This is a genomic window from Streptomyces sp. NPDC059828 (assembly GCF_042731955.1).
GTDB lineage: Bacteria > Actinomycetota > Actinomycetes > Streptomycetales > Streptomycetaceae > Streptomyces.
This window is the reverse complement of the sequence record NZ_JBHWIW010000036.1, coordinates 1-54,723: the sequence shown is the minus strand read 5'-3', so window position 1 is coordinate 54,723 and position 54,723 is coordinate 1. Positions and strand designations below refer to the sequence as shown.

The following is a 54,723-nucleotide window of genomic DNA, read 5'->3' as shown; positions in this document are numbered from 1 at the left end:
CGAGACCGTCGTCCGCTCCCTGCTGAGGGCGCAGCGCCCGGAGTGGGCGGAGCTCTCGCTGTCACCCGCGGGTGCGGGCACGGACAACACCATGTACCGGCTGGGCGATGAGCTGCTCGTGCGGCTGCCGCGGACCGCCGGCAACGGGGAGGCCGTACGCAAGGAACAGGAGTGGCTTCCGCGTCTGGCGCCGCACCTCGCCTGCCGGATTCCCGAACCCGTGCACGCCGGGGCATCCGAGGACGTGTTCCCTCTCCCCTGGTCCGTCTACCGCTGGATCGACGGTGCCGAACCGGGCCCGGGCACCGTACGGGACTGGGCGGCCTTCGGTGCGGACCTGGCGGCGGTCGTGCGGGAACTGCACGGAGTCGGCCTCATGGGGGCGACTCGCGCGGACGACGGGCTCGGTTGGTACCGCGGGGGCAGCCTGGGGCCGTGCGACCAGTGGGTCGGTGAATGCTTCGACGACTGCCGCAGCCTTGTGGGTGCCGACATCGACGTGGACGCTCTGGAAGGGCTGTGGCGAGGTGCGCTCTCGCTGCCCGAGCCCGCCGACCGGGAGGTGTGGCTGCACGGCGACCTGAAGCCGAGCAATCTCCTGGTCAGAGACGGCAGGCTGCACGCGGTGATCGACTTCGGCGGACTCTCGGTCGGTTTCCCCGACGCCGAGCACGCCACGGTCTGGGATCTTCCGCCCCGGGCGCGACAGGCCTACTGGGACGCTCTGGGCCTTGGCGATGCGACGTGGGCCCGCGCCCGCGCCTGGGCGATCGCGGTGGGCGTCAGCGGGGTGTCGTACTACTGGGGCACCTTCCCCGCCTTCGTGGCCGAATGCCGGGCACGGCTTCAGGCGATCCTCACGGACGCCGCCGTGCGTGAGGGTTGAGCACGGCCTCGCGATCCGACCTGGTGGGCAACCCGCACTTGATCGGCCTGAGACGGTGAACCCCAGCCGATCCGGGGGGCTTTGCTCCAGGCCCAAGCGCTAACTTGGATTTCATGACTCTGGACGACCTCCGCGTCTTCGTGGCCGTGTGCAGGGCCGGAAGCCTCAGCGCGGTGGCACGCGAGCTCGACTGCACACAGTCAGCGGTGAGCCAGCGTGTGAAACGGCTGGAGCGGGAGGCCGGTATGAGCCTCCTGGAGCGCCAGCCGCGAGGGGTCGTCCCCACGCACGCGGGACGTGTCCTGCTGGATGCCGCGTCGATCAGCATCGACGGGCTTGATCAGGCCCTGCGCCGCCTCGGGGACCTGGTCAGCGGCGACAGCGGCTCCGTACGCGTCACCACGGGCGGGACGACGGTGCGGCACTTCATGTCCGAGGCCATAGTCACCTTCCGGCGGCGCTACCCGAAGGTCAGCCTGGAGTTCCAGACGGAGACCTCGAGCCGCAACTGCTTCGACGCTCTCACCTCCGGCAACCTCGACCTGGCCTGGGTCACCATCGGGGGACCGGTGCGCGGTATCGAGCAACGGCCGGTCGTGTTCCTGCCCTGGGTGCTGGCCGTCAGCCACGACGATCCCCTCGCGGCCCGAGCCGAGGTCAGCACGGCGGACCTCACCGACATCAGTCTCATCCGGCCGCCCCAGAACTCCACCTCGGGCGCCCGCCTCGACGCCGCCTTCGCCGAGCTCGGTGTGCGGAGCAGCCCCGACACCAGCGTCGCCGACTGGGACACCGCACTCCTGCTGGCGGAGCTCGGCCTCGGCCACGCGGTGGTGCCGCTGATGCCCGGCTGGCGGGTGTCCGGTGACGGTCCCGGTCCCGGTGGGGGCCCTCTGCGCCTCGTCCCCATTCCCGACCTGCCCCCGCTGCCGGTCGGCTGGGCGGTACGCCGCTGGGATGCGCTCAGTCCGCTCGCCCGGGTCTTCGCCGGCGTTGTCGCCCGCAGTTGCGGAGGGCAGGACTGGGCGCCGTGACCGGAGCGGGCCCTCTCCACGCAGGCCCCGGAACCGGCACGCCGGGCAGGGGCCGGTGCTCCGATGAGCCGACCGCGGATCCGTCGGCTGCATGAGGCCGCCCACGGCATTGTCAGTGGCCGCTTCTACGATCCACTCATGAGCATGATCGGTGAGTACGCACGGGTCAGCCCGGCCGAGCTGGCGCGGGTCATCCGCGATCCGGAGTGGGCGCTGGGCTTCGTCGACGAGTTGGTGGAAGCAGAGCTCGACGGGGGCGACCGCGGCAGTGGGAGCGACGGGGGCGGCAACCGCTGCCTCGACACCGACAAGGCGTGGGACGCGCTTGGCTTCCTGCTGCACCGGGTGGGCTTCCCCGTCGACGTCGTCCACGGCGAGGAGGAGATACCCGGCGCCGACGACTGGGGGTACGGTCCGCCCCGCTATCTCACGCCCGAACGGGTCAAGGTGGCCGCCGAAGGGCTCATACGGATCAGCGGGGACGATCTCGTCACCGGCGTCGGCCCCGATGAGCTGGCGGCGGCGGACATCTACCCGGTCATCGTCTGGGAGCGGGGGGAGTCGCTGGACTGGGTGCGCGAGCACTACGAAGCCCTGGTGCCGTTCTTCGACGCGGCGGCACGGGGCGGTGACGGCATGCTCATCTGGCTGGACTAGCCGCCCCTGTCACGGCAGCGCCGGCGGTCACGGAACCGCCTGGCACACCGACGCGTCCCTCCCGGCATGTCATCGGCACGATCATGAACGTCGTCAGGAGGCCCACGTGACCACCACAGCCGCCCGGTATCTCTACCTGGCCCGGCACGGTGAGGCGACAGCGGACGAGAGTGCACTGACGGCGAACGGCAGGCGCCAGGCCGGACTGCTCGGTGAGCGGCTGCGGAGCAGCCCGCTCTCGGCGATCCACCACGGGCCACTGCCGAGGGCCACGCAGACGGCCCGGCTCATCGGCGACCGGCTCCCGGGTGTCCCCCTGCACGCGTGCGAACCAGCCGGGGACTACATCCCGTACGTCCCCGGGCGCGATGAGCTCCCCGACGAACCCTCGGCCGCGTACGCCGACGGCATGATCGAGTTCATCGCCCGCTTCCCGGCCCGGGAGCGGGAGCAGGGCCCCGCACTGGCGCAGGCCGCGCTCGACAGGTTCACCGGGCCCGTCGAAGGCGATGAGCCGCGCCATGAGCTGGTGGTCACCCACAACTTCCTGATCGGCTGGCTCGTCAGGGCCGCCGTCGACGCCCCCCGCTGGCGCTGGCTGGGCCTCAACTTCGGCAATGCCGCCCTGACGGTGATCCGGTACGCACCCGACCGGCCCGCGTCCGTGGTGTTCTCCAACGACATGGGGCACCTTCCGGCTGAGCTCCGCTGGACCGGATTCCCGGCCGGGCTCCGCATGTGAGAGCCGGAGGCCCGCTGCGGGAGGCGTTCCTTCGCGACAGGGGCCCGTCCGGAAGGAACGCCTCAGTGCGGCGCCCTCAGACGAGCAGGTCGTCCACCTGCGCTTCTCCCTCGCGGTATCTGCGGGTGATCTCGGCGCTGCACTCGTCCACCGTCCGCTGGAGCTCGACCCGCTGCCGAGACACCTGCTGCTCGTACCGCGCCAGGCGGCCCATGGCGGAGTGCAGTTCCTCGTCCGTGCGGGCATCGAGGTCGGACAGCTCCACCTCGGCCAGCATCGCCGCGGCGAACTGCCCGTACGCCTCGCCGCGCGGAGCGGACATCGTCACATGGCGGGCCGAATTGCCCCGCCGCGACGGCGGGTCGGCAAGGATCGCCGAGAGCCGGTCCACGACGGCGGCGTCCGGACCCGCATGGCCCGCATGCGAAGACGCCTGGGGGTTCGGACCGCCTTCCGCCGGCGCGGCCGGGTCCTCCGGGGCGGCGACCGGCGACTCGCTGCGCCGGGACAGCTCGGCTCGGAGGATGTCGATGCGGCCGTGCAGCAGACGCCGGACGTAACTCAGATCCGCCTCGTCACGCTGCGAGTCGCGGCGCAACGCCCGCAGCTCCGGCAGCCCGAGCGCGCCGAGGTCGGGTTCCTTCAGCTCGTGAAGCGTGTCGGCGGTGCGCTGCACGGGCGGACGTACCGCGCTCGCACCACTACGGATGGTCGTCGGAACGGGGCCGGACGACTGCCCGGCGCCTGATGTGCTCATTGCCTGATCCCCTCGGCCGGTGCATGGGGTCTCCCCCAGCCCGGAGGGCAGTAGGGAAGCACCGACTCCGTGCATGGTGCCACTACGGGCGGTTCGTACGCAGGTGCTCTGCACCCGTTCAGCCCCGGATACACATGGATACGCCCGGACAGAGGCCCGCCAGTAGATTGGTCCTCATGCGAGCGGTGGTACAGCGGGTCGACGGCGCGAGCGTCGTGGTGGCCGGCGAGACAGTGGGCGAGATCGTCGGCGAGGGGCTGTGTGTGCTGGTGGGGGTCACCCACGAGGACACCCCGGAGAAGGCGGCGCAGCTGGCCCGGAAGCTGTGGTCGGTGCGGATCCTGGAGGGCGAGAAGTCCTGCTCGGACATCGACGCACCGCTGCTGGTGATCTCGCAGTTCACCCTCTACGGCGATGCCCGCAAGGGCCGCCGCCCCACCTGGAACGCCGCCGCGCCCGGCGAGGTCGCCGAGCCGCTGGTGGACGAGGTGGTGGCGCAGCTGCGGGCCCTCGGGGCACGGGTGGAGACGGGCAGGTTCGGAGCGAGCATGCGGGTCTCGCTCACGAACCAGGGCCCGTTCACGGTTCTAGTCGAGGTCTGATCGCGCTTTGATCGGGATCTGATCGAGTCCCGTTCGGGGTCCGATCGAGGTCGGCCTCGGTCGAACAGAGCGATCTACGGCTCGACGACGGTCTCCTGCGCCGCCGCCGTGTTCCCTGCCAGCAGCTCGGCGTCCACGGGTACGTTCCGCTTCACCAGCGCCAGCGCGATCGGGCCCAGCTCATGGTGGCGGGCCGATGTCGTGACGAAGCCCAGCTGACGGCCCTCGTCCCCGTCCGCGGCCAGCCGCACCGGCGCGCCGTGCCCCGGCAGGTGCACCTCGCTGCCGTCCAGGTGCAGAAACACCAGCCGCCGCGGCGGCTTCCCCAGGTTGTGGACGCGTGCCACGGTCTCCTGACCCCGGTAGCAGCCCTTCTGAAGGTGGACGGCGCTGCCGATCAACCCGATCTCGTGCGGGATCGTCCGGTGGTCCGTCTCGAAGCCGAGCCGCGGGCGGTGCGCCTCCACGCGCAGCGCCTCGTACGCCAGCACCCCGGCCGCCGGCCCGTTGGCCGCCGCGTACGCCTCCAGGTCCCGCCTCGGCAGGAACACGTCACGGCCCTGCGGGGTCTCGCGTACGACGGCCCCCTCGGGGGCCTCGGCGATCGAACCGGCCGGCAGATGGACGACGGCGAACTCCTCCGTACGGTCGGCCACCTCCACCCGGTAGAAGAACTTCATCGACTCCAGGTACGCGATGAGGGCGTCCTGCGTGCCCGGCTCCACGTGCGCCCACACCGTCTCGCCGTCGTCCACGAGATAGAGCGCGTGCTCGATGTGACCGTGGGCGGAAAGGATCAGCGCCTCGGTCGCCCGGCCCACCGGGAGCTCGGTCATGTGCTGGGTGAGCAGCAGATGCAGCCAGCTGAGCCGGTCGCCGCCGGACACGGTCACGACACCGCGGTGCGAGAGGTCGACGAAACCTCTGCCGTCCGCGAGTGCGCGCTGCTCGCGGAACAGATCGCCGTAGTGTGCGGCGACGCCTTCGTCGCGCCCCTCGGCGGGAACGGCGCCGGGCAGGGACAGCAGAGGGCTGGTCGTTGATGGTCGCTGCATGGGCCCAAGCCTACGGCCGCACGAATCCGAACCTACGACTGGCCGGTGGCCGCCTTCGCGGCGCAGTCACGGCACCGCCCGAAGATCGCGAAGTGCTTCATGTCGGTGTCGAAACCGAAGGTCTCCAGAAGCTTCGCGGTGAAGTCGGCGGCGACCTCGACATCCGCCTCGATGACGTTGGTGCAGTCCCGGCAGACGAGGTGCAGATGGTGATGCCGGTCGGCCAGGTGGTAGGTCGGCGCGCCGTGGCCCAGATGGGCGTGCGAGACCAGGCCCAGCTCCTCGAGGAGCTCGAGCGTCCGGTAGACCGTGGAGATGTTGATCCCGGACGCCGTCTTGCGCACCTCGACGAGGATGTCGTCGGGTGTCGCGTGCTCCAGAGTGTCGACGGCTTCGAGTACGAGCTGGCGCTGTGGGGTCAGCCGGTAGCCACGCTCCCGCAGATCGCTCTTCCAGTCGGTGCTCACCACGCGACCAGTGTAGGCGCGAGGCCCCGCGTGCCTACTTGAAGAAGGCGATCCCGTCGTCCGGGAGGTCCCCGAGGTCCTTCGCCCACTGCTCGACCTGCTCGGGCGTGACGACCTTCTTGAGGTGCGCGGACATGTACGGCCGCAGCGGCACCTCCGGGGTGGCCTTCTCGCCGACCCACATCAGGTCGCCCTTGACGTATCCGTACAGGCGCTTGCCACCGGTGTAGGGGCCGGAGGCGGCGGTCCGCGCCACCGCGTCCGTGGCCAGGTCGATCTGCGGCTTCTGGTCGGCGAGCTCGCCGTACCAGATCTCCACGATGCCCTGGTCGCGGACCATGACGACCTCGACCTTGCGATCCTTGTCGATCCGCCAGTATCCCGACTCGGACTCCAGCGGCTTGACCTTCCTGCCCTCGGAGTCGAGCACCCAGGAGTGCGAGACGTACTCGACGAAATCCCGGCCGTCATGGCTGAACGTCACGGACTGGCCGAAGTTGCACTTCTCGGCGCCCGGGAAGTCGGAGACGCCCGCGCCCTCCCACGTACCGAGCAGGAACGCGAGGGGGACGAGGTCGGGATTGAGGTCGGACGGGATCTCGATCATGAGTGTCTCTGGCGTTCTCTGCGAGGTGGGTGATGCGGGTGATACGTCAGGTGGCGCGGGTTACGCGGACTGGTTCAGCGCTGGCCCTGGTACAGCTTCTTCACGGCCAGTCCGGCGAAGGCGAGCACGCCGACACAGACCAGGACCAGCAGGGTCTCGAAGAAAAAGATCACGGGGTGCTCCTCGGATGAGCAGTGCGAGCAGTACGGGCCGGGCTCCAGCTTAGTGGGCGGGAGTCCGGCCCTCACTGCGAGGTCCGCCGTGCGTCCGTGGTGCGTCGGTCAGCCGAGCAGCTGGCTCTGGAGCACCACGGTCTGGTGGAACGGCACCGCGTGCGCCTTGCCCTTCCGCTCCTGGATGATCAGCGCGACCGTGTCGCCCGCCGCGATGTACGCGTGCCGGACGTGCACGGGGCCGCGTGGGGCCGCCTCGTCGTACACGTAGCAGTCGGTGTCGGGTGCCTCCGCCGTCGGCGGGTAGTCGGCATCGGCCGGGGCGCTCGCCTCCACACCGTTCAGCGGCAGCTGCGCTTCCGAGTACCCGCCCACGTGGTCCGCGGTGAACTGCTCGGCGTACGCGATCGAGTGGAAGCGCAGCAGGTAGACGCGGGTGCGGGTGGAGTCGGGCATGGTCCAGCCCCGCGCCACGACATGGCGCAGACCACCTTCGGCGAGATCCTGCTCCAAGTCGGCCCGCTCCTCCTCGGGGTACTCCCCGAGGAACCGGCCGACCGGTACCCGCTGTCCGCTGCCCCTGAGCGACGTCTCGAGCCGGGCACCCGCGGGCGCCGGGAGCAGCAGCGCGGCCAGGTCCGCGTAATGGACACGCCCGGGGTTCTGCTTGTCGAAAGGCTGCACGGCGCCGGGCGGCAGCACCGGTTTCACCAGCTTCGGATACGCCCAGCGGCCGTCGCTCAAGGTGGAAAGACCGGGAACGTCGGTGCGTTCCTGCCGGATGATTCCGTAGGCCACGGCGATACCCACCGAGGCGAAGGCGACGACGGCCGCCGTCCAGCGCAGCGCCGCCCTCAGTCTGCCCCGCCCTGCCCGGGGGCCGGACGAGGGGGCGACGACCGGCTCGGGACCGTCGAACGGGCCGGGTGGGGGCGTCGGTGCCGCCTCAAGGACTGCCCCGGAGGACGTCGGGGGCGTTTCCGGTGCGAGAGCGGCCTCAGGCGCTTCGGACGCGGGTGGCGCAGCCGGTGTCTCGGGTGCCGAAAGCGCTTCGGGTTCCGAGGGCACCTCGGGCACCGCGCGGGTCTCGTCGCTCACACGTACTCCCCGGGAGATTTCAGATGGTCCAGCTGCTCCTTGAGAAGCTCGGCAGCCGCCCCGGTGTCCAGGGGCTTGGCGCCATACGCGGTAGCGCTCACGAGGACATCGCCCTCGTACGCGCTACAGAACATCGACTCGAGCTTCGCCTCGGAGTCCTTGGGCGGAAGGAAGCACTTGGCCTGCTTGAAGCCCGGTATCGCGGGGCCCTTGCGGAAGATGCCGAGAGCGTCGGCGAACTCTGACTGGAATGCGGCCAGCGCTCGCCCGTCCTTGCCGTTCTCGATCTGCGCGAGCCGCATCTCGACGACCATCCCGTGGTACTGGGACACGTAGCTGCGCAGGGCGAGCCCCTGGAGGCGCAGCTTGTCGATGGCCTTGTGATGCGCCTTGCGCTGCGCCGACGGCAGTCCGCGCGACGCCTCCTTGAAGTGGGCGATCGCCTGCCGCTCGCCCAGCACGACGTCGTTCCCGAGACCGTCGATGTCCGGTCCCAGGCTGTAGGTGTGCGGCACCGGCGGCAGCTTCGCGGCAAGCCCGCGCGGCGCGGGCGCGGTGACAGCCCCTTGAGACGGCTGGGCCCAGACGACAGTGGGCGCGGTGCGGTCGGCGTCATCAAGCTTGTCCAGCGCCAGCACGGTGCCGCCCGCGACGACCGCGAGCGCGAGCACCACGACGGCGCCTGCGACCGGTACGCGCCTGCCGCGCTGCTTCCCCGGGGTGCCGGGCTGCTGCCGGGATGTCTCGGTCCCCTGAGGCCCCTGAGGCCCCGGGGTGGCCTGCTGCTCGGTCACAGACGCTCCAACTGCTTCTTGATCAGGGCCATCAGGGACTTCGACGAGACCGGCCGGGTGTTGTTCATGTACCGGATCTCCACGGCCACATCGCCTCGGTGCGCGACGGCGCGGGCCCGGTACACCGGCTCGTAGCCGGCCTTGCGGAGCGGCTCGTCGAACACGTAGACGCGCCCGTTGTCACTGCCGGGCACCGGTACTCCGTCATTGCCGGCTTCCCTGGGCATATAGCCCTGCTGGTCCTCGGTCCACTGGGCGGCGAACGTAGAGGTCTTGTCATGGAACTGGATCAGATTGACCGTCACGAAGACCTCGCCGTCCTCCTCCCATCCCGCCGTCGCAATGCGGCGGATCTCACCGGCCGCGTAGACGAACATCCGGTCGGGGCGTTTGTACTCGGTCGCGAAGTCGGGGAGTTCCCGCCAGCCCTGCTGCACCCGCTCGTTGTCCCGGGCGCCCTTGGGCTTCTTCAGCAGCAGCTTGCGCAGATCTCCGTCCGTGGGCACCCGGCGATGGACGTTGACCGCCTGCGGGTCCGCGCCGGGCCCGGCCGCGACGTCCTTCGGTGTGCGCAGCTCCGGTTGGGACAGCGGAGGCAGCGGCGTCGGTGCGCGGTCGTACTGGACGGCGTAGCCAGTGACGGTGCCGGCGAGGAGGCCGAGCACCACCGCCCCGCCGATGATCAGCGCCGTCCTGCCACGAGGGCGTGCCGTACGCGCCGTGCCGTCCGTAGCCCCCACGCCGTCCGTGAGTTCCGGCATGGGTGCCGGTGGCGGTGGCTCCGGCCGCGCGGCCTCGGGCGGCGCTTCGGGCACGGCCTGCGGCGGCGTGCCCGGTCTGTCGGTGTCCTGCGTGTCCAAAAGGAGTTCCCCCACGGTCATGGCTCTGCGCACGGAATCTCTTGTCCGCGCCCACACAAACGACCTGTCCCCCTCGGCCGGGGTTGTGTCGGCGCGCATTACAGTTCGGCATATGGCGAAGAAGCTCGTGATCAAGGTGACCGCAGGCGCCGACTCCCCCGAGCGCTGCTCACAGGCCTTCACGGTCGCGGCCGTAGCCGTGGCCAGCGGGGTGGAGGTCTCGCTCTGGCTCACCGGCGAGTCCTCGTGGTTCGCCCTGCCGGGCCGGGCAGCCGAGTTCGAGCTGCCGCATGCGGCGCCACTGCCGGATCTGATCGAGTCGATCCTGGCGGCAGGAAAGATCACGTTGTGCACCCAGTGCGCGGCCAGGCGGGAGATCACCGAGAAGGACGTGATCGAGGGCGTACGGATCGCCGGTGCACAGGTCTTCGTCAGCGAGGCGATGGGCGACGGCGTCCAGGCACTCGTCTACTAGCCCGTCCGCGAGTGGCTCGTCCCAGACCGTCGGCCGGGCGATGGACGAGCCTCCGGCGTGGGCCGGGGGTCGGCTTCGTGCTGGACCCGGCGGCAGGCTTTGCCAAACGGTCGACCACTTGTTTTTCCTGGTCAAGTAGCTTTCAGGGCATCCATTGATCTTTGTGTGCGGGCGCGTTCGGCATGACCGACCGGGTCCGTGAGGAGGGGTGTGCCATGAATGCGGTCGACCTTGCGGAGACGGCTGCCGGTCTGCCGGAGGCGTGGAGTTCCCGCAGGCTGGGCATGGTGGGGGCGGCCTGCGTGAAGGTACTGCGCATGGACGAGCTGCCGGTCGAGGAGGAGAGCCATCGGACCGCCGAGGCTCTGCTGGTCCTCGATGGCCGGCTGGAGCTGGAGGTGGACGGGATGCCGGTGTCGGTGCGGGCGGGCGAGTTGTTCATGGTGTCGGCGGAAACGGCACACGCGGTCCGTCCCGGGAGCCGGGGCACGTTGGTGATCGTGGAACTGCCGGAGGAGTGACGGCTCTTCAGGCTGCGTTGGCCGGGTACTCACTGCTGACGGGGGCCCGAACCGGGCTTGCGCTTGCCGTCCAGCTCGTCCCACCACTCGTCGGACTGCCGGTCGCCCGAAGGGTCGTCCCACCAGCGGTCATCGGGGCCGCGCCGGTTGGCCACCACCGCAGCGATCGGCGGGATCACCATGGCCACCGCGCACATGGCGACAGCGGCCGGAATCGACCAGAGCCGCACGAAGGCCCAGGCGGACACGAACAGGACGAGGCATCCGCCCATCATCAGGAAGTAGGCGTGACGGCGCCGCGCGTACATGACTCCAGCGTACGTCCGCGACGACGCCCGGGCAGGAGCACGAGAACGGAGCCGGACACGACCGGAGGGCCGCACCCCGTCCAGCGGCGTCCAACCCCTGGGGTGCGGCCCTCCGGCCCGTTCCATGCCCTGCCGTCAGACGGCGATGGCCACCTCGGCGAGGCCACCGGTCTGCGCGACGACCGTACGGTCCGCCGTGGCGCCCGGGACGAGGGCCCGGAGGGTCCAGGTGCCCTCGGCCGCGTAGAAGCGGAACTGTCCGGTCGCCGAGGTCGGGACCTCGGCGGTGAACTCGCCGGTCGAGTCCAGCAGCCGCACATAACCGGTGACGGGCTCGCCGTCGCGGGTCACCTGGCCCTGGATGGTGGTCTCACCGGGCTTGATCGTCGAGGCGTCGGGGCCGCCTGCCTGCGCTCCGCACATGCTGTTCTGTCCTTACGTCGGGGGTAAGTCGGGGGTCGAGGAGAGGCCCTGGCGGGCTTACTTGTTCGCGCCGAGCTCGATCGGCACGCCGACGAGGGAGCCGTACTCGGTCCACGAGCCGTCGTAGTTCTTGACGTTCTCGACGCCGAGCAGCTCGTGCAGGACGAACCAGGTCAGCGCGGAACGCTCACCGATGCGGCAGTAGGCGATGGTGTCGGTGGCCAGGTCGACCTGCTCCTCGGCGTAGAGCGCCTTGAGCGCGTCGTCCGACTTGAAGGTGCCGTCGTCGTTGGCGTTCTTGGACCACGGGATGTTGCGGGCGCTCGGCACATGGCCGGGACGCTGCGACTGCTCCTGCGGAAGGTGCGCCGGGGCGAGCAGCTTGCCGCTGAACTCGTCGGGCGAACGCACGTCGACCAGGTTCTGGCTGCCGATGGCGGCCACGACGTCGTCGCGGAAGGCACGGATGGAGGTGTCCTGGGCCTGGGCCTTGTACGCGGTGGCGGCCCGCTCCGGGACCTCGGCGCCGTCCACCAGGTCGCGGGAGTCGAGCTCCCACTTCTTGCGGCCGCCGTCGAGGAGCCGGACGTCCTGGTGACCGTAGAGCTTGAAGTACCAGTAGGCGTAGGAAGCGAACCAGTTGTTGTTGCCGCCGTAGAGGACGACGGTGTCGTCGTTCGAGATGCCCTTCTTCGACAGCAGCTCCTCGAAGCCCGCCTGGTCGACGAAGTCACGGCGGACCGGGTCCTGGAGGTCCTGCTTCCAGTCGATCCGTACGGCGTTCTTGATGTGGTTCTTGTCGTACGCCGAGGTGTCCTCGTCGACCTCGACGAGGACGACCTTCGGGTCGTCCAGGCGTGCCTCGACCCAGTCGGCGTCTACCAGGACGTCGCTGCGGCTCATGCTGTTCTCCTCCGGGGCAGTGTGCGGCGGGTGGTGCGCGGGCGATGCGCGGGTGTGTGCGGGTACGCGGAAGAGGCGTGGAGCACACGGCTGGCCCTGGGCGGAAGGGGCGTCACAGGGCCCGGGATGCGGAAGTGGAACTTCCGCTCAGAAAGAGCGACAGAGCATGGCGGCGACGCGGCACAGGTCTACTGCCCGCCGCTTCGTGAGATCCGCCTGTCCCCGGGACTGGAGACCGCTCGAAATTCGCTGCATGGTGTCGATCGTAGGGACGAGAAGGCGGGGATGTCACCGGCGTGTCATATGTCGAGACACGATCGTCCGCATGGCGGAACGATCGGGGGTCGCCGCGCATCCCGGCAGGGCCTTCGGGGGGCTGAGCCACAATCGGCATCTACGGATCGGACGGCATCGTCTCACGATCCGATCATCGGCGGTCGCGGCGACGTCGAGCGGCTCAGCCCGCCAGCCGCACGTCCGTGCCCACACCCGAGAACCGCAGCCCGTTCTCGTCGGCCACGGCCTTGTCCAGCGTGACCGTCTTCGGGAGCCCGTCGATCTTCAGGTCATAGTCGACGGCGTCGCGCAGCGTGCCGTCCAGGCCGGGCACCGGCAGCCGCGGCAGATCGGCGGCGCGGACCCGGACCGTGTCGCCACCGGCGATCGACACGGTGCTGTACGTCGTGATCGAGCGGCCCTTCAACAGACCCTCGGCGAGATCGGGGAGGTCGAAACCGGCACCTTCCACCAGCTGGACGGCCGGGCCGGTCACCTTGACCTGCCCCTTGGCTGCCCGCTCGGCGCCCGCGTAGGAGACGCTCGCGCCCCCGGGCGCCGACTTGGCGAGGTCGGCGTAGGAGATACGGGCCGAACCCGTGGCGCGGTCCGCGACGGCGGAGCTCAGCCCATTGAGGCGGACGCCGCTCAGCTCGGCCGAGACCTCGGTCACCTCGATGCTGTGGCCACCGGCGCTGGCCTTCACCCCGCCCATGCTCACGGAGACGTCGTCGAGCTCGGAACTCACGACCTGGGTCAGGAAGGGGAAGCCGTTGATCGACACCTCGGGGTCCGCGCTCAGGCCCTGGCTACTTCTGATCTTGGCGGCGACCTCGCCCTCCGCGTAGCCGACCGCGAGCCGGTCGGCGATGGCGAAGAGCCCGCCGAGGATCACCGCGGTGATCAGAAGTATTCGCAGTGCGCGCATGTCGTGTCGTTCCCCCGCCTGTGTCTGGCCGGTCCGGGGTCGGACAGGCCCGAATGATCGACGTACGGGCGCAGGGGAATGGTTCCCCGGTGATCTCTAGACCAACGCACGCCCCAGCAGATACACGATCGGCGCCGCGGCCGTGAGCGGCAGCGCGACTCCCGCCGTCATGTGGACGAAGCGGGAGGGGTAGTCGTAGCTCGCCACCCGAAGGCCCACGAGGGCGCACAGACCGGCCCCGGTACCGAGCAGCGCCGCGGACAGCACGTCGAGTCCGGCGAGCGCACCCCCCACCGCGCCGGCACCGGCGGCGGTGAGCACCGCCGCGGCGAGCGAGACGGCCCCGGTACCCGCACCGTCCGCGGCGGTGCCGGGCAGGCGCAGCGCACGGCACACGGTCGCGGCGGCGACCGCGAGACCGCCGACGATCACCGCATCGGTGTCGGCGGCCAGGAACCCGGCCGCCAGGATCGTCAGCGCGGACGATGCCGTGGTGGCCATCAGCCCGTACATCCGCTCGTCGGGGTCGGCGTGGCTGCGCAGCTGGAGTATCAAGGTGAGCAGCACCCAGACGCCGAGGGTGCCCAGGATCGCGGCGGGCGCGTTCCCCCGGCCCGCCACGAGCAGGGCCACGTCCGCGACCAGGCCGCCCGCGAAGGCGAGCGCGATGCCCTGGCGTGCGGGCCACATGCCGTTCAGCCGGAACCAGCCGGCGGCGGTGGCGCCCTGCAGCAGGACCAGCGGGACGAGCAGGGCGTACGACGACGCGGCGGCGCCAGCCGCGAACAGCAGACCGGCCGCGGCGGTCAGACCCGCGGGCCGGATGCCCGGCGGAATGATCGGTGAACGCCCCTCGGCCCGGGCGCGCTGGGCGTCGGTGATCCTGGCGGTGCCCAGGGTGGTGGGCTCGCTGTAGCCCGCGCCGCCGCCGGTGCCGTTGCCGCTGCGCGCGGACACCCCGGAAGCGGACACCCCGGAAGGTGGCGCCACGGGAACCGGCGACTCGGGCGGCAGCGGGTGCGCCGCCTGGGCCACCTGGTGCTCGTGCTGCGGCTGCTGCGGGAGCGGCGCCGATGCCCCGGGCGTCCCGAGCGTCGGCTGGTACCGGGTGTCCCAGGTCTCGCCCTGCCACGTCTGGGTGGCCTGGGGGTCGTGCGGGCCGTGCGGCTCGAACGGAAGCTGCTGATCGCTGCTCATGCTGTGCGGTTCATCCTCCTGCGAACGGCGGGAGCACCTCGACCGTGCCGCCCTCGGCAAGCCGTACCGTCTCATGTCCACGCGTCCCGACGGGATCGCCGTCGACGAGGAACGAGCAGCGCCGCAGTACGCGGACGAGCTCGCCCGGGTGCCTCTCGCGCACGGCGCCCAGCGCCTCGGCGAGGGTCTCCGCGGCGTAGGGCTCCTCGGCCACACCGGCCGCGGCCTTGGCCGCTGCCCAGTAGCGGATGGTCCCCGCTGCCATGAGCCACTCCCCTCACTCTCGTCGGTTACCCATCATGGGCTATTCCCGGACCAGCCAGTTCCCGAGGCGCCCCAGCAGCTCTTCGCCCGCCGCGTTCTCGGCGTGTCCCATGCCCGGCTCCATCCACAGCTCGCAGGGACCCGCCGCGGCCAGCATGCGCGGATGGTCCAGCGGGAAGTACGGGTCGCGGTCGCCGTGCACCACCAGCAGCGGGGTCGGCGCGATCAGCGGGACGGCCTCGACCGGGGAGAGCGGCACGGGATTCCAGTCCTCGTGGTGGATACGGGTCCCGAAGCCGTAGCGGCCGACAAGCCGTCCGACGGGCCGGGTGACCACCCAGTGAAGCCGTCGCATCGGGGCCGTACCCCGGTAGTACCAGCGGGCCGGGGCGCTGATGGCCGCGACCGCGTCCGTGTGCGACTCGTGGTCCCCGCCGAACAGCGCCGCGTGCCGCAGCACCACGGAACCGCCCATCGAGAACCCCGCCGTCACCACCCGTTGGTGCCCCAGGGACCGTGCCCAGGCCACCGCCGCCGCCAGATCCAGCACCTCGCGGTCGCCCACCGTGGAGCGCCCGCCGGAGCGTCCATGGCCGCGGAAGGAGAAGGTGACCACCGCCGCGTGCCGGGCGAAGACGGCGGCGGCCCGGCGTACCGCGGGACGGTCCACCGAGCCGGTGAAGCCGTGGGCGAGGACAATCGCCGTATCGGTCGCTCCAGCAGCCGGCGCAGCCGTGCACGGTTCGTACCGAGCCTCGATACGCACATCGTCGGAGGTCCGCAAAATCGCGGTCAAGGTTGTCCCCGAAGTGGCGTGCCGGAGGCCGTCCGTGACCGAGGAAACATCCACATAGTGAAATCGAGCCTCTGACGCAGAACCCATGTGGGCTATTCTGCTGGGCAGAGGATCCGGGCAACGCAGCCCCCGGGTCCTTTTGTGTTTCCAGTCCGTTGTTACAGACAGGTGAACGAAAAGATCGCGGACCCCTCAGGACGCGGGGACGAGGAGAAACCGACGTGATGGGCGAGCCAACCGCGCACAACGACCGCCGCAGGACGAACCACCATCCGGACCGGGCAGGTGGGGCACGATGAGCTCACTCCTGCTCCTCACCAACGCACTCCAGCCGTCGACCGAGGTGCTCCCGGCCCTCGGCCTGCTGCTCCACAACGTACGGGTCGCCCCCGCCGAGGGTCCGGCCCTGGTCGACACGCCCGGCGCCGACGTGATCCTTGTCGACGGCCGCCGCGACCTCCCGCAGGTACGCAGCCTCTGCCAGCTGCTGCGCTCCACCGGGCCCGGCTGTCCGCTGCTCCTGGTCGTCACCGAGGGCGGCCTCGCGGCCGTCACCGCGGACTGGGGCATCGACGACGTGCTGCTGGACACCGCGGGCCCCGCGGAGGTGGAGGCCCGGCTCCGGCTGGCGATGGGCCGCCAGCAGATCACCGCGGACGACTCCCCCATGGAGATCCGCAACGGCGATCTGTCCGTGGACGAGGCCACGTACAGCGCCAAGCTGAAGGGCCGGGTCCTGGACCTGACCTTCAAGGAGTTCGAGCTGCTGAAGTACCTGGCACAGCACCCCGGCCGGGTCTTCACCCGGGCCCAGCTCCTTCAGGAAGTGTGGGGGTACGACTACTTCGGCGGTACGCGCACGGTCGACGTCCATGTGCGGCGGCTGCGCGCCAAGCTCGGCCCCGAGCACGAGTCGCTGATCGGCACCGTACGCAATGTGGGCTACCGCTTCGTGGCCCCGGAGAAGGTCGAACGCGCGGCCGAAGAGGCCAAGGCGAAGGCGGCTGCTTCGACCACACGTACGGAGGAGCGCACCGAAGAACAGGAAGCCTCCGTAAGCCCTGCCCAGAGGTGAGTCACCACGCGTAGACTTCGCGCGTGGCCAAGGTGACGAGGGATGACGTCGCACGACTGGCGGGCACTTCGACCGCTGTCGTCAGCTATGTCATCAACAACGGACCCCGGCCGGTCGCCCCGGCCACGCGCGAGCGGGTACTCGCCGCGATCAAGGAGCTGGGCTACCGGCCCGACCGGGTTGCCCAGGCCATGGCCTCGCGGCGCACCGACCTCATAGGCATGATCGTCCCCGACGCACGCCAGCCCTTCTTCGCGGAGATGGCACACGCGGTGGAACGAGCCGCGGCCGACCGCGGGAAGATGGTCCTCGTCGGCAACTCCGATTACCGCGACGAGCGCGAGGTCCACTATCTGCGGGCCTTCCTCGGCATGCGGGTGGCCGGGCTGATCCTGGTCAGCCAGGGCATGAGCGAGCGGGCCGCGGCGGAGATCGAGGCATGGGACGCACGCGTCGTGCTGCTCCACGAGCGCCCCGAGGCGATCGACGACGTCGCGGTGGTGACCGACGACATCGGCGGCGCCCAGCTCGCGACCCGGCATCTGCTGGAGCACGGCCATGAGTACGTCGCCTGTCTGGGCGGCATCGAGAACACCCCTGCGGTGGGCGACCCGGTGGCCGACCACGTCGAGGGCTGGCGGCGAGCCATGCTGGAGTCCGGGCGGTCCACGGAAGGGCGCCTGTTCCAGGCTCCCTACAACCGCTATGACGCCTACCTCGTGGCCCTCAAGCTGCTGTCCGGTCCCGACCGGCCTCCCGCGATCTTCTGCGCCACCGACGACCAGGCGATCGGCCTCCTGCGCGCGGCGCGCGAGCTGCGCATCGACGTGCCGGGCGAGCTGGCGGTCGCGGGCTTCGACGACGTGAAGGAAGCGGCGCTGACCGATCCTCCGCTGACCACGATCGCCTCGGACCGGCCCGCGATGGCGCGGGCAGCGGTGGATCTCGTGCTGGACGACGGGCTGAGGGTGCTGGGGTCGCGGCGGGAGCGGGTGAAGCAGTTCCCGTCGGCGCTGATAGTCCGCCGTTCCTGCGGTTGCGCGTGAGGCTGCGCGGGCGGTGCGCGGGCTCTTGGGCCCAAGGGGCTTGCCCGGGCCTGTGAGGGCAGGAGGCTTGCCCGGGGCCTGTGAGGGCAGGGCGGGTGGACACCCTTATTCCGGGCATACGCGGTTCTATCGGGGTTCTCAGCCCGGTCTCAGGGAGCTCTCATCTCGCGGGCCGAGACTCGCAACATGACGGACTACCACCGCAGCAGCGAGAGCGGCACGGACCACTACCCCTACGCGGGCTTCGGGGACGCGGGTTACCCCGCTCCGCCGGCGTACGCCCCCGAGCAGCCGCAGCAGCACCCCCAGCACCGGGCGCGGGCCAAGCGGCCCGTCGCGCTGATTGCCGCCGTGGCGATCATCGCCGCGGCGGTCGGCGGCGGGGCGGCCACGCTCGTGGACCGGTACGCCGGGCACGGCACCGCCCAGTCCGCGCAGAGCGCGGTCAACGGGACCACGGTCTCCCAGAGCAGCAAGGGCACCGTCGCCGGGGTCGCCGCAGCGGTGTCACCCAGCATCGTGGAGATCGGGGCGTCCACCTCCGCCGGCCAGTCCACCGGTTCCGGTGTGATCATCACCAAGGATGGCGAGATCATCACCAACAACCACGTCGTCTCCGGAGCCGACGCCGTCAAGGTCACCCTCAGCGACGGCAGCACCGGCACCGCCGATGTCGTCGGGACCGACCCGGACAAGGACCTCGCCCTGATCAAGCTCCGGGACGCCGGGGGAGGGCTCACGCCCGCGGCTCTCGGCGACTCGGGCAGCCTCAAGGTGGGCGACGAAGTGGTGGCGATCGGCTCGCCAGAGGGTCTCACCGGCACCGTGACCAGCGGTATCGTCTCGGCGCTCGACCGCGATGTCACCGTCGCCAAGGACGACGGCCAGGACCGCGGTCAGCAGCAGGATCCCCGCCAAGGCTGGCCCTTCGAGTTCGGCGGTCAGCAGTTCAACGGGAACACCGGTGACTCCAAGACCACGTACAAGGCGATCCAGACCGACGCGTCGCTCAACCCCGGCAACTCCGGTGGCGCACTGATCAACATGAACGGCGAGATCATCGGCATCAACTCGGCCATGTACTCACCCGCTTCATCCGGCGGCTCCGGTGCGGGCAGCGTCGGCCTCGGGTTCGCCATCCCGTCCGACACCGTCAAGGCGGACCTGGAGAAGCTGCGGGCCGGGTCGTCCGGGTCGTCAACCGGTTCCTCCTTCTGAGGTCGTGCGACGCTGACAGCATGACGACAGCACCGGGCCCGGACGAACGTGGCGACCGTGACGACCGCATTCTCATCGTCGACGACGAACCCGCCGTACGCGAGGCGCTCCAGCGCAGCCTCGCGTTCGAGGGCTACGACACCGAGGTCGCCGTGGACGGTGTGGACGCCCTCGCAAGGCTGGAGTCGTACCCGCCCGACCTGATCGTGCTCGACGTCCAGATGCCGCGCATGGACGGCCTTACGGCCGCCCGCCGCATCCGGGCGTCGGGATCCACCCTGCCGATCCTGATGCTCACGGCCCGGGACACGGTCGGCGACCGGGTCACCGGTCTCGACGCCGGGGCGGACGACTATCTGGTGAAGCCCTTCGAGCTGGACGAGCTGCTCGCCCGGATCAGGGCGCTGCTGCGTCGCAGCGCGTACGCCGTGGCTGCGGACAGCGCACCGGACAGGAACGGCGACGTGCTGTGCTTCGCCGATCTGCGGATGGACCCGGCGACCCGCGAGGTCACCCGGGGTGCGCGCCGGGTCGAGCTGACCCGTACCGAGTTCACCCTGCTGGAGCTGTTCCTCACACACCCGCGGCAGGTGCTCACCCGGGAGCAGATCCTCAAGTCCGTGTGGGGCTTCGACTTCGAGCCGAGCTCCAACTCTCTGGATGTGTATGTGATGTATCTGCGCCGCAAGACCGAGGCGGTCGGCGAGCCGCGGCTGGTCCAGACCGTACGCGGGGTCGGTTACACCCTGAGGGAAGGATCGACGGAGTGATCCGCTGGTTCCAGACGCTGCCCCTGCGGTCGCGACTGGCCCTGCTGACGGCGACCGCGGTCGCCATGGCGGTCGCTGCGGTCGCCGTGACCTGCTGGCTGCTCACCCGCGCGCAACTGCGCCAGGAGCTGGACACCTCGCTGCGTAACACCAGCGCGCCGCTCAGCACGGTGGACCAGACGCTCGCGGCGTGCCGCGCCGGGCGGGACTCGACCGGGGGCACGGCCAGGGCCTTCGCGTATGTACAGATCATCGACGCCGAGGGCACTCGCTGTGTCTCCGCCGACTCCCAGCCGGTGAAGGTGCGGCCCGAGGACCTCGATGTCGCCCGGGGCAACACCTTGGATGCCCTGCACGCCAGCACCACCGACAGCGGTGCCGATGTGCGGGTGCACACCACGCGGATACTCCTGCCGGGGCCGGGCAAGCAGGCCGTCACGGTCTCCGTGGCCCGCCCCCTCGACGAGGTCGACGCCTCCCTCGACCGCCTGGCCCTGGTGCTGGCCGCGCTCGCGGGCGTCGGGGTGCTCGCCGCGGGTGCCGCCGGGCTCTGGGTCGCCCGGACCGGGCTCAAGCCCGTGGACCGGCTGACCGGTGCCGTGGAGCATGTGGCCCGCACCGAGGATCTGACCGTGCGGATCCCCGTCGAGGGCGAGGACGAGATCGCCCGGCTTTCACGCTCCTTCAACCAGATGACCGCCGCGCTGGCCTCCTCGCGCGACCGCCAGGCGCAGCTGATCGCCGACGCGGGGCACGAGCTGCGCACCCCGCTCACCTCGCTGCGTACGAACATCGAGCTGCTGGCGCGCAGCGAGCAGACCGGCCGCGCGCTGCCGCCCGGTGACCGGGCGGCGCTGCTGGCCTCCGTGAAGGCGCAGATGAGCGAGCTCGCGGCGCTGATCGGGGATCTCCAGGAGCTGTCCAGGCCGGACAGTGCGGCGCCGGGCGCGGTCCGGGTGGTGGGACTGCACGAGTCCGCGCGGACGGCCCTGGAGCGGGCCAGGCTGCGCGGCCCCGAGCTGACCATCGACGCCGAGCTGCGCCCCTGGTACGTACGGGCCGAGCCCGCCGCGCTGGAGCGCGCGCTGGTGAACGTGCTGGACAACGCGGTGAAGTTCTCCCCGCCGAGCGGGCGGATCGAGGTGCTGCTCGACCGGGGTGTGCTGACCGTACGCGACCACGGTCCCGGTGTGCCGCCCGAGGAACTGCCGCATGTCTTCGAGCGGTTCTGGCGCTCCCCGTCCGCCCGCGCACTGCCCGGCTCCGGTCTCGGTCTGTCGATCGTGGCCCGTACGGTGCAGCAGGCGGGCGGCGAGGTGACGCTGCGCCCCGCGGAGGGCGGCGGGACGGTCGCCGAGATCCGGCTGCCCGGTGCCCCGACTCCGCCGCCCGTCTCACTGCCTACCTAGGTCCTGCCCGGGCGGACGGGACCCAGGCTCCGACAGACCTGGGTACCCGGCCCGTCAGTTGTGGCGGATGAGCGATTCGACAAGTCCTGAGCGGGTGTTCGGGAAGTCCATCGGCACGATCCCGAGGCCCTTCCAGCCGCTCGCCGTGCCGTCCAGGAAGCGGTGGACCCGGGGGTTGAGGTCGTCGGAGTTCCAGCGCGGCGGCAGATAGGCCGATGTGCTGACGAAGTTGATGTACAGCTTGCCCGGCTGCTGGACTGCCTTGCGCAGATGGGCCTCGACCTTGGGGTACTTGTCCCAGGGCAGGTCGTTGTAGGCGTCCTGGATGTCGAAGGCGTTCCCGTCCCACCACTTGAGTCCGGGCAGCCCGCCGTTGTCGGCGATGAGGACCACCTTGCCGCGTGCCTCGCCGAGGGTGGGGAGGGTGTCGCCGATGCGGAAGAGGGAACGCCAGCCCCGTACGTCCAGGTAGTTGTCGAAGATGGCGCGGAACGCGGTGTCGCTCTCGCCCGAATACTCCTGCTTCACCCGCATGAGCACGGTCTCGCCGGGGTGGGCGGCCAGGAAGGCCCGGCAGGCGATGAGGACATCGCCGAACATCATGTTCTGGAAGAAGGAGCCGTGGTGGATGGCGAAGGAGCCGTCGATGGCCCGGCACCGTACGTCGAGGAACCGGACACCGGATTCGAGCTGCTGGGCGATGGTGGTGTTCTGGCACTCGGGCCACGGCCCGCCGAAGCGGGCGCCCGAGTCGTGCGTACCGGGGATGGTGAGGGTCGACAGCGCCCGGTTGCCGTCGATACCGCTCATCCAGTCCTGGGTGCCGAGTACCCGCTGGGCGGAGCGCCCGGCGGCGGCTGCCGGCGACGCTCCGATAAGTGCGGTGGCGGACGCGACCGCGGCGCCCGCGCCCGCGAGGAAACCACGTCTGGTCAATGACATGTGCCGTCTCCTAATCGACAGTGAGCCGCCGCGATGTGGGGGGCGCGGTCGGCTCACGGGATGATTCCAGACATGCGCATGTCACGAAATGGCCTGGACACGAGTGGGACGGAAACTTCCGGAGCCGGATATTCCGGGAGATGCGAAGCGCGAACGCCAAGGGGCGGCAGACCAACGGCCTGCCGCCCCTTGTGTGATGCGCGGTGTTACTTGATGACGGTGATCCGGTCGGTGGCCGGGGCCGCGATCGGGCCGCTCGCGCTGGAGTGCGCGGCGAAGTAGGCGATGAGGGCGTCCAGGTCGGACCCGCCCACCAGCTTGTTCTTGTGCTCCTTCAGGACGGCGAAGCCATCGCCGCCGCCCGCGAGGAACTCGTTCATCGCCACGCGGTAGGTCTTGGCCGGGTCGATCGCGTCGCCGTTCAGCTTCACCGAGTCCGCCACGATCCGGTCGGCGCCGGTCTTGGTCATGTCCAGGGTGTAGGTGAGGCCCTTGGAGACCTGGAGGATCTTCGGAGCGGCCTGGTTGGCACCGCTGACCTGCTGCTGGAGCGCGGTGATCAGCTGGGCGCCGGTCAGGTCCACGGCGGTCATCATGTTCGTGAACGGCTGCACGGTGAACGCCTCGCCGTACGTCACGACACCGTCGCCCTCACTGCCGCTCGCCTTGTGGACGAAAGGCGCGCGGATACCGCCCGGGTTCATCAGCGCGATCTGGGCGCCGCCCTTGTCGGCCGGGGCCATGCTCTCGAGCTGGGCGTCCGTGATCAGGTTGCCGAGCGGCTTCTCGAGGCCGTCGGCGGGGTTGTCGATGTCGCCGGAGATGTAGCCGACGGGACGGTTCGCGATCGGTGCGGCCAGCGTGTTCCAGCGGTCGATCAGCTGCGTCATGTCCTCGGCCTTCGCCACGTCACGGGTGACGACGTGGTTGGCGGAGGCGACGGACGTGCGCACGATGTCGCGGGTGCGGCGGTCGTACGTCAGCGTGGTGTCCGTGTACAGCCGGCCGAAGGAGGCGGCCGAGGTGACCATGCGCGGGTTACCGGCCGGGTCCGGGACGGTGCACGCGTACGCCTGGTGGGTGTGGCCCGTGATCAGGGCGTCGACCTGCGGGCTGACGTTCTTGGCGATGTCCACGATCGGACCGGAGATGCCGTTGCCCGGGCCCGGGCTGTCGCAGTTGTAGTTGTACGAGGAGGAGGCCGGCAGCCCGCCCTCGTGCAGCAGCGCGACGATCGACTTGACGCCCTGGCGCTCCAGGATGCGGCTGTACTTGTTGATCGTCTCGACCTCGTCGGAGAACTTCAGGCCCTTGATGCCCTCGGCGGAGACGATGTTGGGAGTGCCCTCCAGGGTGACGCCGATGAAACCGATCTTCACCCCGTTCTTCTCCCAGACGAAGTACGGGTCCAGGATCGGACGGCCCGACTTCTCCTTGGTCACGTTGGCGGCGAGGTACGGGAAGTCGGCGCCCCAGAAGTACTTCGGCTTGCCCTTGGCGTTCTTCTCGTAGCAGCCGTCGGTGGCGTGGCAGCCGCCGTACTGGAGCCGCTTCAGCTCCTTGTAGCCCTCGTCGAACTCGTGGTTGCCCACCGAGGTGACGTCGAGGTCCAGCTTGTTGAGCGCCTCGACGGTGGGCTCGTCGTGGAACAGACCGGACAGCAGCGGCGAAGCACCGACCATGTCGCCCGCGGCGGCGGTGATCGAGTATTTGTGGTTCTTGCGGGCCTCGCGCAGGTGCGTCGCGAGGTACTCGACACCACCGGCGTCGATGGTCTTGGTGGTGCCGTCCTCATTGGTGTGCGTGACACGCCCGGAGGAGCCGGCCGGCGGCTGGAGGTTGCCGTGCAGGTCATTGAAGGACAGCAGCTGGACGTCCACGGTGCGGTCGTAGCCGTAGCCGTATCCTCCGTGGCCGTGTCCGTGGCCGCGGTCCTCGGCGGCACCCGCGGGCATGGCGGCGACCAGAGCGCCGACGGTGGTCAGTCCGGCGACGGCGGCGAGCATGCGGCCGCGCTTCCGGTTAGGTGTCGCTGACATCTGTCCCCTTGTCAGTTCAGCGTGGTTCAACGGGACGACAGCCGTCCTCAGCCGCGCAGCCTATTGTCAACGCGCGTAGCGCAACAGGGGTAAAGGGTTACGACCTGGTTTCCGATCGGCTGCGGTCCGGCGCCGTACCCTCGACGTATGACAGACGCAGCCCCCGCCCTCGAGCCCGGCAGGCAGATCCAGTCACTCGACGAACTCTCCCCCGAGCAGGCCGATGACGTCCTCACACTGCTCTCCGTCGCCGCCCGCACCGACGGAATGCAGGCCGTCTCCGAGCAGGGGCGGCTCCAGCTGCGCCACGGGCGGCGCGAAGGCGTGCGGCACTTCCTGCTCACCGTGGCCGGTGACCTGCGCGGCTACGCCCAGCTCGAGGACACCGACCCGGTGGAGGCCCCGGCGGCCGAGCTGGTCGTCCATCCGAACCACCGCGGCAGGGGCCACGGGCGCGCCCTCGGCAACGCACTGCTGGCGGCATCGGGCAAGCGGCTGCGGGTCTGGGCGCACGGCGGCAAGTCCGCGGCCCGGCATCTGGCCCAGGTGCTCGGTCTCACCCTGTTCCGCGAACTGCGCCAGCTGCGCCGACCATTGAGCCCACTGGACATCCCGGAGCCCGATCTGCCGGATGATGTCACCATTCGTACGTTCATTCCGGGCCAGGACGACGCCGCCTGGATCGCGGTCAACGCGGCAGCCTTCGCCCACCACCCCGAGCAGGGCTCGCTGACCCAGCGCGACCTGGACGACCGCAAACAGGAGCCCTGGTTCGACCCCAAGGGATTCTTCCTCGCCGAGCGCGGCGGCGAGATCCTCGGCTTCCACTGGACCAAGGTGCACGCCGAGGAGCAGCTCGGCGAGGTGTACGTGGTCGGGCTGCGCCCCGACGCACAGGGCTCCGGTCTCGGCAAGGCGCTCACCGCCATCGGGCTGCGCCATCTCGCGGCCGAGGGGCTGCCGACGGCGATGCTCTATGTCGACGCGGACAACACGGCGGCGCTGCGGCTGTACGAGCGGCTCGGTTTCGCCACGCACGAGGTGGATCTGATGTACCGCTCGGAGACCTGAGCCCCGCACGGCATCGCGCGGAAGGGGGCGGTTGACACCGCCCCCTTCTTTGCACCACCCTTTCACTACTTGATTAGTGAAAGGGTGGTGTTGTTGATCGAGTACCGGATCGACCGGCGCAGTGGCATCGCCACCTATGTGCAGATCGTCCAGCAGACGAAGCAGGCCCTGCGCCTTGGCCTGCTGGAGCCCGGTGACCGGCTGCCCACCGCCCGCGAGGTGGTGGAAGCGACGGCGATCAACCCGAACACGGTGCTCAAGGCGTACCGCGAGCTGGAGCGCGAAGGACTGGTCGAGGCCCGGCGCGGCCTCGGCACCTTCGTACGCAGGACCCTCGGCACCATGGACCGCCCGGTCGGCGAATCCCCGCTCCGCGGCGAACTCGCCGACTGGGCCGCGCGCGCCCGCACCGCGGGACTGGGCCGGGAGGACGTGGCCGCGCTCTTCACCGCCGTACTGGACGAGCACTTCGACGAACGCACCACCGCACACGACCAGGGGGACGACGCATGACCGACCAATCCGCCATCCGGGCGACCGGCCTCGGCAGGAGGTTCCGGCGCGCCTGGGCCCTGCGGGACTGCTCCTTCACCCTGCCCGCCGGCCGGGTCTGCGCCCTCGTCGGGCCCAACGGAGCGGGCAAGTCCAGCCTGCTGGCGACCGCGGCCGGACTGCTGCGGCCCACCGAGGGCTCCCTGCGGGTGCTCGGCGACCACCCTGCCGCGGCCCGTGAGCGGATCGCCTACGTCAGCCAGGACAAGCCGCTCTTCCCCCAGCTCACGGTGGCCGAGACACTGTGGATGGGCCGCGAGCTCAACCCCGGCCGCTGGGACGACGAGTCCGCTCGGCGCATCGTCGACGGCGGGGAACTCGACCCGGACGCCCGCGTACGCAGCCTCTCCGGCGGTCAGCGCACCCGCGTCGCGCTCGCCCTCGCACTCGGCAAGCGGGCGGAGCTACTGCTCCTCGACGAGCCGATGGCCGACCTCGACCCGCTCGCCCGCCACCAGCTGATGGGTGCGCTGCTCGCCGAAGCGGCCGAACGCGGCACGACCGTGGTGATGTCCTCGCACATCGTGAGCGAACTGGAAGGCGCCTGCGACTACCTGCTGCTCGTCGCGGGCGGCCGGATCCGGCTGGGCGGCGGCATCGACGACCTGATGTCCGCCCACCGCCTGGTGACCGGATCCGCCGACACCGCACTCGCCCCGCACACCGTCGTGGAGTCCCGCACGACCGGGCGTCAGCTGACCGCGCTGATACGCAGCGAAGGGCCGCTCCCCGAAGGCGTGGTGGTCTCGGAACCCTCCCTGGAGGAGCTGGTACTGGCCCATCTGCGCGCCCCTGAGGCACCCGTACTGCTCACGCCGTCCGCCGAAGGGCTCACGGCATGAGCGCCCTTCCGCTGAGCGGCGTGCGCTCGGTCGTCGTACGCCAGCACCGCCGCACGCTGTGGACGGTGCTGGCCCTGGGGGTCGTGAGCACCGGCGGCCTGAGCGCGGCACGGATCATCTACATCGCACAGCCGGACATGGAGACGTACAGCGCGCTGACGTTGGCGGTGGACCAAGCCGGGCTGTGGATCGCGCTGCTGCCGCTGCTCGTCGCGGTGTTCGTCGCCGGTCCGATGGTCGCGCGCGAACTGGAATCCGGCGCACACCGGCTGGCCTGGAGCCAGTCGGTGACACCCGCCCACTGGCTCGCCACAAAGCTGGCGCTCACGGCAGCCGTCGTGGTGCCCGGCACCGCCCTGCTCGTCGGCGCCTACCGCTGGAGCTGGGCGCCGGTACGCCGCATCATGCCGCTGACCATCTGGGACGCACAGCCGTACGCCGCACTCGGCACCACGACGACGGCGTACACCCTGCTGGCGATCGCCATCGGCGCACTGCTCGGCCTGCTGGTCCACCGCACCGTCGTCGCGATGAGCCTCGCCGGACTCGCGACCGGCTCCGTGCTGCTCGCGATCGGTCAACTGCGCCCGCACCTGTGGCCCATGACCACCGGTCGCGTGCCGCGGGTACAGACCCCCGATTGGCTCGGTATGGACGTCTGGGTGCATGAGATGGGAAGACTCACCGCCTCGGGCACGCGGGTGCCCTGGGACGACTGCACCGGCCTGGGCCGGACCGACCAGCAGGCCACGCAGTGCATGGCCGACCGGGGCGCGGTCACGGACTACCTGCTCTACCACCCGCCTTCGCACTTCTGGCCCGTCCAGCTCGTCGAGACCGCCGTCGTGCTGGCGCTCACCGCTGCCGTGGCCTTCGCGGCCTTCCGCGTCCTGCGCCGGCTGCACGCCTGAGCAACCACCGCCCGTACCCGACCGACCATCGAGGCCGCATGAGCACCCACCCGCTGACCGGGCCCGCCCGGCCCCTGTTCCTGCCGCACCGCAGGATCCTGCTGCTCTTCGGGGCGTTCGTCGCCCTGTCCGCAGCCGGGCTGATCGCCCTGCGCGTCATCGGCGCCGACCACCTGGAACAGCTCGCCGGGGACAACACCCTGTCGTCCTGGGCCTTCGACTTCGGCTACGGCAGCTCCCTGAGCTCCGCCGCCACCGCCATCGCCTGGCTCCCGCTCCCGGTCGCCTACTTCGCGGGTGCGGCGCTCTTCGGTGCCGATCTGGAACGCGGCACGGCCCAGCTCACCTGGACGCAGTCCGCCGTCACCCCGGCCCGCTGGCTCGCCGTCAAACTGGCCGTATCCGCAGCGGTGTTCACCGCCGGGGCCGGTCTGCTGTCCCTTCTCTACCGCTGGGGCCGCAACGGCGGCGAGGACGTCCTGTCGGACGAGTGGTACTTCACCGATGTCTTCCTGGCCCTGGGCCCGGCGGCCATCGCCTACGGTCTGCTCGCCCTCGCGACGGGCGCACTCGCCGGACTGCTGCTGCGGCGCGCGGTGGCAGCGGGAAGCGTCGCCCTCGGCGCCACCGCCTTCGTGATGCTCTTCGCCGAGAGCGTGCGGGACCGGCTGTGGCCCACGCAGGAGGTGGTGTGGCGGCTCTCCCGCGGCGAACTCGCGGGCAGCGCCTGGCAGCAGGAATCAGGCCTGGTGGTCGATGGCGCGCGGGTCCCGAGGTGCTGGACGCCGGGCGGCATCCACCCGGCCGGCTGCCATTCCGGGCGGGGCGTCCGCGAGTGGTACGCCGTGTTCCACCCGCCGTCGCACTTCTGGCCGATCCAGCTCGTCGAGACCGGCATCGTGCTGGCGCTCACCGCCGCGGTGACGTACGCGGCCTTCCGCGTCCTGCGCACCCGCCACGGCTGACGGGCTCCGGGGCCGGCTGGGTTGCGCGGTGTGACCACGCTCCGGAAACCCAGCCCGCCCGGGGTTCGACGGCGGACGCCCCGGGTGCCGCCAGGGTGTGCGGCACACCGGCAATCCGCCCCACGGTGTACTCAGCCGTCATCTTCCCGTTACCAAGCATTCAGTCACCCTTGCGACGCTCAGTGAATGCAGCCGCCCGCCGTGCCACCCCCACGACCACAAGGGCACCCCGCCTCCGCGGCACGTTCCAACGCGCCCGGGACCCCCTCCACGCGGAAGAATGGGGTCATGAGCAAGCAGCCCGCCGAGGTACCGGTCCAGCACGCACAGCCGTCCGTCGGCTCCATCGCCGCACACCGTCCGCACACCGTCGCCGCTGTGGTCTCCGACCTGGAGCCCGATATCGACGCCGACCCGGATGCGTACGAGGCGGAGACGGAGGGCGAGGAACTGCCGCAGGGCCGGTTCCTGGACCGCGAGCGCAGCTGGCTCGCGTTCAACGAGCGCGTGCTGGAGCTCGCCGAGGACCCGGCGACCCCGCTGCTCGAGCGGGTCAACTTCCTCGCGATCTTCGCGTCGAACCTGGACGAGTTCTTCATGGTGCGGGTGGCGGGTCTGAAGCGGCGTATCGCGACCGGTGTCGCGACCCGCTCGGCCTCGGGTCTCCAGCCGCGCGAGGTGCTCGATCTGATCTGGAACCGCTCCCGTGAGCTCATGGCCCGGCACGCGGCCTGCTACCAGCAGGACATCGCCCCCGCGCTGGCCGACGAGGGCATTCACCTGATCCGCTGGCCCGAGCTGACGGACAAGGAGCAGGCTCGCCTGTTCACCCTGTTCCGCCAGCAGATCTTCCCGGTCCTCACCCCGCTGGCGGTCGACCCGGCGCACCCCTTCCCGTACATCTCGGGGCTCTCGCTCAACCTGGCCGTCGTCGTACGCAACCCGGTCAGCGGCCACCGCCACTTCGCCCGGGTCAAGGTGCCGCCGCTGCTGTCGCGCTTCCTCGAGGCGTCCCCGCACCGGTACGTCCCGCTCGAGGACGTGATCGCGGCGCACCTGGAGGAGCTGTTCCCCGGCATGGAGGTGCTGGCGCACCACATGTTCCGGGTGACCAGGAACGAGGACCTGGAGGTCGAGGAGGACGACACCGAGAACCTCCTCCAGGCCCTGGAGAAGGAGCTCATGCGGCGCCGCTTCGGCCCGCCGGTGCGCCTCGAGGTCGAGGAGTCGATCGACCCGTACGTGCTCGACCTGCTGGTACGCGAGCTGAAGATCTCCGAATCCGAGGTCTACCCGCTGCCGGGCCCGCTGGACCTCACCGGTCTCTTCGGTATCGCGTCCCAGGACCGGCCCGAGCTGAAGTACCCGAAGTTCATCGCCGGCACCCACCGCGACCTCGCCGAGGTCGAGTCTGCCTCGGCGCCCGACATCTTCGCGGCGCTGCGCGAGCGGGACGTACTGCTGCACCACCCCTACGACTCCTTCTCGACCTCCGTCCAGGCCTTCCTGGAACAGGCCGCCGGCGACCCGGACGTCCTCGCGATCAAGCAGACGCTGTACCGGACCTCCGGTGACTCACCGATAGTGGACGCGCTGATCGACGCCGCCGAGTCCGGCAAGCAGGTGCTCGTCCTGGTCGAGATCAAGGCCCGCTTCGACGAGCAGGCCAACATCAAGTGGGCGCGCAAGCTGGAGGAGTCCGGCTGCCATGTCGTCTACGGCCTGGTCGGACTGAAGACCCACTGCAAGCTGTCGCTGGTGGTCCGCCAGGAGGGCGAGACTTTGCGGCGCTACTCACACGTCGGCACCGGCAACTACCACCCGAAGACCGCCCGCCTCTACGAGGACCTGGGGCTGCTCACGGCGGACCCGCAGGTCGGGGCGGACCTTTCGGACCTGTTCAACCGGCTGTCCGGCTACTCGCGGCGGGAGACCTACCGCAGGCTGCTGGTGGCGCCGAGGTCGCTGCGTGACGGACTGGTCGCGCGGATCAACAAGGAGGTGGGCCACCACAGGGCCGGCCGTCCCGCGTATGTCCGGATCAAGGTCAACTCGATGGTGGACGAGGCGATCATCGACGCCCTCTACCACGCCTCGCAGGCCGGTGTCCCGGTCGACATCTGGGTGCGCGGCATATGCGCGATACGCCCCGGCGTCCCGGGCCTGTCGGAGAACATCCGGGTCCGCTCGATCCTCGGCCGCTTCCTCGAACACTCCCGGGTCTTCGCCTTCGGCAACGGCGGCGAGCCCGAGGTGTGGTTCGGCAGCGCCGACATGATGCACCGCAACCTCGACCGCCGTATCGAGGCGCTCGTCCGGGTCACCGACCCGGCACACCGCGCGGCACTGAACCGTCTGCTGGAGACCGGTATGTCCGAGACCACCTCGTCCTGGCACCTCGGGCCGGACGGGGACTGGACCCGGCACTCCACAGACCCGGACGGCCAGCCGCTGCGGAACATCCAGGAAACGCTCATCGACGCGCGGAGGCGCCGGCGTGCACAGCCCTGACCTTCCCCTGGTGCCGAGGGGAACCGGCGCCGACCAGGTCCTGGCCGGATATCTGCACACGCAGGCTGCGGGATTCCTGCGCAGCCTGCGGCTGCACCGCGAGAGCGGTGCCGACACCGCGGGCGCCGAGGAGGCGGCCCGTGCCCTGCGCCGCGCCGCGCGGCGCATCAGCGGTGCGCTGCACACGTACCGCTCACTGCTGGAGCCCGGCTGGGCCGACCAGCTCCGTGCGGAGCTCGCCTGGCTGTCGGGGCTGCTCGCCCTGGAGCACGCCTGTACGTCCCGGCTGGCCCGGCTGTTGGACGCGCTGGCGCGTCTGTCGGGCGCCGGACCGGTGCCGCAGGCGCGAAACGAAGGGACCGCGGCACACGAGGGGACCGCTGCGAACGCGGCGAACGAGACCGCCGCAGCCCCCGTGCCCGACGCGAAGGCAGGGGTCCGGGGCGCAGGGGCCCGCGGCGCACTCACCGTCGGCGCCGCACGCGCCGGAGCCCTGCTCGAACGGCAGCTCACGCTGGGCCGGACCCGCGCCCACTCCGCCGCCCTGCAGGCGCTCGGCTCGTCGCGGTTCCACGCGGTCGCCGACGCGGTGGCACTGCTCGCCTCCGAGGTCCCGCTCACCGCCGCCGCTGCCGTACCGGCCGATCTGCTCGACCTCCACGCCGACGCCGCGCAGGAGCGGCTGCTGGACGCCGTGGCCGTATTGCCGCTGGCCCGCGCCGCGCACCCGTACAACGCCGAAGCGCTGGTCCACGGCCTGGCGAACGCTCCGGCCGGTGAGGCCCAGGACACACCCTGGCACCACGTACGGCTGCTGCTGCGGCTGCACCGCTACGCACAGGAGGTCAGGATCATGGCCCCGGGAACGGACCCACTGCTCACCGTCGCCGCACGCGCGCTCGACCGGCACCGGGACGCGGCCGAGGCGGCGTCCGCTGCGGCAGCCGCCGCCCGTACGCCCCGTATCGCACCCGCGACGGCCTACGCCCTGGGTGTGCTGCACGCCGACCAGCGCCATGAGGTCGAGGCCGCGCGGTTCGCCTTCCACCAGGTCTGGCAGGAGGTGTCGCACGGCCCCGCGGAATCCCGGGGCAGCCGGACGGTGGCCGCCCCATGAGCGGCGCGGTCGTCCACGCGGCGGGCTGCGTGCTGTGGCGGCACGCCGTCACCGGTCACAGAGCCGACAGCATCGAGATCTGCCTGGTCCACCGCCCGCGCTACGACGACTGGTCGCACCCCAAGGGAAAGCTGAAGCGCTCGGAGGATCCGCTCGCCGGAGCCCTGCGCGAGGTGCTCGAGGAGACCGGCCACCACTGCACCCCCGGGCCGCGCCTGCCCACCGTCCACTACCTGGCGAACGGGCGGCTCAAGGAGGTCAGCTACTGGGCCGCCGAGGCGCACACCCCGGGGCACTTCGTCCCGAACAAGGAAGTGGACCGCATCGTCTGGCTGCCGCCCGGCGCGGCACGCGAGCGGCTCACCCAGCCACGGGACCGCCAGCTCGTGGACGCGCTTGTCTCGGTACGCGGGATTTTCGGCCCATTGGGCATGCATCTGTAGCAAAGGGAAGTTTCATCCGCCTTGTGCGCGGGAAACCGCGTCGCGGAAACCGTCGGAATCCAAGCGGTTCCCACGCCCGATCACGGCCCGCCCGATCACCGCTCGCACGACCGGCGCTCCCCCGGGGACCCAGGAACTCCCCCGCCCGACAGGGTTCACCTTCCGTTCACTCTCCTCCGTCGGCCGCTTCACCTGTTCTGCCTAATTTCGGGCTTACAAGGTGACCGGCGCAGTGCCGGACCACCGCCCCCCGACGCGCGCCGCCGTACAACGTCACCGTCACCGAGACGACGTCCCCGACCGGCGCTCCTGGAAGGAACACCCGAACAGTGAAGCTTCAGCGCAACAACGGGCTTCGCGCCACCGCGCTCGCTGCCCTCGCGGTCTCCGGCGCCCTGGTCCTCACGGCGTGCGGCTCGGACGACAACGCAGGCGGCTCCACCGGCGGCACCGGCAACAAGAGCAATGCCGCTTCCAACGTCAAGTGCGACGACGCCAAGGGCCAGCTCATGGCGTCGGGCTCCAGCGCGCAGAAGAACGCCATGGACCTCTGGGTCAAGGACTACATGGCCGCCTGCACGGGCGCGCAGGTCAACTACAAGGCTTCCTCCTCCGGTGAGGGCATCGTCGCCTTCAACCAGGGCCGCGTGGGCTTCGCCGGCTCCGACTCCGCGCTGAAGCCGGAGGAGGTCGCCGAGTCCAAGAAGGTCTGCACCGGCGGCACCGGCATCAATCTGCCGATGGTCGGCGGCCCGATCGCCATCGGTTACAACCTGCCCGGCGTGGACAGCCTGATCCTGGACGCCCCCACCCTCGCCAAGATCTTCGACACGAAGATCAAGAAGTGGGACGACCCGGCCATCGCCAAGCTCAACCCGGGCGTCAAGCTCCCGGGCACCCCGATCCAGCCCTACCACCGCTCCGAGGACTCCGGCACCACCCAGAACCTGGGCAAGTACCTGAGCAAGGCCGCTCCGGACGCCTGGAAGTACGAGCCCGAGAAGAAGTGGCCCGCCCCGGGTGGCCAGGCCGCCTCCGGCTCCTCCGGTGTCGCGGCCCAGGTCAAGTCGGTCGCCGGTTCCATCGGCTACTTCGAGCTGTCCTACGCCACCTCGCAGTCCATCCCGACCGTCGACATCAGCACCGGCGCCGGCGCCCCGGTGAAGGCCACCCCGGAGAACGCCTCCAAGGCGATCGCCGCCGCCAAGATCGACGGCACCGGCAAGGACCTCGCCCTGAAGCTGGACTACACCACCAAGGCCGACGGCGCCTATCCGCTCGTCCTCGTCACCTACGAGATCGTCTGCGACAAGGGCAACAAGGCCGAGACCCTGGGCGCGGTCAAGTCCTTCCTGACCTACACCGCGTCCGACGAGGGCCAGAAGCTGCTCTCCGAGGCGGGCTACGCCCCGATCCCGCAGGAGATCAACGCCAAGGTCCGCGAGACCGTCGCCGGTCTCCAGTAAGACCCGGCACAACGTCTGCGGCGGCCGGCCCGGCACACCCTGACCGGGCCGGCCACCGCCGACACCATCCGGTGCACCGCCGCCAGGGGATCCGCGACCCGCGACTCCCCCACCCAGACCGGAAAGATCATGGCTTCCACGACACCCATAGAGACACCGCCGGCCAAGCCGGCCGCCTCGCGCCGGGCCACTTCCACCGGCCGCGCGGGCGACAAGGTCTTCCTGGGCCTCTCCCGGGGCTCGGGCATTCTGCTGCTTGTGATCATGGCGTCGATCGCCGTGTTCCTCGCCTACCGCGCCTCGCTCGCGATCTCCAAGGACGAAGGCAACTTCTTCACCACCTTCGACTGGAACCCGGCCGGCGACCCGCCGGTCTTCGGCATCGCCGTCCTGCTCTTCGGCACGGTCGTCAGCTCGATCATCGCGATGGCCATCGCGGTCCCGATCGCTGTCGGCATCGCGCTGTTCATCTCCCACTACGCCCCGCGCCGCGTCGCCGCACCGCTCGCCTACGTGGTCGACCTGCTGGCCGCGGTGCCCTCGATCATCTACGGCATCTGGGGCGCCCTCTTCCTGGTCCCGTACCTGGAGGGCCTGAACCTCTGGCTCGACGAGTTCCTCGGCTGGACCTACGTGTTCGAGAAGACCGAGATCGGCGTGCCGCGCTCGCTGTTCACCGTGGGAATCCTGCTGGCGATCATGGTGCTGCCGATCGTCACCAGCGTCAGCCGTGAGGTCTTCCTCCAGGTCCCGCGGATGAACGAGGAGGCTGCCCTGGCCCTCGGCGCCACCCGCTGGGAGGTCATCCGGATGTCGGTGCTGCCCTTCGGCCGCTCCGGCGTCATCTCCGCCTCGATGCTGGGCCTCGGCCGCGCGCTCGGCGAGACCATGGCCGTCGCGACCGTGCTCTCCCCGAGCTTCCTGATCTCCCTGCACATCCTGAACCCGGGCGGCGGCACGTTCGCCCAGAACATCGCCGCGAAGTTCGACGAGGCCAACGAATTCGGCCGTGACGCGCTGATCGCCTCCGGTCTGGTCCTCTTCGTCCTCACCCTGCTGGTCAACGGCGCCGCGCGCATGATCATCGCGCGCCGCAAGGAGTACTCGGGGGCGAACGCCTGATGAGCCACACCGCCATAAAGGACTCCCGCCCCTCCGCGCCCGCGCGCCGGAACACACTCAGTCGCCGCGGGCTGCCCCGCTGGGCCCAGCCCGCCTTCGCCGTGCTGTCGATCGCCCTCGGCATCGGCATCGGCGCGGTGGCCGGTCTGGAGAGCCGGGTGCAGTGGGGCCTGATCGCCGCGCTGCTGTTCGTCGCGATCTCCTACATCACCACCTCGGTGGTCGAGAACGCCCGCCAGGCCAAGGACCGGCTCGCCACCAGCGTCGTCTGGGTCTGCTTCGTGCTCGCCGTGATCCCGCTGCTCTCGCTTATCTGGGTCACCGTCAGCCGCGGCATCAAGGCCCTCGACGGCTACTTCCTCAGCCACTCGATGGCCGGCGTCCCCGGCTTCGAGCCCGGCGGCGGTGTCTACCACGCCATCATCGGGACCCTGGAGCAGGTCGGCCTCGCCACCCTGATCTCCGTGCCGATCGGCCTGCTGACCGCGGTCTACCTCGTCGAGTACGGCAGGGGCGCGCTCGCCAAGGCCGTCACCTTCTTCGTGGACGTCATGACGGGTATCCCGTCGATCGTGGCGGGTCTGTTCATCCTGTCGATCATGCTGCTGGCCGACCTGGAGCCGTCCGGATTCATGGGCTCGCTGGCCCTGACCATCCTGATGATCCCGGTCGTGGTCCGCTCCACCGAGGAGATGCTCAAGCTCGTCCCCAACGAGCTGCGTGAGGCCTCGCTGGCGCTCGGCGTCCCGAAGTACCGCACGATCCTCAAGGTGGTCATCCCGACCGCGGTCGGCGGTATCACCACCGGTGTGATGCTCGCCGTCGCCCGTATCGCCGGTGAGACCGCCCCGATCATGCTGCTCGTCTTCGGTAACCAGCTGATCAACAACAACCCCTTCGAAGGCGCCCAGTCCTCGCTCCCCTACTACATCTGGGAGCAGTACCGGGTCGGCAGCGAGGCGTCCTACGACCGCGCCTGGTCAGCCGCCCTCGTGCTGATCGCCTTCGTCATGCTCCTCAATCTGGTGGCCCGCGGCATCGCCCGCTGGAAGGCCCCGAAGACCGGCCGCTGACGCGGCGATCTGGAAGTGATCTCTCATGGCCAAGCGAATTGACGTCAGCGGACTCTCCGCCTTCTACGGCTCCCACAAGGCGATCGAGGACATCTCGATGACCGTGGAGCCCCGCTCGGTGACCGCCTTCATCGGCCCCTCCGGCTGCGGCAAGTCCACGTTCCTGCGCACCCTGAACCGTATGCACGAGGTCACCCCCGGTGGCCGCGTCGAGGGCAAGGTGATGCTGGACGACGAGAACCTCTACGGCTCCGGCGTCGACCCCGTCGCCGTGCGCCGCACGGTCGGCATGGTCTTCCAGCGGCCGAACCCGTTCCCCACCATGTCGATCTACGACAACGTCGCGGCGGGCCTGCGGCTCAACGGCAAGTACAACAAGCGCGCGCTCGCCGACATCGTGGAGCGCTCGCTCAAGGGCGCGAACCTCTGGAACGAGGTCAAGGACCGCCTCAACAAGCCCGGCTCGGGCCTCTCCGGCGGCCAGCAGCAGCGCCTGTGCATCGCCCGCGCCATCGCGGTCGAGCCGGACGTCCTGCTGATGGACGAGCCCTGCTCGGCGCTGGACCCGATCTCGACGCTGGCGATCGAGGACCTGATCGGTGAGCTGAAGGAGCGCTTCACGATCGTCATCGTGACGCACAACATGCAGCAGGCCGCGCGGGTCTCCGACCGGACGGCGTTCTTCAACCTGGCCGCGGTCGGTCAGCCTGGCCGGCTGATCGAGATAGACGAGACCGAGCGGATCTTCTCGAACCCGTCGGTCCAGGCGACCGAGGACTACATCTCGGGCCGCTTCGGCTAGGCCGTTCAGGACTGCCTCGCGGTGCTGCATGGCGGTGCCACCGCGAGGTGAAACAGTCGGCCCCCTCTCCTTCGAGGAGAGGGGGCCGACGTTCTGCGTTCACTCGACGGTGACGGGCGCAGGAGCTAACCGAAGGCCAGGTTCACGATCCAGAAGCTGAGCGCCGCCACCAACGCCGCCGCCGGCATCGTGATGAACCAGCCGAGGACGATGTTCTTGGCGACACCCCACCGCACCGCGTTGACCCGCTTCGTCGCACCGACGCCCATGATCGCGGAGGTGATGACATGCGTGGTCGAGATCGGCGCGTGGAAAAGGAACGCCGAGCCGAACATGATCGACGCCCCCGTCGTCTCCGCGGCGAACCCCTGCGGAGGGTCCAGTTCGATGATCTTGCGGCCCAGGGTCCGCATGATGCGCCAGCCGCCCGCGTACGTACCCAGCGACAGCATGACCGCGCAGACGATCTTCACCCAGACCGGGATCGGGTCGCCGAAGTCCTCGACATCGGCGATGACCAGGGCCATCACCACGATGCCCATCGTCTTCTGGGCGTCCTGCAGGCCGTGGCCGAGCGCCATCCCGGCAGCCGACACCGTCTGGGCTATACGGAAGCCCCGCTTCGCCCTGGACGGATTCGCCCTGCGGAACATCCACATGATCGCGCACATCACCAGATAGCCCGCGAGCAGGCCGACCACCGGTGACACGAACATCGGGATGACGACCTTGTCGAGCACCCCGCCCCAGATCACCTCGGACCCGCCCGCCAGCGCCGCGCCCACCATGCCGCCGAACAGCGCGTGCGAGGACGACGACGGCAGGCCGAAGTACCAGGTGACCAGGTTCCAGATGATCGCGCCGACCAGCGCCGCGAACAGGATGCCCATGCCCCGGTCGCCCTTGGGCGTCTCGATCAGGCCCTCGCTGACGGTCTTGGCGACCCCGCTGCCGAGGAACGCCCCGGCGAGGTTCATCACCGCGGCCATCGCGAGCGCGGCCCTGGGGGTCAGCGCACGGGTGGAGACGGACGTCGCGATGGCGTTCGCGGAGTCGTGGAAGCCGTTCGTATACGTGAAGAAGAGCGCGACTCCGATGGTCACGACCAGTACAAAGGTGTCCACGAAGCCTCAGGACTCCTTGACCGCGATGGTCTCCACCGTGTTCGCCACGTGCTCGAAGGCATCCGCGGCCTCTTCCAGGACATCCACGATCTGCTTCAGCTTGAGCACCTCGATGGCGTCGTACTTGCCGTTGAAGAGGTGCGCGAGGAGCTTGCGGTGGATCTGGTCCGCCTGGTTCTCGAGACGGTTGACCTCGATCCAGTACTCGGTGAGGTTGTCCATCGTCCGCAGGTGCGGCATCGCCTCAGCCGTCAGCTCCGCCGCCCGGGCCAGCACCTCGATCTGCTGCTCGACCCCCTTCGGCAGTTCCTCGACGTTGTAGAGGACGACCAGGTCGACGGCCTCCTCCATGAAGTCCATGATGTCGTCCAGCGACGAGGCGAGGGAGTAGATGTCCTCGCGGTCGAAGGGCGTGATGAACGAGGAGTTCAGCTGGTGGAAGATCGCATGGGTGGCGTCGTCACCCGCGTGCTCCGCCGCCCGCATCCGTTCCGCGATCTCGGCTCGGGCGGGACCATCCGCTCCGAGCAGTTCCATCAGGAGCTTGGAGCCCGTGACGATGTTGTCCGCGGACGCGGCGAACATGTCGTAGAAGCTCGTCTCCCTGGGGGTCAGACGAAATCGCACGTGGGGTCCTCGGGGTGCTGGGTTTCGGTCAGGCTGATGCTAAGCGCATCATCCGGCCACGGCTAACCGGCCTTCCCTCAGTGTCGCCCATCGGGCACGGTGATCAGCACAGGGCCCTGCCCCAACCGTCAGGGCTCGGTACCATATACCCACGAGGGGTATAGCGGACAGGACGACGACCATGGGACTTCGGGAGCAGCGATGACGACCACGGACACGGCCTCGACCTCGGACGAAGCCGCGCAGACGGCCGGCGGACTTCCGGTCACGGACCATGACCGCGGTGTGCACGGCTACCACAAGCAGAAGGACGAGCACCTCAAGCGGCTGCGCAGGATCGAGGGCCAGATCCGCGGTCTCCAGCGGATGGTGGCCGAGGACACGTACTGCATCGACATACTCACCCAGGTCTCCGCCTCCACCAAGGCTCTCCAGTCCTTCGCCCTCCAGCTCCTGGAAGAGCATCTGCGCCACTGTGTCGCGGATGCGGCGCTCAAGGGCGGGGACGAGATCGACGCCAAGGTCGAGGAGGCCACGAAGGCCATCGCCCGCATGATGCGGACCTGATGCGGGCCCCGTGCCGGCCCGAGTGAAGCTCGTCAGTCCGCGTCGGGGACTGAGACATTGCTGACGTTGAGTACCTCGTCGATACGGTCGGCACTGAGACGCTCCCCGTCCGTAGCCGATGCGGCGATCATCAGTTCACCGCACAGTTCGATCTCGGCGAGGGCCACGTGGTCCTGGACTGTCGGCGTACTGGGCGGAGCCACGTGCTGTCACCTCTTCCGGCCGGTGTCGGCTCCTAGCCTAGGGAGCGGAACACTCAGCCCGCATGGCACGTCCGGACCATTTACCGACCCACCCGAAACGCGGGCCGTTCCCCTCTGTCGGCGCATCTCCCGGCGACCTATACGCGGACCCGCCCGGTGTACAGATCCCGGCGCGCCGGAAGCTCCACGACCACCGGCTCCCCGAACCGGTACAGCAGGGTCGTCGAGGAGACGGCGACCGTGCGCCCCTGGTTGGTGAAGCTGAACTGATGGCGCACCTTGCGCAGCCGCCCCGCGTCGTCGAGATACGCGTCGAAGGGCACGATGTCCTGGGTGAACCCCTTGGCCGCAGCGGCCAGCGCGCCCCGCACCGCCGGCGAGGCGGCCTTCGCCGCGGCGCCGATGTCCGTGGTGCCGCGGAAGTGGGTGACCTTGACGCCCGCGAGGTCGACCCGGTCCACATAGGTCACGGTCCGCACCCCGCGCAGCAGTTCGGCGGCCGCTGCGGGGTCGGTGGCACCACCCGTGACCAGATTGCCGTCCTTGAGCGTGCTGGTGTCGACCCGCACCCATTTGTCGGATGGCACACCGGCACCGCGATCCTTCATGTACAGCGCACCGGGCGCGAGCAGCTCGGTGATCGGCTGGTGCTCGTCGCTGCCCGCCGGGTCCTTCGGCAGGACGACCCGCAGGCGGCCCATGGCGCGCCGGAAGTCATAGCCACCCTCGCCGCGAATGGTCACCCGGGTGCCACCCGCGGCCATCTCCATGGAGGTGCGGGCCTTCGATGTCCCGTAACGGGCCAGTACATCGGCGGCGTTGCGTACGGAGGCCGTGAGGTCACCGGTGGGCCGGGCGTCGGCCACGGCGTCTCCCCCGCTGGAACATCCCGTGGTCGCGGTCATCCCCACCCCCGCGCCCACCACGGCGGCGACGGCACACGCCCCGCCCCTGAGCCTGTGCAGCAGCACCATCGCCGGCATCCCCTTCCTGGACCCACCCGTCCGGGATAACGACGGGCACCGGGGGGCCGTCACGGCAAGTACGGTGGGGTCCGTGGACCGGGAGCATGGGGAGCATCTGACGCGTACGACCGAACGGGGTTCGTTCTGCGTGGCCCTGTGCAGCTGCGGCTGGAAGGGGCCGGCCCGCCGCTCCCGTGACCGGGCCAGGACCGACGCGCAGGAGCACGAGACGGCTCCCGGGGCCGCGGCGTAGGAGCAGAAGGCGCCGAAACGGCTCAGGAGGGGCTCAGCCGCACCCGGACTCAGGACAAGCGGGGGCGCCGGTCAGGCGGCCAGCCCCGTCTCGTGCCGCTCCAGCTCCAGTTCCTGCTCGTGTTCCTGCTGCCGCTTGCGCGCCGCGGCACGCCGCGACCGCACGAGCCACCCGGCCCGCCCGGACCGGGCGAGTGCGGTCAGCGGCGGGGTCAGCAGTGCCAGCGCGAGCGGGGCGAACAACAGGGTCATGGCCGTGCCGAGCGCGAACCCGCCCACCACGTCGGTCGGATAGTGGACCCCCAGATAGACCTGGCAGAACCCGGTCACCAGCGCAAGCCCGATCGCGGCCAGCCCGTAGCGCCGGTGGGCCATGAACAGCCCGACGGCCAGTGCCATCGCCATCGTGGCGTCGCCGCTGACGAAGGAGAAACCGGTCTCGCCGGGCAGAAGGACCTCGATCCCCTGATGGTCGAGGAAGGGCCGGGGCCGTTCCACGAAGTCCCGGATGGGGATGTTGACGAGTGCGGCCACACCGGCCGCGAAGGGCGCCCACACCAGAGCGGCCAGCGCCGTCACGGCTTCCCGCTCATCGCTCAGCCGCCGCGCGCTCCACCAGCACCACAGCACGAGGAGGACCAGGACGAGCATGATCCCGTACTCGCCGGTGAACCCCATGGCGCGGTCGAACCACGACGGGGCCGAACGTGCCATCCCGTTGATGTCATGGAGCAGACTGACGTCGAAATTCGTCCCTTCACGTCCGAGTCCAGCCATCTGCCGCGGCCCCTTGCCTGTTGCCTGACCTACTGCGCCGACCAGGGAAACGCCCCGCTCCACGGGTGCGTTCCGCTCTCTGCGGATCTCCACGGAACGATCACCGCGACGTTATCGAAGAGTGATACGTCGCCGCAGCTCAGGGCCTTGGCTTCACACAGGGTTTCGGACATCGCCCGACGCTCCGTCAGAGCGCTTTCACCGCCCGGGACCTGCGGTCGGAAGCGCCGCGGCCCCTTCCTCGGTGACCCTGGTCGCGCCGAAGTAATCGGGCGTGTCGATCTTGTCGAAACGGATCACAGCCCCGGTGAACGGGGCGTTGATCATATAGCCGCCGCCGACATAGAGGCCGACGTGCCGGATCGCCCGGGAGTTGTTGAGATCGTCCGAGAAGAACACCAGATCACCGGGGAGCAGCTCGTCGCGTGACGGATGCGGCCCCGCGTTGTACTGGTCGTTGGCGACGCGCGGCAGCTCGATCCCCACGGTCCGGTACGCGGCCTGCGTCAGCCCCGAACAGTCGAACCGCCCGTCCTGTTCCGGAGTGCCGTTGCCGCCCCACAGATACGGGGTCCCGAGTTTCCCCTGCGCGAAGTCGATGGCACCCGCCGCCTGCCGCGACGGCTCAAGCCGCCCCACCGGCTTGGCGAAGCTCGCCTCCAGGGCACGGATGATCTTGACGTAGTTCTGGGTCTCCCTGATCCGGGGCACCCCGCCCGCCTTGATGACCCGGTCGGCCCCCGCGTTGTAGGCGGCCAGCATGTTGGCGGTCGGGTCACCCGGCACGGACTTGACGTACCCGGCGAGTTCGCAGTCGTACGACGCGGCGGACGCGATCGCGTCGTCGGGATCCCAGATGTCACGGTCCCCGTCCCCGTCCCCGTCGACACCGTGCGCCGCCCAGGTGCTGGGGATGAACTGCGCCATGCCCCGGGCGTCGGCGTGACTCACCGCCTTCGGGTTCCAGCCGCTCTCCTGGTACAACTGCGCCGCCAGCAGGGCGGGATTGATCGCGGGGCAGAGCGTCCCCCACTTCTGCACCATGGAGTGGTACAGAGCCGGAACGGCCCCCTTGACCAGCGCAACCGGCTGCCCGCTCCCCTGCGCCCCCAGCAGCCCGGCCGCCGCCGAGTACGTCCCGACGACGAGCAGCGCGACGAAGCTCAGACACAGTCCGACGCCGACACCGGTGGCCATCCATACTTTGCGCACGCTTCAACAGTGCCTTATCGAACGGCTCCTGACACCCCATTCGAAGGCCACTGACCCAATACCTCTAGGCCGCGTTGGAGAACTGGCGCCGTCCGCCCTAAGGGCGGGGCTCGCGGCGTCCGGTGCGCGCAACCGCAAGGCGGAAGGTCGTCCTCGTACCGGGCGTACTCGGACGATTCGACAACGCAGCGCGTGTGCGTGCCAGACGCCGCGAGCCAGGCGGGAGTTTGCAGCACGGCCTAGGTGCCGTGGCCGACTACTTCACGGCAAAGCCCGTGCACGCCACGCTCGCATAATCCTTGACCCCCCGGACGTGCAGCACCTGCACCGTCCAGTCCCCCGGATCCTTGGCCAGGGGGATGGCCGGGTCGGTCTGGCGGGTGCCCGTGCGGTCGGTGATGTGCGAGGCGAAGTCGTCCGGGTAGGTGAGGGTCAGCTCCTCACCGGCCTTGGCCATGGACCCCAGATCGACGGGCTTGCTGGTGTAGCCGATGCTCAGGTTCGCCGCCATGAGGTCCTTGTAGGGCTCCCCGGCTTCGGGGTCGATCTCATGCGGCGGCTTCACGGCGACCGACACGTAGTACGGCAGCTGCTCCGTGTGATGCTGCTTGAGGAAGACGCTCACCTCGGCCTTGCCGCCGCCGACCGGCTTGGCACCGCTCAGCAGGAACAGCGAGCGCTCCTGGACGGGCAGATTGCAGAAGCCTTCGCCCGTGTTCCCGTCCGAGGTCCAGAAGTCACGGGACGGCTCCTTCGGCTCGATCCGGTCGGGGGCCGTTCCCGTCGCGCCGGGGGCGGCGGACGCGGGTGTCCCGCTCGGCTTGTCACCCGAGCTCTGCTGCGGCGAAGGCGTCCGGCCGGACCCCGCCTGGGACGAGGGCCCTCCGCCCTGGTCACGCAGCGCCAGATAGCCACCCACCGCACCGGCGGCGACGAGCAGCGCCGCTCCGGTGACCAGCGCCGGGCGAAGACCGCGCCGACGGGCCTTCGCGGGGTCGGGGGCCTTCGCGGAGTCGGGGGCCTTCGCGGAGTCGGGGGCCTGCGTGGGCATGTACGTGGGCACGTATCCGGGCACGGCCGTCGGCAGTTCGTGGACGCCCTGCGGCGCAACGGCGGCGGGGGCGGCCCCCGGCATCGCGCGCTGCGGCGACGCCGGGAGCGCCGGCTGGGCCAGGCCCGCGAGCGGGGCGTAGAAATCGTCCTCCACCAGCGCCTTGTCCACGGCGCAGCGCTCGATCACCTCGGCTGCGCCGGGCCGCTGGGCCGGGTCCTTCGCCACACACGCCCGGATCAGCCCCGCCAGCGCGGGTTCGACCCCGTCGACGTCGATGTCCCCGTGGACGGCTCGATAGCTCACGGTCGCCATCTCGCCGTGTCCGAAGGGCGGCCGTCCGGTCGCCGCGTAGGCGATCGTCGCACCGAGCGCGAACACGTCGGCCGCCGCACCGACCTCATTGCGCATGAGGACCTCGGGTGCCGTGAATCCGGGCGTGCCGGGCGCGACGCCGGTGGCGGTGAGCGCCGCGTCCATCGAGCCCTTCGCGATGCCGAAATCGATGAGCTGTGGCCCCTGCGGGGAGAGAATCACGTTCTGCGGCTTGAGGTCCCGGTGCGTCACACGGGAGGCGTGCACGCTGGCCAGCGCCTCGGCGAGCGCAGCGAGCAGGCGCCGCGCGGAGTCGGCGGGGAACGCGCCACGCTCCGCGACCGCGCGGCTGAGCGTCGGCCCGGACACGTACTCGGTCGCCAGCCAGTAGGGGGTGGTCTCCAGCGACGCGTCGATCAGGTTCGCGGTGTACGCGCTGCGCACGGTCCGGACCGTCTCCGCCTCACGGCGGAAGCGGGTCAGTGCCTCAGGGTGGTCGACGATCTCGTCCCTGATCACCTTGATCGCGACGAGCCGGCCGCCGGGCGACCGCCCGAGGTACACCTGGCCCATCCCGCCGGCGCCGAGCCGGGCAAGCAGGGTGTGCGTACCGATGACCGGCGGGTCCTGGGGTCTGAGTGCGTCCACCGGAGGACCATGACACAGCCGTCAGGCGGGGGCCTGGTCTTTGACCTGCCTGTGATCAAGATCGCGAGGCCCCTGGCCTCTCGAGGTTACCCGTAGGTAGCGTGTGCCGTGCACCTGTCGCGAAGTCGCAGCGGAGAGGCGGCCCGTCATGACGGAACCCGAGGCGTTCTACGAGCGGATCTCCGAGAACCGCTTCCGGCCGACCGAGCACACCAGAGGCCCCTGGGACCCGAACTCCCAGCACGCAGGACCGCCCGCGGCCCTGCTGGGGCGGGCCCTGGAGGAGCGGCCCGGTGCGCGGGCCGACATGCGGAGCGCGCGGATCACGTACGAGATCGTGAAGCCGGTGCCGATACGGCCGCTGGAAGTCACCGTGCACGTGCTGCGGTCCGGCCGCAGCGTGGAGCTCGTCGAGGCGGCCCTCGCCCCCGAGGGCGAGGCGCCGGTGATGCTGGCCCGGGCGCTGCGGGTGCGCACCCTGGAGGAGCCCGGCCCTGCGGTCGCGGACGGGCCGCAGCTGCCGTCACCTGGCGAAGCCGCCGACACCCCGTTCTTCGGAGTGCCGTGGGACATCGGCTACCACACCTCCATGGAGACCCGGTTCACCGAAGGAGCCTTCCGTGAAACAGGGCCCGGCACCTGCTGGATGCGGATGCGGCTGCCCCTCCTGGCGAGCGAGGAGATCCGCCCCCTGGACCGCGTACTCGTCGCCGCCGACTCCGGGAACGGCATCAGCAACGTCCTGGACTTCAATCGACATGTCTTCGTCAACGCCGATCTGACGGTCCATCTGCACCGGCACCCGGTGGGCGAATGGGTGGCAGTCGAGGCCCGAACGAACGTGGACCCGGCCGGAATCGGCCTCGCGGACTCCCGGCTCCACGACGAGAAGGGCCCCATCGGCCGCGGTGCCCAGAGCCTTTTCGTGGCGCCCCGATGAGCCGACCCCTCACCCTCCGTAGCAGAACGGAGCCGTAGCGCGGCGGCTCCTGAGGCCCCAAATCGCCCAGGAGCCGCACATCCGGCACCTTCAAAACGGGCTTTGGCCTGGTAGTTGACGAAGTAACAGCCATCTCGGACCCGCCCCTGTGGTCTGGACCGGTCTCCACTACCCTGTGTGACGCAGCCAGGAAGGCTGTGAACCACCCCGCCGACGACCAACGGTGGGACCAGTAACACAGGAGAGCACATGAGCAACGCAGGAAACGTGGGGGAGAAGATCCGCCGGGCCGGCGACTCCGGGGGAACGATCGCCGCACTGATCGTCATCGCACTCATCGCCATATCCATGGCCCTGCTCGGACTGCTGGCCATCAGGGCCTGAGCTGACGCCCCGGCAGGGCGGGCACCGGCAACGCGCCGACGGCCCGCCCTGCCCCAGGGGTGCACCGTCACCCCAACGCTCCACGCCTCAGCACTTTGCCACCTTAAGTGCCTAAACGACAGTCATTGCCCGAAGTCACCCTCCGTGATACACAGAGTGACCATACGGGTGCTCGCACCTGAACCGCCCCGGCGCCGCCGCAGGTCAGCGCGATCGGTTCGGTCACGTGTGCGGGGATCGGGTAAAGAGACCAACCAAGTCGGCGCACGATACCGGTTTCATCAGCGAAGATAGAGCGTGACCCATGCCAAGCGGCACGGGCGTCGAACTACCCGACAGGGGCGGTGAGTTACATGATCCTGGCAGCCGAGAAAGGTGACATCACCACCATCATCGGTGGTATCGCCCCGAACTGGGGCCCATTCGGAACCCTCGGGAACGAAGCTCGCGTGATGATCGAGGTCGTGATGGCGGTCGCCATCCTGCTCTGCCTGGGCATCGCGGTCTGGGGCGCGGCCAAACAGCGCATCGGCGCGACGGCTCTGCGCGACACCTTCAGCGCGGAGCAGGGCAAGGGCCTGATCGTGGCCGGACTCACAGGTGTCTTCATCATCGGATCCCTGGGGACCCTCTTCACCATCGTGTACGGAATGGCCGTCTGACCTCCCCTCACCTCATCCCCTGCGCCCCCGCCCCTGCACCACCCCCTCCACCATCCGCCCGTCGCACCCACCGGCAGAGGTTGCGTCCCCCTGATGTCGAGTCATCACACCGCGCCCGCGCGGACACCAGCACGGCTACCTTCGTACTACGGCCCCGGCCACGAAGGCGGGTACCGCTGGCACGAGGGCCTCAGGCGCGAGGACCGCCGGCACGGGTACGACAACAGCGAGGGCACGGCACCGCAGACGGCTGAGGGGGCGTACGCGGCATGAACTTCGACGACGGGCAAGACGAGTTCGACACGGACGTGGGCGGCACCGGCCAGACCCGCACACGACTGCCCGGGGCCATCACGGTCACCGACGTCTACGGGGGCGCCCGCCGCCCCATGCGGAACTCCCGCTCCCTGGTCACCGCGGCCGGTGTGGTCGTCCTCCTGATCGCCGCCATCGCCTTCGCCAACCGCGGCAACAGCTCCGACACCGCCCCGGACACCGCCCAGCAGGCCCGCGCCGCCGCCCCGACAGCGGCCACCGGGGTGCAGCCCGTGACGGGGAAGAACGGCGAGATCCCCAAGGGCTACGCACACAACGAACAGGGAGCACAGAGCGCGGCGTCCAACTTCGCCGTCGCGCTCGGCTCAGCCGAGATGTTCCAGCGCGAGAACCGGCACCGCATCGTGGACGCCATCTACACCCCGCAGGCGGCGGCCAGTCTCAAGGCTCCCCAAGACGACGCGTACTCCGCCGAATTCCTCGCCAAGCTCGGCCTCGACGCGGACGGCAGCGCCCTCGAGGGCAGCACCTTTGTCTCCCGGACCATCCCCGTGGGCACGAAGGTCGACGCCTTCACCCGCAGCAAGGCCACCGTCTCCGTCTGGTGCACCGGCCTCGTCGGCATGGCGGGCGAAGGCTCGAAGGATCCCGTCCGCACCACCTGGAAGACATGGACCTTCCAGCTCCAGTGGACAAGTGGCGACTGGAAGGTCGCCGACGACTCCGAGAAGGACGGCCCGACCCCGGTCCCCGGTGACCTCACCGCATCCGGCTCCGAAGAGATCAGCAAGGCGGTTCAGGAGTTCGGAGGCTTCACCTATGCACGGTAATCCCCGTCGTCCCCGGCAGCCCCGTCATCCTTTCTCCCGTCCCCGCACGACCCGAGCCCTCGCCGCGCGGGTGCTCGCGTTTCTCGCGGGAATCCAGGCCACCGCCGTCATTCTCGCCACCCGGGCCGCGGCGGCTCCCAGCCCCGCGCCCAGCCCCTCCGAAACCGGCGCCGAAGCCTGCCGCTATCTGCGCGGCCACGCCAAGCGCTACTGCGAACAGGGCCAGTCGGGCGGGTCCGGAAGTTCGGTGGCGCCCGACCCCACCACCGCCCTCGACCCCCTCGCCTCCCTCGCCCGCGGCTGCGCCGAAGCCGCCGTATCCATCATCGACGCCCTCTCGAAGGCCGTGAAATCCACCGCGGAAGTGGACTTCACCAACGGCACCTTCCTCGCCCAGTACGCCATCGTCTTCGCCGCCTCCACCTTCCTCACCCTCCTCCTCTGGCTGCTGGCCGTCGCCAAACGCGCCATCCGCGGTGTCCCGCTCATGACCGCCATGTCCGAGGCCATCGGGTTCCTCTGGCTCACCGTCCTCGCCTCCGCGTTCACCCCGCTGATCCTCTACACACTCGTCTCGGCCACCGACGCCATCACCGAGGTGATCGCATCCGGCACCGGCGGCCAGACCGACGTCTTCTTCGGGAGCTTCAAGCAGGCGCTGCAGAAGGGCGACTCCATCGGCGGCGGCCCGATCATGCTGATCATCGTGTCGCTCGTGACCGTGCTCGCCGCGGGTGTGCTCTACCTCGAGCTGTTCATCCGTGCCGTGCTGCTCTACGTCGGCGCGCTGCTCGGCGTCGTCGTCTACTCCGGGCTCGTCGACAAGAACCTCTGGGGCCACGTACGCCGCTGGGCCGGGATCATGATCGCGGTGATCCTCGTCAAACCGGTCGTCATCATCGTGCTCGGGCTGGCCGGAGCCCTGTCCGGGGACAACGGGCCGAACGCCTTCTCCGCCGTCGTCACGGGCCTCGCGATCATCCTGCTCGCGATCTTCTCCTCCGCGATGATCTACCGCTTCGTGCCGGGCTTCGGCGACGAGATCGCCGCCTCCCGCAACAACCGCATCCAGAACGGCGCGGAGAACAAGGCCGCCGCCGTCATCAGCTCCCCCGCCGCCCTCGTGTCCCAGGGCATCAAGACCCACAGCAGCCGCGGCGCCCAGCAGGGCGAGTCGTCCGGAAACACCCCGCGCCCCGCCAGCCCCGTCGCCGGTGGGGTGGCCGCCCACAGCGCACGGGGTACCGGGGGCGGCGGCCCGGCCGCACCCGCCGCGCCCGCACCCCGTAGCGGAGGCGGCGGCACCGGCGGCACCCCGCACAGCCACCGCAAGAGCACCGGCTCAGGCACCAGCACAGGAAACACAGGAGGTGGAGGGCGTTGACGACGCAGTCGCAGCCCATCGCGCCCCGCCGCACGTATCTCATCGGCCGGGCGCGGCCGAACGCGATCGTCGGCAAGAACCGCGAGACCGGCGAGATCGCCCTGATCATCGTCGGCGCGTTCCTCGGCATGATGAGCGGACTGCTGGTCCCCGTCCTGTCCCTGCGGATCGTGCTGCTCACCGGCTTCCCGATGCTCGCGCTGGCGGCCGTGTACGTCCCGTACAAGCAGCGCACCTTCTACCGCTGGTTCGAGATCAACCGCAGCTACAAGCGCACCCTGCGCCAAGGCACCGTCTACCGTTCCACCGCCATGGAGGCGGGTACCCGCATCGACGGCCGGGAGATCGAGATCGGCCTCCCGCCCGGAATCGGCAGGATCAACTGGCTCGCCGCGCCCTTCGGCCCGGACGAGATCGCCGTGCTCCTGCACGCCGACCGCCGCACCGTCACCGCCGCCATCGAGATCGAGGGCCCCGGCGTCGGGCTCCGCGACAGCGAGGACCAGGAAGCCCTGGTGGACCGCTTCGGCACCCTGCTGAAGCATGTGGCCAACGGCGACGGCTTCGTGACCCGCCTTCAGATGCTCGCCCGCACCCTGCCCGCCGATCCCGACGCCCACGCCAAGGACGTCGCCCAGCGCGGCGACCCCTCCGCCCCCGGCTGGCTCCGCGACTCCTACGACCAGCTCCAGTCCATGGTGTCCACCTCCAGCGAGCAGCACCGCGCCTACCTCATCGCGTGCATGCACTACACCCGCGAGCTGGCCGCCGAAGCCCACACCATGGCCCGTGCCGCCCGCCAGGCCTCCGGCGCCAAGAAGCTCGACAGGGACACCGGCCTCGCCGTCGTCATGGCCCGCGAGCTCACCGACATCTGCGCCCGCCTCGCCGAAGCCGACATCCGCGTACGCCAGCCACTCGGCCAGGCCCGCCTCGCCTCCCTCGTCCACTCCATGTACGACCCGGACCACCCCATCGACCACATCCAGGCGATGACCAAGCGCAACACCTGGCCCGCCGAACTCGACGCGGTCGAGCCCACCTACCTCCAGGCCAAGACCCGCGAGTCGTCCACCCGCGCCCCCTGGTGCCACGCCACCGCCTGGGTGAAGGAGTGGCCGATGACCCCCGTCGGCGTCAACTTCCTCGCCCCCCTCCTCGTCCACACCCCCGACGTGATCCGCACCGTCGCGGTCTGCATGGACCTGGAGCCCACCGAGGTCGCCATCGAACGGATGCTGACCGAGAAGACCAACGACGAGGCGGAGGCCAGCCGCGCCGCCAAGATGAACCGCACCGTCGACCCCCGCGACATCGCCGCCCACAGCAGGCTCGACCAGCGGGGTGAAGATCTCGCCAGCGGCGCGGCAGGGGTCAATCTCGTCGGGTACATCACTGTGTCGTCCCGCACTCCCGAGGCGCTGGCCCGGGACAAGCGCACGATCAGAGCCTCGGCGGGCAAGTCGTATCTCAAGCTGGAGTGGTGCGACCGCGAACACCACCGGGCCTTTGTGAACACGCTGCCGTTCGCGACCGGTATCCGCCGATAGGGGCCCTGAACCGATGCGAGATCCGCTCACCGCCCTGACCGAATCCTTCACCGCCTTCCTCTTCGGCAAGGTCGAGACCACCCGGCTGCCCGTACGCACCTCGACCGGCCAGGCCCAGGCCGTCTATCTGCCGACGGCCGCACCGGGACTCGGCGACTCGGGTGTGATCATCGGCCGGGAGGTCTACAGCGGCAAGGGCTACATCTACGACCCGTTCCAGCTCTACGGACAGCAGCTGCCGGCGCCCCACTGGCTGGTGCTCGGCGAGTCCGGAAACGGCAAGTCGGCCCTCGAGAAGACCTACGTGCTGCGCCAGCTGCGGTTCCGCGACCGCCAGGTGGTCGTGCTCGACGCCCAGGGCGAGGACGGCGTCGGCGAGTGGAACCTCATCGCCGAGCAACTGGGCATCACGCCCATCCGGCTCGACCCCATGGCCGCCCTCGACAGCGGTATCCGCCTCAACCCGCTCGACCCCTCCATCACCACGACCGGCCAGCTCGCACTGCTCCGCACGATCATCGAGGTCGCGATGGGCCACGGCCTGGACGAACGGTCCGGCTTCGCGCTCAAGGTCGCCCACGCCTACGTCAACGGGACCATCACCCACCGGCAGCCCGTCCTTACCGACATCGTCGAACAACTGCGCCACCCCGAACCGGAATCGGCGGCAGCGATGAACGTCGCCCTGGACGACGTACGGGCCTGGGGGCTGGACGTGGCCCTCGTCCTGGACCGGCTTGTCGACGGTGACCTGCGGGGCATGTTCGACGGACCGACCACGGTCGGTATCGACCTCGACGCGCCGCTGATCGTCTTCGACCTCTCGCACATCGACCGGAACTCCATCGCCATGCCGATCCTGATGGCGATCGTGGGCGTATGGCTCGAGCACACGTGGATCCGGCCCGACCGCAAGAAGCGGATCTTCCTGGTCGAAGAGGCCTGGCACATCATCAACAGCCCCTTCGTGGCACAGCTCTTCCAGCGGCTGCTCAAGTTCGGCCGCCGACTCGGCCTCTCCTTCGTCGCCGTCGTCCACCACCTCAGCGATGTGGTGGACGGAGCCGCGGCACGGGAGGCCGCCGCGATCCTGAAGATGGCCTCCACCAGAACCATCTACGCCCAGAAGGCCGACGAGGCACGGGCCACGGGCCGGGTGCTCGGACTGCCCCGCTGGGCCGTGGAGATCATCCCCACGCTCACCCCGGGTATCGCGGTGTGGGACGTCAACGGCAATGTCCAGGTGGTCAAACACCTGGTCACGGAAGCGGAGCGACCCCTGGTCTACACGGACCGGGCCATGACGGAGTCCTCCGCCTCCCTCGAGCTGCCGGAGGACGTACGAGCCGCCGAGTGGGAGGCGGAACAGCGCGCGACCCTCATCGAGCAGCAACGCATCAACGAGGTGCCCGAGTCCTCCGAGTCGACGGTGGCCTGACACGATGCCGCGCGAGCTGCCGAGACACGAGCCCGGGACGCCGAGACACGACGAGCGCCGCTCCGCACACGGGGAGCGGGGTATCCCCGACGGGCTGCTGGTCGGTCTGCTGGCGTTCCTCCTCGGGCTGACCCTGCTGGTCTGGACTGCCACCGGCCTCGCCGGGGTCCTCGCCCACGGCGCATGGCCGGACGGAGTGACGTTCACAAAAAGCCCCGTGGCCATACGCGAGCTGCTCTCGGAGCCGCACGACCTGGCGGGTGCCTGGCAGGACACCCCGGTGGGCCAGCTCTCCGGATACGGGCTGTTCTGGGGCCTGCTCATCGGCGAGTTGATGGTGCTGGTGGTACTCGCCGTCTTCGTGCTGGGCACTCTGGCCCGCCTGCGTGCGGTACGAGCGGCGAGGCGCATGAAGACCGGCCCGCTCTCGGCAACCTTTCCGCCCACGGTTCCGGTGGCGGAGCCACTGGCTCCGGCCTCGATCCCGCACCCGGCTCAGGACCCGATCCCGTATCCGGCCCCGATCGCTGAGGCCGAGCAGCACCCGCTGGAGCAGACCGTCCCCGTCCCGCGCGACATCCCTGAGCCGCGTACCGCCCCACGTATCGTCTACGGGGACCCGGCCGCCCGCCGGCCATCCGCCGTCCAGGCCATCCTCGAGGCGCAAGGTCCGGTGCTCGTCGTCACTTCGGACCCGGCAGTATGGTCCGAGACCAAGGACGCCCGTGCCAAGCTCGGTTCCGTCCTCGTCTACGACCCGGGCCACCTCTGCGACACTCCGGGGCGTCTCCACTGGTCCCCCACCACCGGCTGCGAGGACCCCGACACCTCCGCCACACGGGCAGTGGCCCTGCTCGCTCCCGTACGGCCCCGCGCCCGTATCGACACGGCGGTCGCCGAGACGGCGGAAACGCTCCTGCGCTGCTGGCTGCACGCCGCGGCAGTGGACGGCCGGGCGTTCAAGCAGGTCCACCGCTGGGCACAGGGGAACAACGCCCATGAGCCCGTACGCATCCTCCGTACGCACCCCAAGGCCGCATCCGGACTCGCCGGCCTGCTGGAGTCCGCGCTCACCGCCCACCCCGAACGCCGGGAGACGGCCCAGGAACTGACGGCACATGCCCTGGCATGCATGGCATCGATCCATATCAGAGAAGCCTGCGCAACAAATCGAGCAGATTCGCTCGCACTGGAATCATTTGTGGTCGAGGGGGGCAGTCTCTATGTGGTGGGTGAACCCCTTGAGGATCCCCGCACCCGCCCCGGAGCAATGCCTCTGCTGACCGCCGTCACCTCGAGCGTGGTCGAGCACGGCCGCCGCATGGCCGCACGGTCATCCGACGGTCGGCTCGACCCACCACTCACTCTTGTTCTCGACGATGTCGCCGCCGTGGCGCCACTCCCCCTGCTGCCCGAACTCCTGGCCTCCGGCGCCGACCACGGCATGCCGACCCTCGCCCTGCTCCGCTCCCGCGAACAGGGCCGGGCCCGCTGGCCGGGTCAGGACATCCCGACCCGCTGAGCTCATCGCGAGGAAGCGTCAGATGCTGAGCTCGGCCCCGCGGGGCAGCTCGTACTCCACCTCCATCGCGGAGGTGTCCCCAGGCACCGGCGACTTCGCCCCACTGGGCACGAACCCGATCCGCCGGTAGAAGGCCTTGGCCCGGTTGTTGTCCTCGTGCACATATAGCCGCACGCGTTCGACCCGCGGGTCCTCCAGGCTCCAGGACCAGGAGACGGCCGTCCGGAACAGCTCGTCGGCCAGCCCGGTGCCCCGCACCTCCGGCCTGACGAACACCGCGACAAGGTGTGTCTGCTCGACAGTCGCCGGCTCCCCGAACCGGGCCTCGTCCTGTGGCCGCTCCACAAGCACGGTCACCGTGCCGTCCCAGCACCCGTCGGCCGTCTCGGCGATGAACTGCTTCACCCACACGCCTTCGGCACCGTTGCTCGCCCGCTCGCGCCAGAAGTCATCGGACCGGTCCATTGCCTGCTCGTACGTCTCCAGGAAGGCCAACGGAGCGGCCGGGTCCTGCAGCGCGGCCAGCCGGAGGTCCCGGACCTTCTCCCACTCATCAGCGCGGATGGCTCGAATCTTGTGCTCCATACGCTGATCCTCACCGAGCGCGATCCGAGGGTCAAAGCATTTCGACACCTGGCGCCCGGCCGGTCCAGAACGCAGAAATGCCTCAACCCCCAGGCAAAGCCTGGGGGTTGAGGCTAAAAATTGTTCGGCGGTGTCCTACTCTCCCACAGGGTCCCCCCTGCAGTACCATCGGCGCTGAAAGGCTTAGCTTCCGGGTTCGAAATGTAACCGGGCG

60 protein-coding genes and 1 rRNA gene (1 of these 61 only partly in view) are annotated in these 54,723 nt (G+C 70.0%); 35 read left to right on the top strand and 26 right to left on the bottom strand.

What is annotated here, in order from left to right; genetic code table 11:
• The 4 genes from ACFV6V_RS21560 to ACFV6V_RS21545 form a co-directional block, all read left to right on the top strand.
• Window positions 1–886: the 3' portion of an aminoglycoside phosphotransferase family protein gene (locus ACFV6V_RS21560; protein ID WP_385567318.1), read on the top strand. It extends 32 nt beyond the left edge of the window; only the last 886 of its 918 coding nucleotides appear in the window; its start codon lies off the left edge, out of view; it ends in the stop codon at window positions 884–886.
• A 113-nt stretch (window positions 887–999) separates the two neighbouring features.
• The gene (locus ACFV6V_RS21555) at window positions 1,000–1,920 is read left to right on the top strand and encodes a LysR family transcriptional regulator (RefSeq protein ID WP_385567316.1); all 921 of its coding nucleotides are present in this window, start codon (window positions 1,000–1,002) and stop codon (window positions 1,918–1,920) included.
• A 138-nt stretch (window positions 1,921–2,058) separates the two neighbouring features.
• On the top strand, window positions 2,059–2,577 hold the full coding sequence (locus tag ACFV6V_RS21550) for a YfbM family protein (RefSeq protein WP_385567313.1): 519 nt from the start codon (window positions 2,059–2,061) through the stop codon (window positions 2,575–2,577).
• A 106-nt stretch (window positions 2,578–2,683) separates the two neighbouring features.
• Window positions 2,684–3,319, top strand: coding sequence for a histidine phosphatase family protein (locus tag ACFV6V_RS21545; protein WP_385567310.1), 636 nt, complete (start codon window positions 2,684–2,686; stop codon window positions 3,317–3,319).
• Window positions 3,320–3,395: 76 nt separating this feature from the next.
• Here ACFV6V_RS21545 and ACFV6V_RS21540 read toward each other — a convergent pair whose 3' ends face one another.
• A complete protein-coding gene (locus ACFV6V_RS21540; RefSeq protein WP_385567307.1) occupies window positions 3,396–4,076 on the bottom strand; it encodes an AmfC protein in 681 nt (226 codons plus the stop codon).
• A 176-nt stretch (window positions 4,077–4,252) separates the two neighbouring features.
• On the opposite strand from ACFV6V_RS21540, the gene dtd reads away from it, so the two are divergent.
• A complete protein-coding gene (gene dtd / locus ACFV6V_RS21535) occupies window positions 4,253–4,678 on the top strand; it encodes a D-aminoacyl-tRNA deacylase (protein WP_385567305.1) in 426 nt (141 codons plus the stop codon).
• Window positions 4,679–4,752: 74 nt separating this feature from the next.
• Here the strand turns inward: dtd and ACFV6V_RS21530 are convergent, their stop codons facing one another.
• The 6 genes from ACFV6V_RS21530 to ACFV6V_RS21505 form a co-directional block, all read right to left on the bottom strand.
• Entirely contained in the window at window positions 4,753–5,733 is a 981-nt protein-coding gene (locus tag ACFV6V_RS21530) for a YgfZ/GcvT domain-containing protein (RefSeq protein WP_385567302.1), read from the bottom strand.
• A 32-nt stretch (window positions 5,734–5,765) separates the two neighbouring features.
• Window positions 5,766–6,203 carry a Fur family transcriptional regulator gene (locus ACFV6V_RS21525; protein ID WP_385567299.1) on the bottom strand — a complete coding sequence of 146 codons (438 nt, stop codon included), beginning with the start codon at window positions 6,201–6,203 and terminating at the stop codon, window positions 5,766–5,768.
• A gap of 31 nt (window positions 6,204–6,234) precedes the next feature.
• Complete coding sequence (locus ACFV6V_RS21520) at window positions 6,235–6,807, bottom strand: FABP family protein (protein ID WP_385567297.1); 573 nt, start codon at window positions 6,805–6,807, stop codon at window positions 6,235–6,237.
• A gap of 281 nt (window positions 6,808–7,088) precedes the next feature.
• On the bottom strand, window positions 7,089–8,078 hold the full coding sequence (locus ACFV6V_RS21515) for a hypothetical protein (RefSeq protein ID WP_385567294.1): 990 nt from the start codon (window positions 8,076–8,078) through the stop codon (window positions 7,089–7,091).
• Window positions 8,075–8,872, bottom strand: coding sequence for a hypothetical protein (locus ACFV6V_RS21510; RefSeq protein ID WP_385567292.1), 798 nt, complete (start codon window positions 8,870–8,872; stop codon window positions 8,075–8,077). The genes ACFV6V_RS21515 and ACFV6V_RS21510 overlap by 4 nt, the downstream gene beginning before the upstream one ends.
• The gene (locus ACFV6V_RS21505) at window positions 8,869–9,732 is read right to left on the bottom strand and encodes a hypothetical protein (RefSeq protein WP_385567288.1); all 864 of its coding nucleotides are present in this window, start codon (window positions 9,730–9,732) and stop codon (window positions 8,869–8,871) included. Before ACFV6V_RS21505 ends, ACFV6V_RS21510 begins: the two co-directional genes overlap by 4 nt.
• Window positions 9,733–9,844: 112 nt before the next feature.
• Here ACFV6V_RS21505 and ACFV6V_RS21500 point away from each other — a divergent pair, with 112 nt between their 5' ends.
• Together ACFV6V_RS21500 and ACFV6V_RS21495 are read left to right on the top strand one after the other, a co-directional pair.
• Window positions 9,845–10,207, top strand: a complete 363-nt coding sequence (locus tag ACFV6V_RS21500) for a DsrE family protein (protein WP_385567286.1) — start codon at window positions 9,845–9,847, stop codon at window positions 10,205–10,207.
• 215 nt (window positions 10,208–10,422) lie between these two features.
• Window positions 10,423–10,728, top strand: a complete 306-nt coding sequence (locus ACFV6V_RS21495; protein ID WP_385567284.1) for a cupin domain-containing protein — start codon at window positions 10,423–10,425, stop codon at window positions 10,726–10,728.
• 29 nt (window positions 10,729–10,757) lie between these two features.
• Here the strand turns inward: ACFV6V_RS21495 and ACFV6V_RS21490 are convergent, their stop codons facing one another.
• From ACFV6V_RS21490 to ACFV6V_RS21455, 8 genes are all read right to left on the bottom strand, one after another.
• Complete coding sequence (locus ACFV6V_RS21490) at window positions 10,758–11,036, bottom strand: DUF3099 domain-containing protein (RefSeq protein WP_385567281.1); 279 nt, start codon at window positions 11,034–11,036, stop codon at window positions 10,758–10,760.
• 135 nt (window positions 11,037–11,171) lie between these two features.
• On the bottom strand, window positions 11,172–11,459 hold the full coding sequence (locus ACFV6V_RS21485) for a DUF1416 domain-containing protein (RefSeq protein WP_361283219.1): 288 nt from the start codon (window positions 11,457–11,459) through the stop codon (window positions 11,172–11,174).
• A 57-nt stretch (window positions 11,460–11,516) separates the two neighbouring features.
• Entirely contained in the window at window positions 11,517–12,362 is an 846-nt protein-coding gene (locus ACFV6V_RS21480; protein WP_385567279.1) for a sulfurtransferase, read from the bottom strand.
• Window positions 12,363–12,509: 147 nt separating this feature from the next.
• Entirely contained in the window at window positions 12,510–12,617 is a 108-nt protein-coding gene (locus tag ACFV6V_RS21475; protein ID WP_361283223.1) for a putative leader peptide, read from the bottom strand.
• A gap of 202 nt (window positions 12,618–12,819) precedes the next feature.
• Window positions 12,820–13,566: a DUF2993 domain-containing protein gene (locus ACFV6V_RS21470; RefSeq protein WP_385567276.1), complete on the bottom strand. Its 747-nt coding sequence runs from the start codon at window positions 13,564–13,566 to the stop codon at window positions 12,820–12,822.
• Window positions 13,567–13,662: 96 nt separating this feature from the next.
• Window positions 13,663–14,763, bottom strand: coding sequence for a hypothetical protein (locus ACFV6V_RS21465; protein ID WP_385567274.1), 1,101 nt, complete (start codon window positions 14,761–14,763; stop codon window positions 13,663–13,665).
• Window positions 14,764–14,773: 10 nt separating this feature from the next.
• Entirely contained in the window at window positions 14,774–15,028 is a 255-nt protein-coding gene (locus ACFV6V_RS21460; protein WP_385567271.1) for a MoaD/ThiS family protein, read from the bottom strand.
• Window positions 15,029–15,067: 39 nt separating this feature from the next.
• Window positions 15,068–15,910 (bottom strand): alpha/beta hydrolase family protein, encoded by an 843-nt coding sequence (locus tag ACFV6V_RS21455; protein WP_385567269.1) that lies wholly within the window; start codon window positions 15,908–15,910, stop codon window positions 15,068–15,070.
• Window positions 15,911–16,118: 208 nt separating this feature from the next.
• Between ACFV6V_RS21455 and ACFV6V_RS21450 the strand changes: the two genes are divergently transcribed.
• The 5 genes from ACFV6V_RS21450 (at window position 16,119) to ACFV6V_RS21430 (ending at window position 21,341) form a co-directional block, all read left to right on the top strand.
• Window positions 16,119–16,898, top strand: a complete 780-nt coding sequence (locus ACFV6V_RS21450; RefSeq protein ID WP_385567266.1) for a response regulator transcription factor — start codon at window positions 16,119–16,121, stop codon at window positions 16,896–16,898.
• Window positions 16,899–16,921: 23 nt separating this feature from the next.
• On the top strand, window positions 16,922–17,944 hold the full coding sequence (locus ACFV6V_RS21445; protein ID WP_361283235.1) for a LacI family DNA-binding transcriptional regulator: 1,023 nt from the start codon (window positions 16,922–16,924) through the stop codon (window positions 17,942–17,944).
• A 186-nt stretch (window positions 17,945–18,130) separates the two neighbouring features.
• Entirely contained in the window at window positions 18,131–19,162 is a 1,032-nt protein-coding gene (locus tag ACFV6V_RS21440; RefSeq protein WP_385567262.1) for a S1C family serine protease, read from the top strand.
• A gap of 20 nt (window positions 19,163–19,182) precedes the next feature.
• Complete coding sequence (locus ACFV6V_RS21435; RefSeq protein ID WP_385567259.1) at window positions 19,183–19,932, top strand: response regulator transcription factor; 750 nt, start codon at window positions 19,183–19,185, stop codon at window positions 19,930–19,932.
• Entirely contained in the window at window positions 19,929–21,341 is a 1,413-nt protein-coding gene (locus tag ACFV6V_RS21430) for an ATP-binding protein (RefSeq protein ID WP_385567257.1), read from the top strand. The genes ACFV6V_RS21435 and ACFV6V_RS21430 overlap by 4 nt, the downstream gene beginning before the upstream one ends.
• A 54-nt stretch (window positions 21,342–21,395) precedes the next feature.
• Here ACFV6V_RS21430 and ACFV6V_RS21425 read toward each other — a convergent pair whose 3' ends face one another.
• Window positions 21,396–22,283 (bottom strand): phosphatidylinositol-specific phospholipase C, encoded by an 888-nt coding sequence (locus ACFV6V_RS21425; RefSeq protein ID WP_385567254.1) that lies wholly within the window; start codon window positions 22,281–22,283, stop codon window positions 21,396–21,398.
• A gap of 206 nt (window positions 22,284–22,489) precedes the next feature.
• Entirely contained in the window at window positions 22,490–24,322 is a 1,833-nt protein-coding gene (locus ACFV6V_RS21420) for a bifunctional metallophosphatase/5'-nucleotidase (RefSeq protein ID WP_385567252.1), read from the bottom strand.
• Window positions 24,323–24,469: 147 nt separating this feature from the next.
• Between ACFV6V_RS21420 and mshD the strand changes: the two genes are divergently transcribed.
• The 12 genes from mshD (at window position 24,470) to pstB (ending at window position 37,197) form a co-directional block, all read left to right on the top strand.
• Window positions 24,470–25,393 (top strand): mycothiol synthase, encoded by a 924-nt coding sequence (gene mshD / locus ACFV6V_RS21415; protein ID WP_385567250.1) that lies wholly within the window; start codon window positions 24,470–24,472, stop codon window positions 25,391–25,393.
• Window positions 25,394–25,486: 93 nt separating this feature from the next.
• Window positions 25,487–25,906, top strand: coding sequence for a GntR family transcriptional regulator (locus ACFV6V_RS21410; protein WP_385567367.1), 420 nt, complete (start codon window positions 25,487–25,489; stop codon window positions 25,904–25,906).
• Complete coding sequence (locus ACFV6V_RS21405; protein ID WP_385567247.1) at window positions 25,903–26,787, top strand: ABC transporter ATP-binding protein; 885 nt, start codon at window positions 25,903–25,905, stop codon at window positions 26,785–26,787. Before ACFV6V_RS21410 ends, ACFV6V_RS21405 begins: the two co-directional genes overlap by 4 nt.
• Window positions 26,784–27,698, top strand: coding sequence for an ABC transporter permease (locus ACFV6V_RS21400; protein ID WP_385567245.1), 915 nt, complete (start codon window positions 26,784–26,786; stop codon window positions 27,696–27,698). Before ACFV6V_RS21405 ends, ACFV6V_RS21400 begins: the two co-directional genes overlap by 4 nt.
• A 38-nt stretch (window positions 27,699–27,736) precedes the next feature.
• Window positions 27,737–28,663, top strand: a complete 927-nt coding sequence (locus tag ACFV6V_RS21395; protein ID WP_385567242.1) for an ABC transporter permease — start codon at window positions 27,737–27,739, stop codon at window positions 28,661–28,663.
• Window positions 28,664–28,951: 288 nt separating this feature from the next.
• Window positions 28,952–31,174 (top strand): RNA degradosome polyphosphate kinase, encoded by a 2,223-nt coding sequence (locus ACFV6V_RS21390; RefSeq protein WP_385567239.1) that lies wholly within the window; start codon window positions 28,952–28,954, stop codon window positions 31,172–31,174.
• Window positions 31,161–32,291, top strand: coding sequence for a CHAD domain-containing protein (locus ACFV6V_RS21385; RefSeq protein ID WP_385567237.1), 1,131 nt, complete (start codon window positions 31,161–31,163; stop codon window positions 32,289–32,291). The genes ACFV6V_RS21390 and ACFV6V_RS21385 overlap by 14 nt, the downstream gene beginning before the upstream one ends.
• Window positions 32,288–32,734, top strand: coding sequence for an NUDIX hydrolase (locus tag ACFV6V_RS21380; RefSeq protein ID WP_385567235.1), 447 nt, complete (start codon window positions 32,288–32,290; stop codon window positions 32,732–32,734). The genes ACFV6V_RS21385 and ACFV6V_RS21380 overlap by 4 nt, the downstream gene beginning before the upstream one ends.
• 329 nt (window positions 32,735–33,063) lie before the next feature.
• Window positions 33,064–34,200, top strand: a complete 1,137-nt coding sequence (pstS, locus tag ACFV6V_RS21375) for a phosphate ABC transporter substrate-binding protein PstS (protein WP_385567232.1) — start codon at window positions 33,064–33,066, stop codon at window positions 34,198–34,200.
• Between the two features lie 129 nt (window positions 34,201–34,329).
• On the top strand, window positions 34,330–35,322 hold the full coding sequence (pstC, locus tag ACFV6V_RS21370; RefSeq protein ID WP_361283263.1) for a phosphate ABC transporter permease subunit PstC: 993 nt from the start codon (window positions 34,330–34,332) through the stop codon (window positions 35,320–35,322).
• A complete protein-coding gene (gene pstA, locus ACFV6V_RS21365; RefSeq protein ID WP_385567228.1) occupies window positions 35,322–36,395 on the top strand; it encodes a phosphate ABC transporter permease PstA in 1,074 nt (357 codons plus the stop codon). Before pstC ends, pstA begins: the two co-directional genes overlap by 1 nt.
• 25 nt (window positions 36,396–36,420) lie before the next feature.
• Window positions 36,421–37,197, top strand: a complete 777-nt coding sequence (gene pstB / locus ACFV6V_RS21360; RefSeq protein ID WP_361283266.1) for a phosphate ABC transporter ATP-binding protein PstB — start codon at window positions 36,421–36,423, stop codon at window positions 37,195–37,197.
• A 125-nt stretch (window positions 37,198–37,322) separates the two neighbouring features.
• On the opposite strand, the gene ACFV6V_RS21355 is transcribed toward pstB, so the two are convergent.
• The gene (locus tag ACFV6V_RS21355) at window positions 37,323–38,321 is read right to left on the bottom strand and encodes an anion permease (protein WP_385567225.1); all 999 of its coding nucleotides are present in this window, start codon (window positions 38,319–38,321) and stop codon (window positions 37,323–37,325) included.
• A gap of 6 nt (window positions 38,322–38,327) precedes the next feature.
• The gene (locus ACFV6V_RS21350; protein WP_093661211.1) at window positions 38,328–38,948 is read right to left on the bottom strand and encodes a DUF47 domain-containing protein; all 621 of its coding nucleotides are present in this window, start codon (window positions 38,946–38,948) and stop codon (window positions 38,328–38,330) included.
• A 201-nt stretch (window positions 38,949–39,149) separates the two neighbouring features.
• Between ACFV6V_RS21350 and ACFV6V_RS21345 the strand changes: the two genes are divergently transcribed.
• The gene (locus ACFV6V_RS21345) at window positions 39,150–39,515 is read left to right on the top strand and encodes a metal-sensitive transcriptional regulator (protein ID WP_385567223.1); all 366 of its coding nucleotides are present in this window, start codon (window positions 39,150–39,152) and stop codon (window positions 39,513–39,515) included.
• Between the two features lie 32 nt (window positions 39,516–39,547).
• Here ACFV6V_RS21345 and ACFV6V_RS21340 read toward each other — a convergent pair whose 3' ends face one another.
• Complete coding sequence (locus tag ACFV6V_RS21340) at window positions 39,548–39,718, bottom strand: hypothetical protein (protein ID WP_385567220.1); 171 nt, start codon at window positions 39,716–39,718, stop codon at window positions 39,548–39,550.
• A gap of 137 nt (window positions 39,719–39,855) precedes the next feature.
• Complete coding sequence (locus ACFV6V_RS21335; RefSeq protein ID WP_385567218.1) at window positions 39,856–40,692, bottom strand: hypothetical protein; 837 nt, start codon at window positions 40,690–40,692, stop codon at window positions 39,856–39,858.
• 82 nt (window positions 40,693–40,774) lie between these two features.
• Between ACFV6V_RS21335 and ACFV6V_RS21330 the strand changes: the two genes are divergently transcribed.
• Complete coding sequence (locus ACFV6V_RS21330; RefSeq protein ID WP_385567216.1) at window positions 40,775–40,936, top strand: hypothetical protein; 162 nt, start codon at window positions 40,775–40,777, stop codon at window positions 40,934–40,936.
• Window positions 40,937–41,007: 71 nt separating this feature from the next.
• On the opposite strand, the gene ACFV6V_RS21325 is transcribed toward ACFV6V_RS21330, so the two are convergent.
• The 3 genes from ACFV6V_RS21325 to ACFV6V_RS21315 all read right to left on the bottom strand — a co-directional run bounded on the left by ACFV6V_RS21325 (window position 41,008) and on the right by ACFV6V_RS21315 (window position 44,938).
• Entirely contained in the window at window positions 41,008–41,712 is a 705-nt protein-coding gene (locus tag ACFV6V_RS21325) for a phosphatase PAP2 family protein (protein WP_385567214.1), read from the bottom strand.
• Between the two features lie 198 nt (window positions 41,713–41,910).
• Entirely contained in the window at window positions 41,911–42,909 is a 999-nt protein-coding gene (locus ACFV6V_RS21320) for an NlpC/P60 family protein (RefSeq protein ID WP_385567365.1), read from the bottom strand.
• Between the two features lie 271 nt (window positions 42,910–43,180).
• The gene (locus ACFV6V_RS21315) at window positions 43,181–44,938 is read right to left on the bottom strand and encodes a serine/threonine-protein kinase (protein WP_385567211.1); all 1,758 of its coding nucleotides are present in this window, start codon (window positions 44,936–44,938) and stop codon (window positions 43,181–43,183) included.
• A gap of 148 nt (window positions 44,939–45,086) precedes the next feature.
• On the opposite strand from ACFV6V_RS21315, the gene ACFV6V_RS21310 reads away from it, so the two are divergent.
• The 9 genes from ACFV6V_RS21310 (at window position 45,087) to ACFV6V_RS21270 (ending at window position 53,924) form a co-directional block, all read left to right on the top strand.
• Window positions 45,087–45,878, top strand: a complete 792-nt coding sequence (locus ACFV6V_RS21310; RefSeq protein ID WP_385567208.1) for a thioesterase family protein — start codon at window positions 45,087–45,089, stop codon at window positions 45,876–45,878.
• 249 nt (window positions 45,879–46,127) lie between these two features.
• Window positions 46,128–46,262, top strand: coding sequence for a hypothetical protein (locus ACFV6V_RS21305; RefSeq protein WP_361283284.1), 135 nt, complete (start codon window positions 46,128–46,130; stop codon window positions 46,260–46,262).
• Between the two features lie 353 nt (window positions 46,263–46,615).
• Window positions 46,616–46,924 (top strand): hypothetical protein, encoded by a 309-nt coding sequence (locus ACFV6V_RS21300; RefSeq protein ID WP_338671865.1) that lies wholly within the window; start codon window positions 46,616–46,618, stop codon window positions 46,922–46,924.
• A 93-nt stretch (window positions 46,925–47,017) separates the two neighbouring features.
• Window positions 47,018–47,197 carry a hypothetical protein gene (locus ACFV6V_RS21295; RefSeq protein WP_385567205.1) on the top strand — a complete coding sequence of 60 codons (180 nt, stop codon included), beginning with the start codon at window positions 47,018–47,020 and terminating at the stop codon, window positions 47,195–47,197.
• Window positions 47,194–48,030: a hypothetical protein gene (locus tag ACFV6V_RS21290; RefSeq protein ID WP_385567203.1), complete on the top strand. Its 837-nt coding sequence runs from the start codon at window positions 47,194–47,196 to the stop codon at window positions 48,028–48,030. Before ACFV6V_RS21295 ends, ACFV6V_RS21290 begins: the two co-directional genes overlap by 4 nt.
• Window positions 48,020–49,414 (top strand): hypothetical protein, encoded by a 1,395-nt coding sequence (locus ACFV6V_RS21285; protein WP_385567200.1) that lies wholly within the window; start codon window positions 48,020–48,022, stop codon window positions 49,412–49,414. The genes ACFV6V_RS21290 and ACFV6V_RS21285 overlap by 11 nt, the downstream gene beginning before the upstream one ends.
• Window positions 49,411–50,964, top strand: coding sequence for an SCO6880 family protein (locus ACFV6V_RS21280; protein WP_385567197.1), 1,554 nt, complete (start codon window positions 49,411–49,413; stop codon window positions 50,962–50,964). The genes ACFV6V_RS21285 and ACFV6V_RS21280 overlap by 4 nt, the downstream gene beginning before the upstream one ends.
• Window positions 50,965–50,977: 13 nt before the next feature.
• Entirely contained in the window at window positions 50,978–52,402 is a 1,425-nt protein-coding gene (locus ACFV6V_RS21275) for an ATP-binding protein (protein WP_385567195.1), read from the top strand.
• Between the two features lie 4 nt (window positions 52,403–52,406).
• On the top strand, window positions 52,407–53,924 hold the full coding sequence (locus ACFV6V_RS21270; protein ID WP_385567193.1) for a type VI secretion protein: 1,518 nt from the start codon (window positions 52,407–52,409) through the stop codon (window positions 53,922–53,924).
• A gap of 18 nt (window positions 53,925–53,942) precedes the next feature.
• Here ACFV6V_RS21270 and ACFV6V_RS21265 read toward each other — a convergent pair whose 3' ends face one another.
• Both ACFV6V_RS21265 and rrf read right to left on the bottom strand, forming a co-directional pair.
• Window positions 53,943–54,509 (bottom strand): GNAT family N-acetyltransferase, encoded by a 567-nt coding sequence (locus tag ACFV6V_RS21265; protein ID WP_385567189.1) that lies wholly within the window; start codon window positions 54,507–54,509, stop codon window positions 53,943–53,945.
• A gap of 122 nt (window positions 54,510–54,631) precedes the next feature.
• A 5S ribosomal RNA gene (rrf, locus tag ACFV6V_RS21260) occupies window positions 54,632–54,723 on the bottom strand; the annotation flags it as partial.

What these genes read in the sequence shown, in the direction of transcription:
- ACFV6V_RS21555 (WP_385567316.1), top strand. Translation starts at nt 1,000, where the DNA reads ATGACTCTGGACGACCTCCGCGTCTTCGTGGCCGTGTGCAGGGCCGGA.
- ACFV6V_RS21550 (WP_385567313.1), top strand. Translation starts at nt 2,059, where the DNA reads ATGAGCATGATCGGTGAGTACGCACGGGTCAGCCCGGCCGAGCTGGCG.
- ACFV6V_RS21540 (WP_385567307.1), bottom strand. Translation starts at nt 4,076, where the DNA reads ATGAGCACATCAGGCGCCGGGCAGTCGTCCGGCCCCGTTCCGACGACC.
- dtd (WP_385567305.1), top strand. Translation starts at nt 4,253, where the DNA reads ATGCGAGCGGTGGTACAGCGGGTCGACGGCGCGAGCGTCGTGGTGGCC.
- ACFV6V_RS21530 (WP_385567302.1), bottom strand. Translation starts at nt 5,733, where the DNA reads ATGCAGCGACCATCAACGACCAGCCCTCTGCTGTCCCTGCCCGGCGCC.
- ACFV6V_RS21520 (WP_385567297.1), bottom strand. Translation starts at nt 6,807, where the DNA reads ATGATCGAGATCCCGTCCGACCTCAATCCCGACCTCGTCCCCCTCGCG.
- ACFV6V_RS21500 (WP_385567286.1), top strand. Translation starts at nt 9,845, where the DNA reads ATGGCGAAGAAGCTCGTGATCAAGGTGACCGCAGGCGCCGACTCCCCC.
- ACFV6V_RS21495 (WP_385567284.1), top strand. Translation starts at nt 10,423, where the DNA reads ATGAATGCGGTCGACCTTGCGGAGACGGCTGCCGGTCTGCCGGAGGCG.
- ACFV6V_RS21490 (WP_385567281.1), bottom strand. Translation starts at nt 11,036, where the DNA reads ATGTACGCGCGGCGCCGTCACGCCTACTTCCTGATGATGGGCGGATGC.
- ACFV6V_RS21485 (WP_361283219.1), bottom strand. Translation starts at nt 11,459, where the DNA reads ATGTGCGGAGCGCAGGCAGGCGGCCCCGACGCCTCGACGATCAAGCCC.
- ACFV6V_RS21480 (WP_385567279.1), bottom strand. Translation starts at nt 12,362, where the DNA reads ATGAGCCGCAGCGACGTCCTGGTAGACGCCGACTGGGTCGAGGCACGC.
- ACFV6V_RS21475 (WP_361283223.1), bottom strand. Translation starts at nt 12,617, where the DNA reads ATGCAGCGAATTTCGAGCGGTCTCCAGTCCCGGGGACAGGCGGATCTC.
- ACFV6V_RS21470 (WP_385567276.1), bottom strand. Translation starts at nt 13,566, where the DNA reads ATGCGCGCACTGCGAATACTTCTGATCACCGCGGTGATCCTCGGCGGG.
- ACFV6V_RS21465 (WP_385567274.1), bottom strand. Translation starts at nt 14,763, where the DNA reads ATGAGCAGCGATCAGCAGCTTCCGTTCGAGCCGCACGGCCCGCACGAC.
- ACFV6V_RS21460 (WP_385567271.1), bottom strand. Translation starts at nt 15,028, where the DNA reads ATGGCAGCGGGGACCATCCGCTACTGGGCAGCGGCCAAGGCCGCGGCC.
- ACFV6V_RS21455 (WP_385567269.1), bottom strand. Translation starts at nt 15,910, where the DNA reads ATGGGTTCTGCGTCAGAGGCTCGATTTCACTATGTGGATGTTTCCTCG.
- ACFV6V_RS21450 (WP_385567266.1), top strand. Translation starts at nt 16,119, where the DNA reads ATGAGCTCACTCCTGCTCCTCACCAACGCACTCCAGCCGTCGACCGAG.
- ACFV6V_RS21440 (WP_385567262.1), top strand. Translation starts at nt 18,131, where the DNA reads ATGACGGACTACCACCGCAGCAGCGAGAGCGGCACGGACCACTACCCC.
- ACFV6V_RS21435 (WP_385567259.1), top strand. Translation starts at nt 19,183, where the DNA reads ATGACGACAGCACCGGGCCCGGACGAACGTGGCGACCGTGACGACCGC.
- ACFV6V_RS21425 (WP_385567254.1), bottom strand. Translation starts at nt 22,283, where the DNA reads ATGTCATTGACCAGACGTGGTTTCCTCGCGGGCGCGGGCGCCGCGGTC.
- ACFV6V_RS21420 (WP_385567252.1), bottom strand. Translation starts at nt 24,322, where the DNA reads ATGTCAGCGACACCTAACCGGAAGCGCGGCCGCATGCTCGCCGCCGTC.
- mshD (WP_385567250.1), top strand. Translation starts at nt 24,470, where the DNA reads ATGACAGACGCAGCCCCCGCCCTCGAGCCCGGCAGGCAGATCCAGTCA.
- ACFV6V_RS21405 (WP_385567247.1), top strand. Translation starts at nt 25,903, where the DNA reads ATGACCGACCAATCCGCCATCCGGGCGACCGGCCTCGGCAGGAGGTTC.
- ACFV6V_RS21400 (WP_385567245.1), top strand. Translation starts at nt 26,784, where the DNA reads ATGAGCGCCCTTCCGCTGAGCGGCGTGCGCTCGGTCGTCGTACGCCAG.
- ACFV6V_RS21395 (WP_385567242.1), top strand. Translation starts at nt 27,737, where the DNA reads ATGAGCACCCACCCGCTGACCGGGCCCGCCCGGCCCCTGTTCCTGCCG.
- ACFV6V_RS21390 (WP_385567239.1), top strand. Translation starts at nt 28,952, where the DNA reads ATGAGCAAGCAGCCCGCCGAGGTACCGGTCCAGCACGCACAGCCGTCC.
- ACFV6V_RS21380 (WP_385567235.1), top strand. Translation starts at nt 32,288, where the DNA reads ATGAGCGGCGCGGTCGTCCACGCGGCGGGCTGCGTGCTGTGGCGGCAC.
- pstC (WP_361283263.1), top strand. Translation starts at nt 34,330, where the DNA reads ATGGCTTCCACGACACCCATAGAGACACCGCCGGCCAAGCCGGCCGCC.
- pstA (WP_385567228.1), top strand. Translation starts at nt 35,322, where the DNA reads ATGAGCCACACCGCCATAAAGGACTCCCGCCCCTCCGCGCCCGCGCGC.
- pstB (WP_361283266.1), top strand. Translation starts at nt 36,421, where the DNA reads ATGGCCAAGCGAATTGACGTCAGCGGACTCTCCGCCTTCTACGGCTCC.
- ACFV6V_RS21345 (WP_385567223.1), top strand. Translation starts at nt 39,150, where the DNA reads ATGACGACCACGGACACGGCCTCGACCTCGGACGAAGCCGCGCAGACG.
- ACFV6V_RS21335 (WP_385567218.1), bottom strand. Translation starts at nt 40,692, where the DNA reads ATGGTGCTGCTGCACAGGCTCAGGGGCGGGGCGTGTGCCGTCGCCGCC.
- ACFV6V_RS21325 (WP_385567214.1), bottom strand. Translation starts at nt 41,712, where the DNA reads ATGGCTGGACTCGGACGTGAAGGGACGAATTTCGACGTCAGTCTGCTC.
- ACFV6V_RS21320 (WP_385567365.1), bottom strand. Translation starts at nt 42,909, where the DNA reads ATGGCCACCGGTGTCGGCGTCGGACTGTGTCTGAGCTTCGTCGCGCTG.
- ACFV6V_RS21310 (WP_385567208.1), top strand. Translation starts at nt 45,087, where the DNA reads ATGACGGAACCCGAGGCGTTCTACGAGCGGATCTCCGAGAACCGCTTC.
- ACFV6V_RS21305 (WP_361283284.1), top strand. Translation starts at nt 46,128, where the DNA reads ATGAGCAACGCAGGAAACGTGGGGGAGAAGATCCGCCGGGCCGGCGAC.
- ACFV6V_RS21300 (WP_338671865.1), top strand. Translation starts at nt 46,616, where the DNA reads ATGATCCTGGCAGCCGAGAAAGGTGACATCACCACCATCATCGGTGGT.
- ACFV6V_RS21295 (WP_385567205.1), top strand. Translation starts at nt 47,018, where the DNA reads ATGTCGAGTCATCACACCGCGCCCGCGCGGACACCAGCACGGCTACCT.
- ACFV6V_RS21290 (WP_385567203.1), top strand. Translation starts at nt 47,194, where the DNA reads ATGAACTTCGACGACGGGCAAGACGAGTTCGACACGGACGTGGGCGGC.
- ACFV6V_RS21285 (WP_385567200.1), top strand. Translation starts at nt 48,020, where the DNA reads ATGCACGGTAATCCCCGTCGTCCCCGGCAGCCCCGTCATCCTTTCTCC.
- ACFV6V_RS21275 (WP_385567195.1), top strand. Translation starts at nt 50,978, where the DNA reads ATGCGAGATCCGCTCACCGCCCTGACCGAATCCTTCACCGCCTTCCTC.
- ACFV6V_RS21270 (WP_385567193.1), top strand. Translation starts at nt 52,407, where the DNA reads ATGCCGCGCGAGCTGCCGAGACACGAGCCCGGGACGCCGAGACACGAC.
- ACFV6V_RS21265 (WP_385567189.1), bottom strand. Translation starts at nt 54,509, where the DNA reads ATGGAGCACAAGATTCGAGCCATCCGCGCTGATGAGTGGGAGAAGGTC.